The sequence below is a fragment of the Bradyrhizobium sp. USDA 4504 genome, assembly GCF_054063995.1.
This window is the reverse complement of record NZ_JBSSGV010000001.1, coordinates 5,967,869-6,023,608: the sequence shown is the minus strand read 5'-3', so window position 1 is coordinate 6,023,608 and position 55,740 is coordinate 5,967,869. Positions and strand designations below refer to the sequence as shown.

Sequence of the window (55,740 nt, the reverse complement as noted above, 5' to 3'; positions counted from 1 at the left end):
GGAGATCGTCGAATTCCTCCGCGACCCCGGCAAATTCCAGCGGCTCGGCGGACGGATTCCGCGCGGCGTGTTGCTGGTCGGCCCTCCCGGCACCGGCAAGACGCTGATCGCGCGCGCGGTCGCGGGCGAAGCCAACGTGCCGTTCTTCACCATCTCCGGTTCTGACTTCGTCGAGATGTTCGTCGGCGTCGGCGCGAGCCGCGTCCGCGACATGTTCGAGCAGGCCAAGAAGAACGCGCCCTGCATCATCTTCATCGACGAAATCGACGCGGTCGGCCGTCATCGCGGCGCCGGCCTCGGCGGCGGCAACGACGAGCGCGAGCAGACGCTGAACCAGTTGCTGGTCGAGATGGACGGCTTCGAGGCCAATGAGGGCGTGATCCTGATCGCGGCGACCAACCGTCCCGACGTGCTCGATCCCGCGCTGCTGCGTCCCGGTCGCTTCGACCGCCAGGTCGTGGTGCCGAACCCGGACGTCGTCGGCCGCGAGCAGATCCTCAAGGTTCACGTCCGCAAGGTGCCGCTGGCGCCGGATATCAACCTCAAGACCATCGCGCGCGGCACCCCGGGCTTCTCGGGCGCCGACCTGATGAACCTCGTCAACGAGGCTGCGCTGACCGCCGCCCGCCGCAACAAGCGGATGGTGACGCAGGCCGAGTTCGAAGAGGCCAAGGACAAGGTGATGATGGGCGCCGAGCGCAAGTCGCTCGTGATGACCGAGGAAGAGAAGCTGCTGACGGCCTATCACGAGGGCGGCCACGCCATCGTTGGCCTCAACGTCGTCGCGACCGATCCGATCCACAAGGCGACCATCATTCCGCGCGGCCGTGCGCTGGGCATGGTGATGCAGCTGCCGGAGCGCGACAAGCTGTCGATGTCGCTCGAGCAGATGACTTCGCGCCTTGCCATCATGATGGGTGGCCGCGTCGCCGAAGAGTTGATCTTCGGCCGCGAGAAGGTGACCTCGGGCGCCGCCTCCGACATCGAGCAGGCGACCCGCCTTGCCCGCATGATGGTGACGCGCTGGGGCCTCTCGGAAGAGCTCGGCACCGTCTCCTACGGCGAGAACCAGGACGAGGTGTTCCTCGGCATGTCGGTCTCGCGCACGCAGAATGCGTCCGAGGCGACCGTCCAGAAAATCGACTCCGAGATCAGGCGTCTGGTCGAGGAAGGCTACAACGAGGCGACCAAGATCCTCACCGAGAAGCGCGAGGATCTCGAGGCGCTCGCCAAGGGCCTGCTCGAGTTCGAGACGCTGACCGGCGACGAGATCATCGACCTCTTGAAGGGCAAGAAGCCCAATCGCGAGTCGGTGCTGGAGCCGTCGACGCCGCGCGCATCCGCCGTGCCGCCGGCCGGCAAGCCGCGCCCGCGTCCCGATCCGGACACCGGCATGGAGCCGCAGCCGCAGGCGTAAGCCTCGCCCGCGATGGCCGGCACTTCCGGCAGACCAGTTGTGCAAAAGCTCGGCCTCAAGCCGGGCTTTTGTATTTTTGTCGACGGGTTGTCCGTTCCCTATGGCGACGTTGTCGGCGAGCTGCCCGCCGATGTGCTGGTAGCGAAGACCGCACGGGCACCGCTCGATGCCGTGCACCTGTTCGCCGCCAAGGCCGAGGGGCTTGCGGCCAGGCTGCGGCGTTACCGTCATGCGATCGCCCCTGACGGCATGATCTGGGTATCGTGGCCGAAGAAGAGTTCGGGTGTCGCGACCGACCTTACGGAGAAGGAGGTCCGCGCAACCGGGCTCGCGAACGGCTTGGTCGACGTCAAGGTCTGTGCGGTCGATAACGTCTGGTCGGGGCTGAAATTCGTGATCCCGGTCAGGGACCGCGGCAAGCGCTGAAATCGCGCCTTTCGAATATCCGTGGCCTCCGCTGCAACGCCGTGGCATCCTCCCGCCAAGCCGTCAAACGGCACAGCCGCGATGTCTGAAGGCGCGGCAAGAAAAAGGGAAGGGGAGGCCGATGCGCAAGGCATTCGGCGCGCTTGGCGCCATTTCGTTCCTGCTGCTGCCCACGTCTTCTCTCGCCGACGAGATGCGGGGCGTCACATCAACCGAAATCAGGATCGGCCAGACCATGCCCTATAGCGGGCCGGTGTCGGCGTTCGGCGCACTCGGCAAGGGCGAAGCCGGCTATTTCAGGATGCTGAACGAGCGCGGCGGCATCAATGGCCGCAAGATCAACTTCATCTCGCTGGACGATTCCTACGCGCCGCCGAAGACGGTGGAGCAAACGCGCCGCCTCGTCGAGAGCGACGAGGTCGCGCTGATCTTCTCCTCGATCGGCACCGCGCACAACACCGCGATCGCAAAGTACCTGCAGGGCAAGAACATCCCGCAGCTGTTCCTGGCCTCCGGCGCCTCGAAATTCGGCGACGTCACGCAATTCCCGCAGGCGACGATGGGCGTGCAGGCGCCGTTCCGCTACGAGGCACGGCTCTATGCGCGCTATGCGCTGGCGAAGAATCCGAATGCAAGGTTCGCCGTCATCTCGCAGAACGACGACTACGGCCGCGACTATCTCGCCGGCCTCAAGGACGTGCTCGGCGAGAAGTATGAGTCTCTGGTCACGGTTGCGACCTATGAGATCACGGACCCGACGATCGACTCCCAGATCGTCAAGCTGAAGGCCACCAATGCCGACGTCTTCGTGATCGCGGCGACGCCGAAATTCGCGGCGCAGTCGATCCGCAAGGCCTTTGAGATCGGCTGGCGGCCGATGACTTTCCTGTCCAACACAGCGGTGTGGATCTCGACCGTGATGCAGCCTGCCGGCCTCGAGGCCGGCACCGGCATCATCTCCACGGCCTATGTGAAGGATCCGGACGACCCGGCATGGAGCGACGATCCCGGCATGAAGGGCTGGCGCGAGTTCATGACCAGATACGTGCCGGAAGGCGACCAGCACGACACCAACTACGTCAACGCCTACAACAGCGCGATGGCGCTGGAGGCGGTGCTGAAGGCCTGCGGCGACGATCTCTCGACCGAGAACATCCTGCGTCAGGCATTCGCGATCAAGGGCCTGGAATTGCCGATGTTGCTGCCGGGCATCAAGGTCAACACCTCGCCGGCCGACCACGTGCCGGTCGATCAGATGCAACTGATGCGCTTCAACGGCAAGACCTGGGATCGCTTCGGCGAGCTTCAGACAGGGAATTGAGGGTGGGGCTGATCGCGCTTGAACTGTGAGCGCCGGGGATCAAACCCGTCATCCTGAGGAGCCGCGCAGCGGCGTCTCGAAGGATCGACGGCCCGACTGGTGGCCGATTCATCCTTCGAGGCTCGCCCGGCGGCGCAATTGCGCCGCAAGGCTCGCACCTCAGGATGACGGGACGACGATGCGATTTTGGACTTGTGCGGCGTCGGTTAGTTCGTGCTCTGACCCGCCGCCGCCGCGCCGGTCTTCGTCTCGTCCGAGCGTACATGGATCACGGCGATGTCGTCCTTGTACAGCCGCTTCCAGCCCTTCAGGTGATCCAGCGCGTTGCCGGCGGGCGAGTCCGAGCTCAGCAGCGTGGCATCGATCCGGTATTTGTCGAGCAGGCCCAGCAGCCGGCCGACGTCGCGGGCGTCGAGCGCATCGTAATAGTCGAGCACGAATTGCTCGCCATAGAGCTCGGCGCGGCCGTCGATGAACACCTTCATGTCGCGGCTGACCATGTAGCCGCCAAACGGCGCGGTGCTGAACACGCGCTGCGCCTTGTGCTGCTGCAGCACATCGACCGCGGCAACGGGCGAGAACATCGGCAGGAATTTGAACTGATGCTGCGCGACGAACATCCCCGTCGTCACCCACGCGCCGATCACCATCGCGATCACAGCCAGGATCGTGACGACGGGGAATGCGCGCGTTTCTCCGAAGCGGGCGGCGGTGGCGCCTGCCGTTCCCCATTGCTCGGCGATCGGCTTGGCGAGCACCAGCGGAGCGATGAACGCGAATACCTCGATGTTGCGGACATGGCTCAGCGCCATCCAGATCAGCGCGAGCAGCAGCAGGATCCGCGGCACCGACAGCGTCAGCCTGCGATAGCAGATCAGGCCGATCAGGCCGAGCAGCGTGGCTTCGAAGAAGCTGGGCTTGCTGAAATCCGCCGGCTTCCATTCCCCGATCAGCGTCAGCAATTTGCCGAGGCTGAGGATCTTGGTCGCGCCGAGCAGGCTGTTCCAGCCATAGGGCGTCAGGCAGCTCGCGGCCAGCGCGGCGAGGCCGAACAGGCCCCATCGCACGACAAGCTGGCGGCGGCGGCCGGGCTCCGCGTTCCACACCGCCTCCAGTCCGATCGGTCCGATCAGCGCCAGGCCGAGAACGAAGCCGCCATGCAGATTGGCCCACAGCGTCATCAGCGGCAGCAGCCACCATGACGGTGAGGCGCGGCGATCCGCGGCCACGAGCAGGCCGCCGATGAACGCCAGCAGCACCGGCAGCGCCAACACATGCGGCCGCGCCAAGAAGTGGATCGTCGACAACAGCAGCGCCAGCGCCGCGATCAGAAGCGCGCGCGCCGGATCGAAATACGGGCTCAACAGATGCAGGAAGATTGCGACCGTCGCGCCGATCGCCATCGACGACAGGATCACCGGCCCGGCCCAATCGCCGCCGTATACGAGCGCGTACACCACCTGCGACAGCCACGAGCTCGAGATCCAGGGCTCGCCGAAACGGGTGAACGAGAACACGTCCGATGTCGGCATCGCGCCGTGTTCGAGGATCCACTGTCCGACCCGGATCTGCCACATCGTGTCGGAATCGCGCAGCAGGATTTCGCCGGCCGAGAGATAAAACAGATAGGCGCCCACGGCGGCGCACAGCGGCACCAGTCCTCGCGCCGCGCTACGGCTGCTCACGCTGCTGGTGATGGAGAGTGACATGCGCTTTCTTGCTTGTTTCGGCCGGGGGCATCCAGAGCCAACGCCACGCGTGATGCTGGCGCGCACTCGACCACGGCTTCCGATAAATTCGGGTAAATGCCGCGGCGATATCGCGAGTGTGCGCAAGATCAGATGTCTCGATTTCGAGCGATCACCTTAGCCGGCGATTTACCATCGCGGCCCTGAACCGGTCGGGGAGAGGCCCGAAGCACCGCCGGCTCAATCAGAGGTGGTACCAGAGGTTGCAAAAAAATCCTTACAATTCCAGCTTGTCAACCAGTCTGAATAGTTGTTCACTTCTTCAGGCGATTGCGGGATCAATCGCTCAAAACGTTGAAGACTCGTGTGTTCTGCCGGTGGGCGCCGGCCGGGGCGCACGGCGGGGGGACGGAACGCCATGGTTTACCGGCGAACTCATCAGGTCGTGAAACGGCTGGCCGCGCGGCGCAGCGCCATCCTGTCGGCTGCGCGGGACGCGGCGGCGGCGGGCGGCATGGCGGCGGTCCAGATCGCACCCGTCGCGGTGCGGGCCAATGTCGCGGCGGGAACAGTCTACCGCTATTTCCCGTCGAAGGCCGAGCTGATCTCGGAATTGATCACGGAAGTCTCGCGCGACGAGCTCACGGCGATTCGGCGTGCCGCCGATGCTGCGCCGGGGCCGTCATCGGCGCTTGCCGCCGCGGTGACGACGATCGCGGTCCACGTGCTGTCGCAGCGCAAGCTCGCCTGGGGCATTTTGGCCGAGCCGGTCGACGTCGACGTCACCGCCTCGCGCCTCGCCAGCCGCCGCGATATTTCCGGCGAGCTTGCCATGCGCATCGATGCCGCGGTGCGCGCCGGGCACCTGCCGGCGCAGGACACGGCGCTGGCCGCCACCGCCTTGCTCGGCGCGCTGCACGAAGCGCTGGTCGGCCCGCTGGCGCCGGCCAATCTCGACGATCCGATCAAGCTGCGTGACGCGGTGCAGACCGTGACGCTGCTAGCGCTGCGCGCGGTCGGCGTGATGGACGCACGCGCGCGTGGCCTCGTGGTGCAGGCGACGACTCCGGCGAAGGCGCTGGTCGGCGCCTGAGTCCAGGATGAGGCCAACGCGCGCGAAGAACACTTCTGTCGCATTGGCGTTGTAGTTTTGCGGGCTGGGTTCAACCAACCTCACGGAGCAACCCATGACGACAAACCATGGCTCGGCCAAATGGCAGGGCGGCATCAAGGACGGCAAGGGCGCGATCTCGACCAAGAGCGGCGCGCTCTCGGATTACCCCTACGGCTTCGCCAGCCGTTTCGAGGGCAAACCGGGTTCGAACCCGGAGGAGCTGATCGGCGCGGCGCATGCCGCCTGCTTCACGATGGCGCTGTCGTTGATCCTGGGAGAAGCCAAGCTCACGGCGGAGCATATGGAGACCAAGGCCGATGTGACCCTGGAGAAGGTTGCCGACGGCTTCGCCATCACCGCGGTGCATCTGACGCTGTCGGCGAAGATCCCGGGCGCCGACAACGCGACGTTCCAGGAACTGGCCGGCAAGGCGAAGGCCGGATGTCCGGTGTCGAAGCTGCTCAACACCAAGATCACGCTCGACGCGTCATTGCAGGGCTGATCGCGGCGCGGCGGGTTAGAGCGTTTTCGAGCGAAATAGGCACCGGTACGCGTGAAGAAAACGCGCCAAACAGGAATCTAGAGCTGCGCGTCGCCCTTCGGGCCGACCGAGGCGATACGCAGCATGTTGGTGGTGCCGGGGGCGCGGAGCGGCACGCCGGCGACGATGATGACGCGCTGGCCGGCCTTGGCAAAACCGTCGCGGAACGCAATCGAGCCGGCGCGGTCGACCATGTCGTCGAGATCGTGGGCGTCCTCGGCGACCACGCAATGGACGCCCCACACCACCGACAGCTTGCGGCCGGTGACGAGGTTCGGCGTGATCGCGACCACCGGCACCTTAGGCCGCTCGCGCGCCACCCGGATCGCGGTCGAGCCTGATGACGTCCAGCAGATGATCGCCGACAGGTCGAGCGTCTCGGCGATCTGCCGCGCGGCGTCGGCAATGGCGTCACCCACCGTCGCTTCGGGATCGACGCGCTGCGCGTTGATCACGTTGCGATAGGTCGGGTCGCGCTCGACCTCCTCGCCGATGCGGTTCATGGTGGAGACTGCCTCCACCGGGAATTTGCCGGCGGCGGATTCCGCCGACAGCATGATGGCGTCGGCGCCTTCGTAGACGGCGGTGGCGACGTCGGAGACTTCGGCGCGCGTCGGCACCGGCGCCTGGATCATCGATTCCAGCATCTGGGTTGCGACCACCACCGGCCTGCCGGCGCGGCGCGCCATCCGGATCATCTGCTTCTGCAGGCTCGGTACCCGTTCCAGCGGCAGTTCGACGCCGAGATCGCCGCGCGCCACCATCAGCGCGTCCGACGCTTCGATGATGTCGGCAAGGCGGTCGATCGCCTGCGGCTTCTCGATCTTGGCCATCACGGCGGCGCGGCCGCGGATCATCTTCTTGGCCTCGATCACGTCCTCGGCGCGCTGCACGAAGGACAGCGCGACCCAGTCGATCCCCTCCGGCAGCGCGGCTTCCAGGTCGGCGCGGTCCTTTGCGGTCATCGCCGACACCGGCAGATCGGTATCGGGCAGGCTGACGCCCTTGCGGTCCGACATCTTGCCGCCGATCACGACGCGCGTGACCGCGCGCTCGGGCGAGGTTTCCTCGGCGATCAGCCGCACCTTGCCGTCGTCGAGCAACAGCGCATGGCCCGGGCGGAGCGCCGCGAGGATCTCCGGATGCGGAAGCTGGACGCGGCTGTTGTCGCCCGGCGTCTTGTCGGAATCCAGAATGAAGCTCTGGCCGTTCTTGAGCTGGGTCGCGCCTTCCGCGAACGAGCCAAGCCGCAGCTTCGGCCCTTGCAGGTCGACCAGGATGCCGATCGGCCGGCCGTAGCTCGATTCGACATTGCGGATGGTCTTGACCAGCTCCCGCATCTTGTCATGCGGGGTATGGCTCATGTTGATGCGGAAGACGTCGGCGCCCGCCTCGAACAGCTTGCGGATCATCGCGCTGTCTGAGGAGGCCGGGCCGAGCGTTGCGAGGATCTTGATTCGACGCAGTCGTCTCATGGTTTGTTTCCGGGTGGTGCGGCTGGCGGCAGACCAGACGCGCCCGGCGGCGCTGCGCCCGGCGGCGGGTTGGGCAGGCCCGGCATCGCCCCGGGACTTCCTGGACCCACGCCGCCCGGCATTCCCGGTACTTTCTGCGGCTGTTGTTCGTTGGCTTCGGTCAGCTGGACGGTCCATGCACGCTGCTCGCCGGTGTCGACCTCGAAGAAGCCGGTGCGGTCGAACCCGCGCGCCAGGCAATTTTCGGTGCCCTTGATGGTGAATTCCTTGTCGCGCGAGCACATGAAGGCCTGGCCGGACCATTCGCCGCCGCGATCATAGTCGAGAGCGTAGATGTAGTAGTAGCGCGCCACAAGGTTGCCGCGCAGCAAGGTCTCGCAGGTGCGCGACGACACATTCCACCAGCCCTCGGTGGTCCAGCCCTCGGCGTCCTTGTAGCCGAGCGCGATGCCGACGCGGCTCGAGGTGTTGTTGCAGAGCCGGAAATCGGCCGCCGCCGGGCTCGTCCACAGGCAGGCCGCGACCAGCGCCAGCACCGGCAGGAGGCCGGCCAACGTCAGACGGATATTGCGGGGAGCTGAGGCAAGGGAATCTGTTGGGCTCATGCAGCGAAGCTATATCAAATCATGGACGATTTCGCGTGCCCGGCCGGCACTGTCAACGGGCGGGCGCCCGTCTGCGACGCTGTCGGACCATGGCCGGGGTGGCCGGACCGGTCCGTTTTGCGCGCCGATATGGCAAAATCTGTGACAATTCCCACCTGATATCAATATGGTGAGCGCGACACACGGGATCACGATCATGAGCATTGACGACAAAACCAGAACGGAACTCGAGGCCGCGGTCTTCCGGCGTCTCGTCAGTCACCTGCGCAACCGCACCGATGTGCAAAACATCGACCTGATGAACCTCGCCGGCTTCTGCCGCAACTGCCTGTCCAACTGGATGAAGGAAGAGGCCGACGCCAAGGGCCTTGCCGTGAGCAAGGACGAGAGCCGTGAGGCGGTCTACGGTATGCCGTATGAGGAATGGAAGGCGAAGTATCAGGGCAGCGCGACGCCGGAGCAACTCGCGGCGATGAAGAAAGCCCAAAGCGGGCATTAAGCCGAGCAACGTCATTCCGGGATGGTGCGTTAGCACCAGACCTCAGATGCGCAATTGCGCATCGGGGAATCTCGAGATTCCGGGTTCGATGCTGCCGCATCGCCCCGGAATGACGTTTATACCTGAAAGACCAGCATCTCCTGTGGGCGCGCTGTGGATGAGCGCGATGTTTCCTTGACGGAACGCGCGCCAAAATCGAGGGTCGCCCGCAGCAAGCGGTGCGCAAGGCGCGTATTCGCGTAACATTTCAATGCCAGTTCAGGAGTGCGCGATGGCCACCACGTCTGCCGCCGTCAAGGAAGAGCCCGCAACGCGATTTGCCAAGGACCAGCTCAAGTCCATCATCGAGCGCATCGAGCGGCTGGAAGAAGAGAAGAAGACGATCTCGGACGACATCCGCGACGTTTATGCCGAGAGCAAGGGCAACGGCTTCGACGTCAAGGCGCTGCGCGCCATCATCCGTCTGCGCAAGCAGGATCCGAACGAGCGCCAGGAGCAGGAGACCATCCTGGAGACCTACATGCAGGCGCTGGGGATGCTCTGAGGCGGCCAGCGGCCACCCCTGCTGGCGTTTGCCAAGGCGCTCCAAGCCCCCCAAGGCTCAGGTCGATGCTCCTGGAAGGCCTCGTGTCGAGGCTTGGGTGAAATCACGGGATTTGCTACACTGGCGGTGAGGTAACCGGGCAGATCGTTCAGATGGACGTGCCAGGACCAGAGCGCCGGCTCGCTGCGGTCCTCGCCGCCGACATGGTCGGCTATAGCCGCCTGATGGAGGCTGACGAGACGGGCACCCTTGCGCGCCTCAAAACCCATCGCATCGAGCTGATCGATCCGGCCATCGCCAAGAATCGCGGCCGCATCATCAAGACCACCGGCGACGGCCTGCTGGTCGAATTCCACAGCGTCGTCGATGCGGTGCTGTGCGCGGCCGAGGTCCAGAGCCGGATGGCCAAGCGCAACGCCGACGTCGCGCCGGCGCGCTGGATGCAGTTTCGCATCGGCATCAATCTTGGCGACGTGATCGTTGACGGCGCCGATATCTTCGGCGACGGCGTCAACGTCGCGTCCCGTCTGGAGACACTGGCCGAGCCCGGCGGCATTTGCATTTCCGGCGCGGTCCGCGATCAGGTCGGCGATCGCCTGGAAGATCTGAGCTTCGAGGATCTCGGCGACCAGACCGTCAAGAATATCGCGCGCCCGATCCGGGTTTTTCGCGTTCATCTCGAATCCGGTGCCAGGCCCGTTCCGGAGCACCCGAGCGCGGTGGCCGCCCCTGTCGTCGCCAAGAAGCCCTCCATCGCCGTGCTGCCGCTCGTCAACATGAGCGGCGATCCCGAGCAGGAATTCTTCGCCGACGGGCTCACCGAGGACATCATCACCGAGCTGTCGCGCTTCCACGATCTGCTGGTGATCTCGCGCAACTCGAGCTTCGTGTACAAGGGCAAGGCCGTGAAGGTGCAGGACGTCGCGAAGGAATTCGCCGTCGACTATGTGCTGGAAGGCAGCGTGCGGAAGGCGGGCGGCCGGATCCGCGTCACCGTGCAGCTGATCGACGCCGTGGCCGACCGGCACGTTTGGGCCGAACGCTACGACCGCGAGCTTGCCGACATCTTCGCGATCCAGGACGAGATGACGCGCGCGATCGTGGCGACCTTGCCGGGGCGCGTCGAGGCTGCCGCGCATGACCGCGTCAAGCGCAAGCCGACCGACAACATGGCGGCCTACGAGTGCGTGCTTGCCGCCAAGGTGCTGCATCATCGCTCGGCACGGGACGACAACGCGGAGGCGCAGCGCCTGCTCGAGCGGGCCATCGTGCTTGACCCAAACTATGCCCATGCCCACGCCTGGCGGGCCTGCGTGCTCGGCCAGACCTGGGTCTACAACTGGTGCACCGACCGCGACGCGACCATGGCGCAGGTCGCCGCAGAGCTCGAGATCGCGCTCAAGCTCGACGACAATGACAGTGACGTGCACCGGATCCTCGCCGCGCTGAACCTTAACCGCGACGACCACGACAAGGCGGCCTTCCACCAGGAGCGCGCGCTCGCGCTGAACCCGAACTACGACCTCGTGGTCGTGCAGCAGGGCGAGCTCCTGACCTGGCTCGGGCGGCCCGAGGAGGGCATCGACTGGATCAAGCGGGCGATGCGCCTCAATCCGTTCCATCCGGAGCGCTTCTGGAGCCATCTCGGCCGGGCCTGCTATTGCGCCGAGAAATACGCCGACGCCGTCGAGGCGTTCTCGCGCATCACGCGCCCCGATCACACCCATCATGCCTTCCTCGCGGCGACCTTCGCGCAGATGGGCAACACGGTGGCGGCCTCTGCCCACGCCGCCGAGGTGCTGAAGCGCGAGCCGACCTTCTCGGTTGCCGCGCATCTGACAACCCAGCGCTACAAGTATGAGCCCGATCGGGCACGCTACGAGGCCGGCCTGCTCAAGGCAGGGCTGCCGGCCTGAAGGGGCGGAAAGCTATCTTGTCGGCAGAAGCGCGGCTCAGCGCAGCGAGGCGGTGCGGAGCACGAAGGACTGGGTCGTCAGGAGGGCGGTCGCCGAGCCCGAGAAGCGGTCGCAGGTCATGCCCATCATCGGATCTTCCGAGAAGGTCATGACGACGGCGGCCTGCGGCTTCACGAAATGAGCCCGCATCATGGTCATGTCGGTGTCGCCAAGCACCGTGGTCAGCATGGCATTGCTGGCGCTCGGCGCCAGCATCACCACGCGCATCCAGATATCGTTGCCCTTGGCAGCCGAGATCCGCGCGGAGGTGGTGATCACGCCCTGGCTCGGTGCGCCCTTGGCAACGACGGTGTTGATTTCGGTGCTAGGGACCGCACCATTGCGCGTCGGGCGCACGTTGCGCGGGATCGGCGCGGTCGCTGCGACGATGTTGGCCCGATCGACCGGCGAGGCCGCGGGCGCATAGGCCAGCGCCTTGTTGAAGTTTTCGGTTGTCGTGCTCGCAGTGGTCTGCGGATCGCTACCGCCGACCGCCTCGCGGGCCTTCAGCGCGGCAATCTGCGCCGCCGACGCCTGCTTCGGCGCCTCACCCTCGTCACCCCAGAAGCCGCGGGCATTGATGATGTCGGCAGGGGATTGCGGCGCGGTGTTCTCGGCCACCTGCACCACTTGCACCGCCGGCTTCGCCTTCGGCATCGGCACGAGCTGGGCGTCGGCGGCGGCGAGCTGGATGGCGGCGGCGAACTGCGGCTTGGCGCGCGGCAGCGGAACCGGATCGGCGGCTTTGGCGGGCGCGGCGGCAGCCACCACGGTGTTGGCGGCGGGCTTGTCGTTCGCGCTGGCCGCGCCTTCGTCTTCATCGTCACTCGACTTGCCGCCACCGAACAGCTTCGCGAACAGGCTCGGCTTGCCGATGGTCGCGGCATCGTCACCATTGCCGCGGCGCTCGATATCGGCCTTGGCAAGCTCATAGCCCTTGAGCGGCGTGCCGTCGGTCGGGACATGGACGGTGCGGCCGTCGGGGAACACCCTGACCAGCTGATCGCGGGTCATGCGCGGCCAGTGGCGGATGCTGCCGGTGTCGAGATGGACGAACGGCGAGCCCGAGGTCGGATAGAAGCCGACGCCGCCGCGCTGCAGGCGGAGGCCGGCGTAGCGGATCTGCTCCAGCGGCACGCCCGGGATGAAGAAGTCCATCGCATGCCCCAGCATGTGCTGGCTGTGGCGCGCGACGCCCGAGGAGCGGCGGCGGAGCATGGCGTTGGTGGCAGGGGCGCGATAGGCGGAGATGATCTGGATCGGCTGCTTGCCGCCGACGTCGTTATAGACGTCCCACAGGATGTCGAAGAGGTGACGGTCCATCACCGTTTCATCCTGGGAACGCCAGTCGCGCAGGAAGTGGTTGAGCTGCTTCAGCGCGCCTTCGTCGTAGCGGCCCTCGCGCTTGAAGGTGACGGTGAGGTCTTCGCCGGAATGGGTGTGGTGGAAGGAGAGGGTGCGGGTCTGGTTCAGCGCGGTGGCATCGTGCACCGATCCTGCGCCCGCCAACAGCAATAGCGCAGTCAGGCCGACTTGGTATCCGGCCTTAGGCAACGACAGCGGATTGCAGCGGCGTGCGAAGACAGCCAGCACTATGAGCCCACCCAGTCGACGAGCGTTCGGTCGGCATCTTTCGCAGACCCCCTGCGGAAGACGGTGAACGCTTTCTTAAAGCGGGAGGGTTAACCGAGGTTTACCGACCCGCCCCCAAGTTAGGCTTAACTAACTGGGCGACTGTGGCAAAAGATAGCCCTGCTCCCCGGCCGAGACCCGAAATGGTTAACGTAAACGATCTCGCCTTTTGAGCGAGATCGTTGATTTTGCTTCAAAATTTATCCCAATCGGGCCGAAATGCAGACTAGCGGGTGATCACCCGGCGCTGCTGCTGGGCCTGCCCGCGACGAATCGGCTGCGGCTCCGGCTGTCCGAATCCTCCGAACAGGCGCTCGAAGAAGTTTGGTCCGGAGGAGCCAAAGCCGTTGTCGCCGGCGACATTGACGCCGGCGGGCAGGCTGCTGCTCGGCGGACGCGAGTAGCTCGGCTGGGCGTGCGCCACTACCGTCTCGAGATCCTTGCCGCGGCCGTTCCTGAGCAGCGACAGCATGGCGGCGTCGCGGCCGTAAACGTCCCTGCGCAATTGCAGCTTGCCGGCATCGTCCACGAACGCGGTCTGGTAGGTGATGTTTACCGGGATCGGCGTCGGGAATTTCAGGTCGACCTCGCTCGAACCGTACATGCTGCGGATCCGCTCCGGCGTGTAGTGCTGGTTCGGCTCGGTAATGTTGAGCAGGACGGCGGCGTACTGATCGGGATTCTGCACGCGCATGCAGCCGTGGCTGAAAGCGCGCTCGTCCTTCGCGAACAGGTACTTGTCCGGCGTGTCGTGCTGATAGACCAGGAACTTGTTCGGGAAGTTGAAGCGGATGCGGCCGAGCGCGTTGGCTTCACCCGGCGGCTGCGAAATGTGGATCGAGCCGTCGCGGTTGCGCTCGAGCCTGAGGCCCATGCGCTGCAGCACCGTCGGATCCTGCTGCAGGGCCGGCAGATATTCGTTGTAGATGATCGACGGCGGCACGTTCCAGGTCGGATTGACCGTGATGTATTTCATCGTCTCGGTCAGAAGCGGCGTGGCATGCTGGCCGGGCTTTCCGGTGACGACGCGGGTGGTCCAGACCGGCGCGCCGTTCTGCATCACCTTCAGCGTGTAGTCCGGGATGTTGAGGATCACATAGGCATTGCCGACACTGGCGGCGCCGAGCTGGCGCGGCAGCCAGCGCCAGCGCTCCATGTTGACGATCACGGTGTCGATCTGGCGGTCGCGCTTCGGATTGTTCAGCGCCTTGACCGTGCGCTCGTCGAGAACGCCGGTTGGCTTGAGGTCGACGCTGCTCTGGAATTTCTCCACCGCCCGCGCGACCGTCGCGTCATACTTGGTGCTGTCGGCATCCTCGGTGATGCCGAGCTTGTTGCGCAGGTCCGGCACGCGCGGATCGTCCATCTCGACCGCGGCCTGCTTCTTGCGCGCCGGCAAATATTTCAGCGTCGGACCGTCCGCGATCGTGATGACCGGACCGTCGCCCTGGCCGCGCAGCTCGGCGAGCTTCTGCTTCAGCTCCTTGTAGAGCTTCTGCGGCGGGTTGTAGCCGTCGAGCGCGGCGGAGGCGTCCTTGGCGGAGGTCACATTGGCGAACACTTCCGCCGGATCGATCGGGTGCTCCGGATAGAGAATGTCCGCCGACACCTGCGACCAGTGCATGCGGCCGCTCTGGGCCTGGCGGGCGTAGTCCAGCATGCTGGCGGCGAGCTTCAGCTCGGCGTCGGCCAGCGCGTCCGGCGAGGTCGCCGCGGCGAAATCCGGCACCGGATAGTCTGATGCATCGAGGCCGTCGGCGGCCGCGTCCTTCAGGCGGGCGATGACGCCCTTGCCGGCGTCGGTCAGCTTGCCGGCCTTGGTGAACACCGGCGCGTATTCGCGAGCCGAATAGAATTTCTCGGCCGCTGCGCGCTCGTTCTTGCGGTCAAAGCTACGCAGCGACTTGCTGGCGAGCAGTTCGCGCAGCTTGTCGGCAACCGGCTGATCCTCGGCAGCAACGTTGCTTGCCGCCTTCGCCGGTTCGCCCGCCGGCGCTGCGGCGGTCGCGGGAGCAGGAGCTGTGGTCGGCGCCGCTGCCGTTGCAGGCGCGGGGCTTGCGGCAGGCGCGGTGGCCGTTGCAGGGGCGGGGGTGGCCGCCGCCGGCGCGACGGCGGTATCGGTCTTTGGCGCGTCGGCGGGCTTCGTCGCCGGCGCGGTTACGGCATCGGCGGGCTTCGGCTCGACGGCCTTTGCAGTCGCGCTCGGCTCTGCCGGCTTGGCGTCGACCGGCTTTGTCTCAGCAGGCTTGGCTTCGGTGGCGTGCACATCCGCTGGCTTCACGTCGGCCGGCTTGGCTGCATCGGGCAGCGCGGCGGTGGTGTCGGCCTTGAAATCGCTTGCGGTGGGGGGCGGCACGTTGGCCGGTTCGGGGCGCGGGATCGCCGCGTCGATCGCGAGTTCCGAGGCGCTGGAGTGCGGTGTGTCCTGCGCGAAGGCCGCGGTCGCGGACACCGTGAGGAAGGTTGCCGCGACGGCCATCAATACGCGGTCAAATCCTCGACGGTTGTTCGAACAGTCACGCATCGTCACACCCCCTGGGTGAAACTGCCCCTCATCAAGCTGGAACAGTTCAAATCAGAATTTGGTTTCATAGCTTGCGCGAAGCGCCGGCCTCTCGATCGACTCGCACGCCTGCACACAACGAACGCAGACGATACCTTTGCCCCTCTCATGCAGCCAGCGCCATGCGGGGCAACTCACGACAAACTGACCTCGAAGCAGCTGATTTCACTCCGGGCTGTGCGTTTTTGCCACGCGGCACAGCCTTTGTCTGTCACCGCCACGACACGGTTCAAAAGGTTCCCTGGTGCGGCCTGTCGGCCTCGAGAGCTAAGTGGCGTCGCTTGCGCGCGCGCCGGCCGCAGCTTCGTCGAGCTTGCGATAGAGCGTCGAGCGGCCGATCTTGAGGCGGCGCGCGACCTCCGACATCTGTCCGCGATAATGCGAAATCGCGAAGCGGATGATCTCGTTCTCGAGATCTTCCAGGGGGCGCACCTCGCCCGCGGCATTGAGCATGGAAAGGCCGCCGGCGGTGGGCAGGGAGGTGGCAACCGGTATTTCATTACCGGAAATCATGGCGGGGGCCGTGGAAGGCGACACCACCAGCGGCTCGCCCTGCAGCGATTTGCCATCCGGCGCCGGATGCGCCGTTCCTTGCGGGAAATCGGCGAGCCCGAGCTGGTCGCCGTCGCTCATCACCACGGCGCGATACACGGTGTTCTCGAGCTGGCGGATGTTGCCCGGCCAGTCGAGCTGCGAGAGGTGAGCCATCGCCTCGCCGCTGATGCCGGTGATGTTGCGGTTCTCCTCGGCGCAGAATCGCGCCAGGAAATGCCGCAGCAGATGCGGGATGTCTTCGCGCCGCTGCCGCAGCGCCGGAATGGTCAGCGGCAGCACGTGCAGGCGATAGAACAGGTCCTCGCGGAACTGGCCGCCTTTCACGAGATCGAGCAGCTTGCGGTTGGTCGCCGAGATGATGCGAACATCGACCTTGACCGGCTTGCGGCCGCCGACCGCCTCGACGGTGCCTTCCTGCAGCGCGCGCAGCAATTTCACCTGCGTGGCCAGCGGCAATTCGCCGACCTCGTCGAGGAACAGCGTGCCGCCATGCGCTTCGACGAACTTGCCCTGATGGCGCTCGGTGGCGCCGGTGAAGGCGCCCTTCTCGTGGCCGAACAGGATCGATTCGACGAGATTGTCCGGGATCGCGCCGCAATTCACCGCAACGAACGGCCTGGCCTTGCGCTCGCTGCTGCCGTGAATGGCGCGCGCGAACAGTTCCTTGCCGACGCCGGATTCGCCCTCGATCAGCACCGGGATCGTCGAGGACGCAGCCTTTTGCGCGGTGCGCAGCACCCCGGCCATCGCCTCGCTGCGGGTGATGATGTCGGAGAAGGTCAGCCGGCCCTCGCGGCTGTGGCGGATCCGCTGCAATTCGCCCTTCAGCGCCGAGGCGTTGAGGGCGTTGCGCAGGGAAACCTGCAGCCGCTCGAAGCCGACCGGCTTGACGACGAAATCCTGGGCACCGGCGCGCATCGCCGACACGACATTGTCGATGCCGCCATGCGCGGTCTGCACGATGACCGGGACGGTCAAACCAGCTTCACGAATTTTTGCGAGGACTCCAAGGCCGTCGAGGCCCGGCATCACGAGGTCGAGCACGACGGCGTCAATCGCCTGCGTCTCGGATGCGGTCAGGGCCGCGATCGCCGCGTCGCCGCTGTCCACGACGAGGGGCTCATAGCCGCACTTCTGCACCATGTTTTCAACCAAACGGCGCTGTACTGCGTCGTCATCGGCGATCAAAATGGTGGCAGCCATGGTTTTCCCCGCACGCTACGTTTATTTGTCTCGAATCGGGGCAATGTCGCCGATGCCGATTAACGCACTCTTAAATGTTGCAAACCCGCATTCATTCCGCCGCCGCTGACATCTTTCCGACTGAACTAAGGTTACGAACAAGATGACCTCGCGCTCCAAAACTGCATCCAACAAGTCTGCCCTCAGCAAGGCCGCTCTCCGCAAGGAAGCCGCGTTGCGCAAGACGGCCGCGCAACGCAAGTCGTCCGCAGGCGGCCCGGCGGCGAGAAAGGCAGCCAGCAAGACCGGCAAGCTTCCGGAATGGAATCTGGCAGATCTCTACTCCGGTATCGATGCGCCTGAGGTCGCACGCGACTTGCAGAAAATGGACGCAGATTGCGTCGCGTTTGAGACCGACTACAAAGGCAAGCTTGCCGAAAATACCGCCAAGGAAGGCGGCGGAAGGTGGCTGGCCGAGGCGATCAGGCGCTATGAGGCGATCGACGATTCGGCTGGCCGTCTCGGCTCTTACGCCGGCCTGGTCCATGCCGGCGACAGCGTCGATCCCGCGATTTCGAAATTCTACGGCGATGTCTCCGAGCGGCTGACCGCCGCGTCGGTGCATCTGTTGTTCTTCTCGCTCGAGCTCAATCGCGTCGACGACGACGTGATCGAGCGCGCGATGGCCGAACCCGAGCTCGGCCATTACCGGCCATGGATCGAGGATCTGCGCAAGGACAAGCCGTACCAGCTCGAGGATCGCGTCGAGCAGCTGTTCCACGAAAAGGCGCAAAGCGGCTACGCGGCCTGGAACCGGCTGTTCGACCAGACCATCTCCGGTCTGCGTTTCAAGATTGGCGGCAAGGAGCTCGCGATCGAGCCGACGCTGAACCTGCTGCAGGACAAGGCGGGGGACAAGCGCAAGGCTGCCGCGCAGGCGCTCGCCAAGACCTTCAAGGACAATGAGCGCAGCTTCGCGCTGATCACCAACACGCTCGCCAAGGACAAGGAAATCTCCGACCGCTGGCGCGGCTTCCAGGATGTCGCGGACTCCCGCCATCTCAACAACCGCGTCGAGCGCGAGGTGGTCGATGCGCTGGTCGCCTCGGTGCGCGCGGCCTATCCGAAGCTGTCGCACCGCTATTACGCGCTGAAGGCCGGCTGGTTCAAAAAGAAGAAGCTGCCGCACTGGGACCGCAACGCCCCGCTGCCGTTCGCGGCGACCGGCACCATCGCCTGGCCCGAGGCGCGCAACATGGTGCTGTCGGCCTATAGCGGCTTCTCGCCCAGGATGGCCGAGATTGCCGAGCGCTTCTTCGACGATCGCTGGATCGATGCGCCGGTCCGTCCCGGCAAGGCGCCCGGCGCGTTCTCGCATCCGACCACGCCGTCGGCGCATCCCTATGTGCTGATGAACTATCAGGGCAAACCGCGCGACGTGATGACGCTGGCGCACGAGCTCGGTCACGGCGTCCATCAGGTGCTGGCGGCGAAGAACGGCGCGCTGATGGCGCCGACGCCGCTGACGCTGGCGGAAACCGCAAGCGTGTTCGGCGAGATGCTGACCTTCAAGCGGCTATTGTCCCAGACCAGGAACGCCAAGCAGCGCCAGGCGCTGCTCGCGGGCAAGGTCGAGGACATGATCAATACCGTGGTGCGGCAGATCGCGTTCTATTCATTCGAGCGCGCGGTTCATACCGAGCGCAAGAACGGCGAACTCACCGCCGAGCGGATCGGCCAGATCTGGCTCAGCGTGCAGGGCGAGAGCCTGGGGCCGGCGATCGAGATCAAGCCGGGCTACGAGACGTTCTGGATGTACATTCCGCACTTCATCCACTCGCCGTTCTACGTCTATGCCTATGCGTTCGGGGATTGCCTCGTGAACTCGCTCTATGCGGTCTATGAGCACGCGTCCGAAGGCTTTGCGGAGCGCTATCTCGACATGCTCGCCGCCGGCGGCACCAAGCACTATTCCGAGCTGCTGCGGCCGTTCGGGCTCGACGCCAAGGACCCCAAATTCTGGGACGGCGGCCTGTCCGTCATCGCCGGCATGATCGACGAACTGGAGGCGATGGGCTGAGGCCCATCGGCGTCCGGCCGGGCCGGGCGGCAGCCGGTCCCGTGCCAGTTTCGTTCGGCGTTTTTTGCGCCTGGCGGCATGATCGTTCCATGATGCCTGCGTTTGGGAGGGCAATCCTGCCGAGGGGCTGGCGCGGCGTCGTCGCTCGAACGTGGATCGGGGACGATTTGCGCTTCAAATCGCCCGATCGGGACCGCGCCGTTGCCCTGCCTATCCGTTTGCGGTAATGGCTCGCGGAGGAACGCGAATTTCTGACTGGGGACAGCGATGGCAGACCATAACGAAGTGGCCTACACGACCGCCGACGGCAACGATTACGTGGCGCATGAGCAGACCTATGAAGGGTTTCTCATGCTGGTCAAATGGGGCACCATCAGCGTCGCCATCATTCTCGCCTTGATGGCCTATTTCCTGGTCTGATCCTCAGATCGGCTAGCGGCGCCGCCGTCCTGTGGCGGTGCCGGAATTTCCTGTCGAAACCCGGATCTAAAAACCGGGTATCCAAATCTGGCGAAAATAACGCTAGTTTGAAGACGCGTGCGCCGCTCGCGCCGCCGGAGGGCCCATGAAGATTGCCGTTGCCAAGGAAATTGATCCGTCCGAGCCGCGGGTTGCGGCCTCGCCCGATACCGTGAAGAAGTTCAGGGCACTCGGCGCCGAGGTCGCGGTCGAGCCGGGCGCGGGCATCAAGTCGGGCCTTCCCGATTCGGAGTTCACCGCGGTTGGCGCCACCGTCAGCGCGGACGCGCTCAAGGACGCCGACATCATCATCAAGGTGAAGCGGCCGGAAGCCTCCGAACTGTCCAAATACAAGCGCGGCGCGCTCGTCATCGCGATCATGGATCCCTACGGCAACGAGGCCGCGCTGAAGGTGATGGCCGATGCCGGCGTGTCCGCCTTCGCGATGGAATTGATGCCGCGCATCACCCGCGCGCAGGTGATGGACGTCTTGTCCTCGCAGGCCAATCTGGCCGGCTACCGCGCCGTGATCGAGGGCGCCGAGGCCTTTGGCCGCGCCTTCCCGATGATGATGACCGCCGCCGGCACCGTTCCGGCCGCCAAGGTGTTCGTGATGGGCGTTGGCGTCGCCGGCCTGCAGGCGATCGCGACCGCGCGGCGGCTCGGGGCCGTCGTCACCGCGACCGACGTGCGCCCGGCCACCAAGGAACAGGTCGAATCGCTCGGCGCGAAATTCCTCGCCGTCGAGGACGAGGAATTCAAGAACGCGCAGACCGCCGGCGGCTACGCCAAGGAAATGTCCAAGGAGTACCAGGCCAAGCAGGCCGCGCTGACCGCCGAGCACATCAAGAAGCAGGACATCGTGATCACGACCGCGCTGATCCCCGGCCGTCCGGCACCAATGCTCGTCACCGGCGAGATGGTGAAATCGATGAAGCCTGGCTCGGTGCTGGTCGATCTCGCGGTCGAGCGCGGCGGCAATGTCGAGGGCGCGAGGCCCGGCGAAGTGGTCGAGACCGATGGCATCAAGATCGTCGGCTACACCAATGTCGCAGGCCGTGTTGCGGCGTCGGCCTCGGGGCTCTACGCGCGCAACCTGTTCTCGTTCATCGAGACGATGGTCGACAAGGCCAACAAGGCGCTCGCGGTCAATTGGGACGACGAACTGGTGAAGGCCACCGCGCTGACCAAGGACGGCGCCGTCATCCATCCCAACTTCCAGCCGAAGTAAGGAGAGAAGCCATGGAGCATCTCGCGCAGGCCGTCGATCCGTTCGTGTTCCGGCTGTCGATTTTCGTGCTCGCCGTGTTTGTCGGCTATTTCGTGGTGTGGTCGGTGACGCCGGCGCTGCATACGCCGCTGATGAGCGTGACCAACGCGATCTCGTCGGTGATCGTGGTCGGCGCGCTGCTTGCGGTCGGCGTCGGCATGGTCTCGAGCGGTTCGGGCTGGGCCCGCGGCTTCGGCTTCGTCGCGCTGATCTTCGCCTGTGTGAACATCTTCGGCGGCTTCCTGGTCACCCAGCGCATGCTCGCGATGTACAAGAAGAAAGCCAAGTGAGCGGCAATCACCTCGGGGTGATGAGGATTTTGGGGGACCTGAGATGAGCGCCAATCTCTCTGCACTGTTGTATCTCGTGGCGGGGGTGCTGTTCATCCTGTCGCTGCGCGGCCTGTCGAGCCCGGCGTCGTCGCGCCAGGGCAACATGTTCGGCATGATCGGCATGGCGATCGCCGTCGGCACCACGCTGGCGAGCCATCCGCCGGCCGACGGCGTGGCCTGGCTGCTGGTGATCCTCGCGGTCGCGATCGGCGGCGGCATCGGCGCCGTCATCGCGCGCCGGGTGCCGATGACCTCGATGCCCGAGCTCGTCGCCGCGTTCCACTCGCTGGTCGGCATGGCCGCGGTGCTGGTCGCCGCCGGTGCGTTCTATGCGCCCGAGGCGTTCGACATCGGCACGCCCGGCAACATTCATCCGCAGAGCCTGGTCGAGATGTCGCTCGGCGTCGCGATCGGCGCCCTGACCTTCACCGGCTCGGTGATCGCGTTCCTGAAGCTGTCGGCACGGATGAGCGGCGCGCCGATCATCCTGCCGTTCCGCCACGTCATCAACATCGTGCTGGCGCTGGCGCTGGTGTTCTTCATCGTCGGCCTCGTGATGAGCGGCAGCGCGCTCGACTTCTGGCTGATCACCATCATCGCGCTGGCGCTCGGCGTGCTGATGATCATCCCGATCGGCGGCGCCGACATGCCGGTCGTGATCTCGATGCTGAACTCGTACTCCGGCTGGGCCGCGGCCGGCATCGGCTTCACGCTCGGCAATTCGGCGCTGATCATCACCGGCGCGCTGGTCGGCTCCTCCGGCGCGATCCTGTCCTACATCATGTGCCACGCGATGAACCGCTCGTTCATCTCGGTGATCCTCGGTGGCTTCGGCGGCGAGACCGCCGCGGCCGGCGGCGGCTCGGGCGAGCAGAAGCCCGCCAAGCTCGGCTCGGCGGATGACGCCGCCTTCATCATGAAGAACGCCTCGAAGGTCATCATCGTGCCCGGCTACGGCATGGCGGTGGCGCAGGCCCAGCACGCGCTGCGCGAGATGGCCGACATCCTGAAGAAGGAAGGCGTCGAGGTGAAATACGCCATTCACCCGGTGGCGGGCCGCATGCCCGGCCACATGAACGTGCTGCTGGCCGAGGCCAACGTGCCCTATGACGAGGTGTTCGAGCTCGAGGACATCAACTCGGAGTTCGCCCAGGCCGACATCGCCTTCGTGATCGGCGCCAACGACGTCACCAACCCGGCGGCGGAAGAGGACAAGACCTCGCCGATCTACGGCATGCCGGTGCTGCAGGTCTGGAAGGCCGGCACCGTGATGTTCATCAAGCGCTCGCTCGCCTCGGGCTATGCCGGCATCGACAACCCGCTATTCTACCGCGACAACACCATGATGTTGCTCGGCGACGCCAAGAAGGTCACCGAGAACATCGTCAAGGCGATGTAAGGCGGTATCGATGGCGCTGAACCGGGAGTGGCATCGAGCGCATCGCATGCCGCTCCAGGCGACGCGCGAGCAGCGCATCAAGTGGCACGTCGCGCATGCGGCGGCGTGCGCGTGCCGACCGGTCCCCGACAGCATCAAGGCGGACGTCGAGAAGCTGCTCAAGCTCCACGGCAAGACATAGCCGCGGCCACCGCTGATGGCACTGGCACTCGCAATCCTGAAATGGTTCCTGATCGCCGCGGTCGTCGTCTATCTCGGCGGGCTCGCGGTGCTCTACGTCAAGCAGCGCGAGCTGCTGTTTCCGATCCCGCCGGTCGGACGGACTGCGCCGGCAGCCGCGGGCCTTCCCGAAGCGGAAGAGCATGTCCTGACCACGGGCGACGGCGAGAAGGTCATCGTCTGGCACGTGCCGGCGAAGCCGGGCCGGCCCGTCGTGCTGTTCTTTCATGGCAACGGCGATTTCCTTGCCGGGCGCGTGGCGCGCTTCAAGGCCATCACGGCCGACGGCACCGGGCTGGTGGCGCTGTCCTTTCGGGGTTACGCAGGGTCGAGCGGGTCTCCGAGCGAGCAAGGACTGCTGCAGGACGCCGCGGCGGCCTACGCCTTCACCACCGCGCGCTACCGCGCCGAGCAGATCGTGGCCTGGGGATTCTCGCTCGGCAGCGGCGTTGCGGTCGCGCTCGCCGCCGAACATCCCCTCGGCAAGCTGATCCTGGAGGCGCCCTACACATCAACGGCTGACGTCGCCGGCGCGCATTTCTGGTATGTGCCGGTCGGCCTCCTGATGCGCGATCAATTCCACTCCGACCGGCTCATCGCACAGGTCAAGGCGCCGCTCCTGATCATGCATGGCACCGACGATCCGGTGATCCCGATTCGCTTCGGCGAGCGCCTGTTCGATCTCGCCCATGAGCCCGAGCAATTCGTGCGACTGCCCGGTGGCGGGCACGACAATCTCGACGATTTCGGTGCGATGGCGACGGCGCGGCGGTTTATCGGCGCCGCAAGAGGCTGACGGCGGCGATTGTCTGTCGCATAATCGCGCCACCGAAGTGAGGGGACCCCACGATGAGTGCACACGGACCGATGCCGCGGTCGGCCTGGCTGTATCCCGTTCTGGCGGTGCTGTTGTTTGCCGCGGTCACGGCTACCGGCTACAGCTTCGCGCCATCGGCCGGGGGCTGGGTGTTTGCGGCGGTGCTGCTGGTCATTCTGTTCGGCACCGTGTTCGCGGCGGTCCACCATGCCGAGATGATCGCCGAGCGGATCGGCGAGCCGTTCGGCACATTGCTGCTGACGCTCGCGGTGACGATCATCGAGGTGGCGCTGATCTCGACCATCATGCTGGGCGAAACGCCGGCGCCGACCCTGGCCCGCGACACGGTGTTTGCGGTGGTGATGATCGTCTGCAACGGTCTGGTCGGGCTCTGCATCTTCATCGGCGGCCTGCGCTACAAGGAGCAGGATTTCCAGATCACCGGGGCGAACCTTTATCTCAGCGTGCTGTTCGTGCTCGCGACCATCACGCTCGATATGCCCAATTTCACGCTGACCTCTCCGGGCCCGGTGTTTTCCACGGCCCAGCTCGCCGTGGTCAGCATAGTGACCGTGCTGCTCTATGCGGTGTTCCTCTACACCCAGACCATCCGTCACCGCGATTATTTCGTCAGCGGCGCCAATGAGGCAGCGGCGCATGGCGAGGTGATGTCGGACCGCATGACGGCGATCAGCGTTGCGCTGCTGCTGGTCTCGCTGCTGGCGGTGGTGCTGCTGGCGAAGAAATTCTCGTTGGTGGTCGATGTCGTCACCGTCAAGATCGGCGCGCCGCCGGCCTTTGCCGGCCTGGTGGTGGCGGCCCTGATCCTGTTGCCGGAGAGCGTTGCCGCTGTGTCGGCGGCGCGCAAGAACGACCTGCAGAAGAGCATCAACCTTGCGCTCGGCTCGTCGATCGCCACCATCGGGCTTACGGTTCCCGCGGTGGCCGTAGCCGCCTATGCGCTCGACAAGCAATTGGTGCTCGGGCTCAGCAACCAGCATATGCTGATCCTGCTGCTCACCTTCATGGTCAGCATGCTCACCTTCGGAACCGGCCGCACCAACATCCTGTTCGGGCTGGTTCACATGGTGGTGTTCGCCGTGTTCGTGTTCATGGTTTTCGTGCCGTAGAGCATGATCCGCTTAAAAAAATTGGAGAAAATGACGATGCTCAGTGCCAAATCGGATGTGCAGGTGGATACGGCGGAAGTCCGGGTGACCGAATGGCGCCTCGCGCCGGGCAGCGCCACCGGCCACCACACCCATGAGATGGACTATGTCATCGTTCCGATCACGGCGGGCGAGATGACGATCGTGGCGCCGGACGGCGAGCGCTCGAAGGCGCAGCTCGGAGCCGGCAAATCCTATTTCCGCAAGGCCGGGGTCCAGCACGACGTGCTCAACGAGACGGCCAGCGAGATCGTGTTCCTCGAGGTCGAACTCAAGCCCTGACGCGGCGCGAGAACCAAGCAAGGAACCCTGCACCCGCCGAATGGCAGGTCCGAGCCGGCGCGGCTGTGGAAATTCATAACCCGTTAACGGCTGCGCGATGATCTAGAAGGCGGATGCGGCCTGCGCAGGGGACGCCTCCGGCTGAAACCAAAGCGACACCAAAGGTGACGTCGGAACGGGCGTTTGCCACCGATCCGACGCAGTTGATCCCTGAATGTGCCTCAAAGTTCCAGCATGTAGTAGCGGGGTGGGGAGTGGCAGGTCATGCTGAGTTACCTGAAGAAATTTGTGATGGACATCTTACCCTCGGTGGCAGCGACCATCATCGGGGCGTACATCGTTAATCACTACATAGTGGCCAAGCCGGAAGCACCGTCAGCCGCAGCCTTGACCGCCGCAGTCGATCCCAAGGCAAATCCCAAGGCAGATCCGAAAGCCGCCGCCAAGCCCGCCACCGTCGTCAGCAGCCTCCCCGAAGCCGGCGTGAAGGCCAAGGGCATGTCCGAGCGCACGCTGATCGAACGGTCGGCGTCCGAGAAGGCCACCGTCACTGAGAAGGCCACCGTCACCGAGAAGCCTGCCGAGAAATCGGCCGACCCCAAATCGGCCGATGTGAAGCCTGACGCGCCGGCAGATACCGCCAGCATCCCCGCCGACACCCGCCATCACCCGGCGGCGCCGAAGGCGGTCGCGAAGGTCGCGCCCGCCGCGCCGCAGCCGGCCGCGCCCGCGACGTCAGCCGCGCCGGTCGAGGCTGCTGTGACGCCCGAGGAAAGCCGCGACGCCAACGACCTCGCACGCGCCGCCATCGAGCGGCTGCGCAAGGAGCGTCCGCAGGAGGCGGCGCGGTCCCAGGATGCCACGCGCACCGATCTCGCCCGCCTGCCTGAGGCGCAGCGTCCGGCAGCCACGTCGGCGATCCGGCCGTTGCCGCCGCCGATCATGGTGTCGAGCCCGTCCACTGACAATGTCGATCAATCCTCGCAGCCGCGTCCGCCCTATGCCGCCGGCGGCCAGGATTCCAACCGGCTGACGCCGCCGGCCGACATTCCGGTCCCGGTGGTGCAGGCCCCGCTCGACCTGCGCGCCGAGGCGATCATGCCGGCGCAGAAGAACGAGCGCACGTCGGTGACCGACGACATGTTCTCCGGCATGAAGTCGATGTTCCACGCCGTCCTGCCGAAGTAGCCGCAGCGCCGCTCGATCGTTTCTGACGGATTGTCTTCACGCCAAGGGCTAGCCGCCGGTGCGCGCCAGCCCGCTGCGCGCATTGCCGTCGCCTGGCCGCAGCGCGAGCGCGCGATTGTAGGACGCCGCCGCCTTGGCCTTGTCGCCGAGCCGCTCATAGGCCTGGCCGCGCGTGCTCCACGCCCCAACATTGCCGGGATCGGCCTGCACGGCCTCGTCGAGATCGCTGGCGGCCTGCTTGGCCTTGTCGAGCGCGAGGTAGCTGGTGGCACGGCCGACCAGGGGCTCGGCCCTCTGCGGCGACAGCCCGCTGGCTGCCGTGAAATCGTCGATCGCCTGCTGATGCTGTCCGCGGCCCTGATAGATCAGGGCGCGGCCGTAGAGCGCCTGGATGTTGTAAGGGTCGGCCGCCAGCGCCTGTTCGAACTCCGCCATCGCCTCGTCGAGCTTGCCGGAGCGCGCCAGCGCCTGCGCACGCGTGGTGTGATCCTTGGCGCTGTTGACGTCTTGCGGGGTGATGGTGTCGGCGGCGGGCTTGTCGGCGGTGGCAGCGGGTTTCGGCTTGTCGTCCGAGGAGCCCCATGAACCGAGGTCAAAGGAGCAGCCTGCGAGCGGCAGGCCGAGAAGCACTGCAATGATGACGAGATGCGGCGCGCAACGGCGCTGCGCGGGTCCTGGAAAGGGCGGGCGGGCTACCGGATCAGCCGTCATGCAAAATGCTCTTGCCGGTCGTTTTGCATGGGTACCCCGGAACGCGGCATGCTTCAAAACGACAACGCGGGCCCGTGGCCCGCGCTGTTAGACTTCCATATCGGCAAAACGGTTCAGCGAGGGCCGCGACCGGCGCCTGCACCGCCCGGACGGCCGCCGCGGTCGCCACCGGGGCCAGCGCCGAACACCGGCTTCGGCTTCATCGGCAGCAGGCCTTCGCGCTGCAGCTTCTTGCGCGCCAGCTTGCGCGCGCGGCGCACGGCTTCGGCTTTTTCGCGGGCCTTCTTCTCAGACGGCTTTTCGTAGTGACCGCGGAGCTTCATCTCGCGGAAAATGCCCTCGCGCTGCATCTTCTTCTTCAGCGCCTTCAGGGCTTGGTCGACATTGTTATCGCGGACGAGAACCTGCACGCGGCATCCTCTTTTGAATTGATCGGTTCGGAATTCTGGCGAGGTGAAGGGACGGCAAAAGGCCTGCCTCTTAACCCTAGGCGCGCGCATGTATCAGACAAACGCGCAGATGTCCACCGGTCGAGTGACTTTCGGGCCTAGTAAAGCCACGAAATAGGGCGAAAATGCCATTGTGCGGCCCCGATTTGGGTGGTTTGGCGCCCAGATGAGGGCCGCTCCCGGCGTTTTGGATAACCCGGACATTGGAAATAGGGGAGATGCGAGATGGAGATGAAGAAATACGCTGCCGAGGCCATCGGTACGTTCTGGCTCACATTCGCTGGTTGCGGCAGCGCGGTGATCGCGGCCGGCTTTCCGCAGGTCGGGATCGGCCTGGTCGGCGTGTCACTGGCCTTCGGGCTGAGCGTGGTGACCATGGCCTATGCGATCGGCCATATCTCGGGTTGCCACCTCAACCCGGCGGTGACGGTCGGGCTCGCCGCGGGTGGGCGTTTCCCGGGCGGCCAGGTGCTGCCCTACATCATCGCGCAGGTCGTGGGCGCAATCATCGCGGCCTGGCTGCTCTATGTGATCGCGAGCGGCGCGCCCGGCTTCGATGTCAGCAAGGGTTTTGCCTCCAACGGCTATGACGCGCACTCACCCGGCCAGTACAACATGGTGGTGTGCTTCATCACCGAGGTGGTGATGACCATGATGTTCCTGTTCATCATCATGGGATCGACCCATGGCAAGGCGCCCGCCGGCTTCGCACCGCTCGCCATCGGCCTCGCGCTGGTGATGATCCATCTCGTCAGCATTCCCGTCACCAACACCTCGGTGAATCCGGCGCGCAGCACCGGGCCGGCGCTGTTCGTCGGCGGCTGGGCGCTGGGGCAGCTCTGGCTGTTCTGGGTCGCACCCCTGATCGGCGGTGCGCTCGGCGGCGTGATCTATCGCTGGCTCAGCGACGAGCCGACCGGCATCGTCGCCGGCGCGAAGACGGCGTGATCGGCGAGAGCGTTTTCGAGCGAAGTGGACGCCGGTTCGCGTGAAGAAAACGGGTAAACAAAAATCCAGAGCATCGGTTCTGATTCAATCAGAACCGTTGCTCTAATGGATCGTGGTTGCCACGATCCCATTTCCATCGATGCGACGAAGGCGGCTATCGGCCGCGTGTGGAATTATCCCTTGCGGGCCGGCGTCACTTCGGTGACGTGTCCCATCTTGCGGCCGGGGCGCGGCGTGCCCTTGCCGTACAGATGCACTGTGGCGCCGGGAACGGTGAGCCACTGCTCGTAGCTCAGGATGTCGTCGCCGATCAGGTTGGTCATGACGACGTCGCCGTGGCGCACCGGCTTGCCCAGCGGCCAGCCGGCGATCGCGCGGATGTGCTGCTCGAACTGTGAGATCGAGGCGCCGTCGAGCGTCCAGTGACCGGAATTGTGCACGCGCGGCGCGATCTCATTGACCAGCACCGTCGCCTTGCTGCCGTTGCCGGGCACCGCGAACATCTCCACCGCGAGCACGCCGACATAGTCGAGCGCCGAGGCGATCTCTTCGGCGATCGCGCGCGCCTGCACGGCAAGCTCATCGGTGATCGCGGCCGGCGCGCGGGAAATTTTCAGGATGTGGTCGCGATGCTCGTTCTCGGTGACGTCGAAGCATTCGACTTCGCCGGACGCGGAGCGGGCCGCGATCACCGAGATCTCGCGCTCGAACGGCACGAAGGCCTCGAGGATGGCCGACTTGGTGCCGAGGTCCTCCCAGACCTGTTCGAGGTCATCGCCCTCGCGGATGATGGCCTGGCCCTTGCCGTCATAGCCGAAGCGGCGGGTCTTGATCACCGCGGGCAGGCCGATGCGTTCGATTGCCGTGCGCAGCGTGCCGACCGAGGACACGTCGGCGTAGTCGGCCGTGCCGATGCCGAGCTTGCTGATGAAGTCCTTCTCGATCAGCCGGTCCTGCGTGGTCTCCAGGATCTTGTAGGCCGGCAGCACCGGGCGCCGCGCGGCGAGCACCATCGCGGTCGCGGCCGGGACATTCTCGAACTCATAGGTGACGACGTCGACATCGTTGGCGAACAGTTCGAGCGCCTCGACGTCGGCATATTCCGCGCAGGTCGCGTTCTGCACCACGTCGAACGCCGGGGAGTCCGGATCCGGCGAAAACACCTGGCAGCGGAGCCCGAGGCGCGCCGCGGCCATCGCCAGCATCCGGCCCAATTGTCCGCCGCCGAGGATTCCAATGGTGTCGCCCGGCTTCAGCTTCACTGCGTTCGAAGCCGTCACGCCGCGCCCTCCGGATGCTCGTTGACCGCGTCGGTCTGCTGCTTGCGCCAGGCCGCAAGGCGGGCCGACAGAGCCGGATCGTTGAGTGCGAGCACGCTCGCCGCGAGCAACGCGGCATTGATCGCGCCGGCCTTGCCGATTGCCAGCGTTCCGACCGGGACGCCGGCCGGCATCTGCACGATCGAATAGAGCGAATCGACGCCCGACAGAGCCTTCGACTCGACGGGAACCCCGAACACCGGAAGCTCCGTCAGCGCGGCCGTCATGCCCGGCAGATGGGCGGCGCCGCCGGCGCCGGCAATGATCACCTTGTGGCCGGCTGCCTTGGCGCCCTTGGCAAAGGCATAGAGCCGATCCGGGGTGCGGTGGGCCGAAACGATGCGCGTTTCGCAGGCCACGCCGAGCGCAGCCAGCGTCTCGGCGGCATGGCGCATGGTTTCCCAGTCGGACTGACTTCCCATGATGATGGCGATCGGAGCGGTCATCTCTTCAATTCTGTGCAGGAATCCAAAAGCATAGGCCGATTATAGGGACGGCCCGGGCGTCATCCAAGGCGTGGCAAGGGAGTTAGAATGGACTATCCTGTCTTGGTGAATCCCGGCAAGCCTTCATAAGCAGGCCTCAACAAGGATGCGCATGAAGAAGAAGACGACGTCGGCCGCCTCCGGGGCCGCGAAACGACGGAAAGGCGCGCCCGCCGCGCGCAAATCCAGGCCGGGCAAGACTGCAGCCAAGCGGGCTGGAACCAAACGGGCTGGAACCGGAGCTTCCACGCGAGGCGCGGTCGCATCCGGCGACAAATCGACCATCCGCAGCTTGCGGGCGCAGCTGGCGCGGGCGCAGGCCCGGATCGAGGAGCTGCAGGCCTCCGCCGAGACCGACTTCCTGCTCGACATCTTCAACCGGCGCGGATTCGAGCGCGAGCTCGCCCGTTCGCTCTCCTTCATCAAGCGTTATCAGGCCTCCGGTGCGCTGATCGTGCTCGACGTCGATCGCCTCAAGCCGATCAACGATGCCTTCGGCCACGCGGCGGGCGACGAGGTGCTGAAGGCGATCGTTGCCGCGATATCGGATCAGGTGCGCGCTTCCGATGTGATCGGCCGTCTCGGCGGTGACGAGTTCGCCGTGCTGCTGTGGAATCTCAGCGAGATCGATGCCCGCGCCAAGGCGGCTGCGCTGGAAGAGGCGATCGATCGGTTGACCTTCATGTTTCGTAACAGCCAGGTCACCGCAGGCGCCTCCGCGGGCGTTGCTATCCTTACCGCGCACTCGGATATCGATCGCGTGCTCGATGAGGCCGACCGTGCGATGTATGTGCGCAAGGCCCAGCGGCGCCACGAATCCCGAGAATTATAACGCGCTCAAATCCTCCGGCACATTTCCGTAAGCACGCAACAGCTTGGCATCGCCGAATTCGCCGATCGCAGGATCGCCGGTGCGGCTGAACGCGACGGCGCCGATGCTGCCGGGCATCCGCGACATGGTCTCCGCGCGGCGCAGCGCGACCGCCGAGCTCTGGCATTCCTCGGCATTGCCGGCGACCGGCGTGCCGTCATCATCCTGCATGAAGGGCAGTGCCACGTAATAGGTTACATCGGCCATCGCTGTGCTCCCTGAAGATCAGGCCAAGGATCAGGCGGCATCGCTCGCCGCCCGGGTCTGCGCCGGCACGCAGCCGGCGGTGATCGCGGCCTGCAATTCCTCAAGCTCGGCTTCCAGATATTCGTTGGCCATGATCAGCGCCTTGATGGTGCTGCGCAGGTTGCCGTCGCACATCGCGATCGCCTGATCGCAGGCCTTCTCGTAGCGGCTGTTGTCGGGCAGGGAAGGCGGTGCGGACATGGCGAAACTCCCTCTGATGGCTGGCGGCTGGGCTGGCATGTTCTCTTTTTGTTCATGTGGAGTCAAGCGCCGGGAAACCGCCTTCCGTCCGTTGCCGCGAACGTGAAGTCGGCGAGGCGCTGTGGATGACGGGGAAAACCGTCGCCCGGTCTGAACCGGAAGCGCCGAACCGCGAAGGCGCGCGCCGCGGCACGCGTCAGGCAATGATGTCGGGCGTGATCTGGTCTTCGATAAAGGCGATGCGATCGCGCAGTTGCAGCTTCCGCTTCTTCAAGCGCTGCAGCATCAAGAGATCCGGCGCCGGCGACTGATGCAGCGCGTCGATCGCGGCATCGAGGTCGCGGTGCTCTTGTTGCAGCCGCGCGAGTTCGGCGATTAGTTCGCGCTCATCCTGATCGTTCATGGTTGTGTATTAACTGATAAGCACGATAAGGTTGTTGCGGCTGAAGTCGCCGCTCGCCGGAATATCCTCCTTGAACGCGCGCCGCGCAAGCCGGACCGGTTCCATAGTCACGATTGGTTACAGATAAACCGAAATGAGTGCGTGCGGCATTTCGCGTCCCCCATCGACAGCGCCGTCCACTCGTGTACACTCGGCGGTCCGGATCGAACCTGAGGTTTAACGCACCGAGGAGTGTTCGCAATGGCAATACAGGCCCATCTCATTGAGCTGGAGCGTAAACACAAAATACTCGAGAACGAACTGCACGAAGCGCTCGTTCACCCCTCTGTAGACGACCTGCATATTTGCGAGCTGAAGCGCCGCAAGTTGATGGTCAAGGATCAAATCGAGCGGTTGAGACTGTCCGCCGACGACACGGTCCACTAGACCGCCCCCCTGCAAATTAGCAAATAGCCTGGCCTTTCACCGAGGGATGAACGCCCAAGCGCGCGCGCATCCCCCGGGAGGCCTTACTGTATTTGCTCAGAGTTCCGCCAACGCGCCGACATGGTCGGCGACCGCGAGCGATGACGTCAGTCCGGGCGATTCAATGCCGAACAGGTTGATCAGGCCCGCGACGCCGTGATCGGCCGGCGCCTGGATCAGGAAATCCTGGGTCGCCACCGCCGGCGGCACGATCTTGGGGCGGATTCCCGAATAGCTCGGCATCAGCGCGCCGTCCGGCAGGGCCGGCCAGTATTTCCGGATCGCCGGATAGAACCGCTCGGCCCGATCAGGGTCGACCGCGTAATCGATGTGATCGATCCATTGGACGTCGGGCCCGAATCTCGCCTGTCCGGCCATGTCGAGCGTCAGGTGGACGCCGAGCCCACCGGGTTCCGGCACCGGGTAGATCAGCCGCGAGAACGGCGCCCTGGCGCTGCAGCTGAAGTAATTGCCCTTGGCCAAATAGGCCGTTGGAATCAATTCGATCGGCATGCCCTCGACGTTGCGCGCGACTGCCGTCGCGCCGAGCCCGGCGGCATTGACCAGGAGATCGCAGGCCAGCGTCATCGGCGCGGCGCCGCCGGCCTCGATCTCGAACCCGTCGGCGGTGGCCTTGGCGTGGAGCAGCGGCGTATGGAAGGCGAACGCCGCCCCGGCCGCCTCGGCGTCACCGCGCAGCGCCAGCATGTAAGCATGGCTGTCGATGATCCCGGTCGAGGGCGACAGCAGCGCTGCGTCGCAATTCAGCGCCGGCTCCAGCGCGCGCGCCGCCTCGCCGGACAACAGCTGCATGTCGTCGACGCCGTTGGCCTCGGCATGCGCGCGGATCGACTGCAGCTTCTCGGTCTCCGCAGGCGTGGTGGCCACGATCAGCTTGCCGCAATTCTTGTGCGGGATGCCGTGCTCGGCGCAGTAGCGGTAGAGCGCCCGCTTGCCGCTGACGCACATCCGCGCCATCAGGCTGCCGGCGCGGTAGTAGATGCCGGCGTGGATCACCTCGCTGTTTCGCGACGAGGTCACCGTGCCGATCCCCTCGGCCTCCTCGAGCACAATCACTTCGCGGCCGGCCTGTGCCAGCCGCCGCGCCACGGCGAGGCCGATCACCCCCGCACCGACGATCACGCAATCAACCCTGTCCATCTCGTCCTTCAGGTCCGAAAATTTCCGCCCAGCCGCGCCATGACCGTTGCCGCCAACATCGTTCAGCCGATCCGGCCGCCTTGGGCAAGTGCTTATTAGGCAAGTGCTTGGGCCATCTCAAATAGTTGGGAAGCCATGCCCTGTTAGTGGAGCATTAATCATGTCAGGGCAATTGCCATAAATTAAGTCAGCATTTTCCGGTTGCATCAGTACGCGTTTACCCGATCCAAACCGCCGGAGCCGGACACTCGCCCCGGAAATCCGCGGGTGATCGATGGTTGGCAGGAAGGTGCAGGCGGGCGGGAAGAATTCGATTCCGGCAAGGGCCGTGCTCTGCCTGATCGCCGCCGTCGCGCCGTGCGCTGCAGCCCGGGCCGGCACCGGTGCGTTCGCGCCGTCGAGCTATCTGGGCAGCCTCGATCCCGGCCTGGTCTGGGAGCTGCTGATCGGCAGCGTGGTGGTGGCGTCCTTTTTCGGCGCGGTCGGGCTGTGGATCCTCTCGGCGCTGCGCAAGGCCAAGCGCGCGCAATTGCGGCGTAACGCCTTCGTCTCGTCGGCACTCAACCATTTGAACCAGGGCGTGGTGATGACCGATGCGCAGGAGCGCATCGTGTTCTGCAACGACCGCTATCTCGACATCTACGGCCTGTCGCGCGCCGACATCAGGCGCAACATGACCGGCGTCGAGCTGCTGGAACTGCGCCGCGACCGCGGCGTGCTCGACGTCAGCGCCGAGGATTTCTTCGCCAGGGCCGCGGCGCCGGAGGGACTGGTTAGCGAGCTGCCCGGCGGCAGGTCGGTGCTGGTGAAGTATTTTCCATTGCCGAACGGCGGCTCGGTCGCGACCCATCTCGATTGCACCGACCAGCGCAAGCTGTCGCGCAAGCTCGCCTCGACCACACAATTCCTGGAATCGGTGCTCGACAACGTTCCGGTCTGCGTCGCGGCCAAGAACATCGAGGACGGCCGCTACATCTTCGCCAACCGCGCCTTCGAGCGCTTCTCGCGCTTCTCGCGCGATCACATCGTGGGCAAGCGCGCCGACGAGATCTTCCGCCCCGAGACCGCCGCCAGCATCGACACCGCCGACCGCGCGGCGTTGAGCGCGGCGGAAGGCTATCACCGCAGCGAATTCTTCGTCGAACGCGGTTCGGACAAGCGGATCCTCGCCTCCAACCGCGTGATCGCCCGCAACGAGGCCGGCGAGCCGGAATTCCTGATCGCGCTGTTCGAGGACGTCACCGATCGCCGTTCGCTGTCGCGCGAGCTCGAGAACAACAAGAAGTTCCTCGAGCTCGTGGTCGACAACATCCCGGTCTCGCTGATCGTGCAGCGGGTCAGCGACGGCCGCTACCTCCTGGCCAACCGCAGCGCCGAGACGATCCTCAATCGCCGCCGCGAGGACGCCGCCGGCCTGACCGCGTCCGACATCTTCAATGCGCGTGAAGCCAAGCTGATCATCGCCCGCGACGAGGCCGCGATCAGGAAGCGCAGCATGATCGCCGAGGAGCATCCGATCTCGACCAAGGACGGCCTGCGGCTGTTCCTGACCCGCCGCATGACCGTGCTCGACGATGTCGGCGAGCCGCAATATCTGATCAAGACCCATGAGGACGTCACCGACCGGCGCCAGACCGAGTCGCGGATGGCGCACATGGCCTATCATGACGGCCTGACCGATCTGCCGAACCGCGCCGCCTTCCTGCAGGCGCTGACCCAGATGATCGAGGCCTGCGACGGCACCGACGAGGAGTTCGCCGTGCTCTGCGTCGATCTCGACGGGTTGAAGGAGATCAACGACGTCTACGGCCATGCGATGGGCGACAAGGTGCTGGTCGAGGTCGCGCAGCGTCTGCAGGCCGTGGCGCGCGGCGGCGTGGTCGCGCGGCTCTCCGGCGACGAATTCGGCCTCATCATCGACGGCAAGCAGCCGGTCGCCGGCATCGCGCTGGCCGAGCAGGCCGCCGAGGCGCTCGGGCAGGATTTCCTGATCGACGGCAAGTCGGTGCGAACCGGCCTCACCACAGGGATCGCGGTGTTCCCGGACAACGGATCCGACGCGGCGTCGCTGCTGGCCAATTCCGGCGCGGCGCTGTTTCGCGCCAAGGCGAAGTCGCGCGGCACGATCTCGATCTTCGAACCGGAGATGGACCAGCAGATCCGCGATCGCCGCGTGCTGCACCAGGAGCTGTCGGTCGCGATCAAGAATGGCGAATTGTCGCTCTACTACCAGCCGCAGGCCGCCGCGGGCGGCAGCGTGGCGGCCAGCCAGATCATCGGCTTCGAGGCGCTGGCGCGCTGGCACCATCCGGTGCGCGGCTTCGTGCCGCCCGGCGACTTCATTCCGCTCGCGGAAGAAAGCGGCCTGATCGTCGAGATGGGCGAATGGATTCTGCGCGAAGCCTGCCGGGAGGCGGCCTCCTGGGCGATCCCGCTGCAGGTCGCGGTGAACCTGTCGCCGGCGCAATTCACCCATGGCGACCTCGTCGGCCTCGTGCATTCGATCCTGCTCGAGACCGGGCTCACGCCGGACCGGCTCGAGCTCGAAATCACCGAGGGCGTGCTGATCGAGGATTTCGACCGCGGCCTGTCGCTGCTGCGGCGGCTGAAGGCGCTCGGCGTCCGCATCTCGATGGACGATTTCGGCAGCGGCTATTCCTCGCTGAGCTACCTGCAGGCGTTTCCGTTCGACAAGATCAAGATCGACCGCGCCTTCGTCATCAATCTCGGCCGCAACCCGCAATCGGCCGCGATCGTGCGCGCGGTGATCGATCTCGGCCACGGCCTTGAAATGTCGATCGTCGCCGAAGGCGTCGAGACCGAGGCGCAGCTCGACTTTCTCGCCGAAGAGGGCTGCGACGCGGTGCAGGGCTATCTGATCGGCAGGCCGGCCCCGATCGGTCAATTCGCCGCGCTGGTCGGCGGCGACCAGCTTGCCGAAACCGTGCGCAGAGCCGGGTAATTTGGCCTGAATCGCCCGGCCGGCTGTGCTTGCCATCCGCTGCACGTCCGGCTACATCTCGACCCACCACATCATTTCAGCCGAGAAAGGAGGGCTGCGTCGTGGCGAGATACACCGATCCCCACCTCAAGCGTGGCCCCGTCAACGCCCTGCAGATGCGTTTGCAGGGCTGACCGGAAACTCGCGCTAAATCCTTCCTGGTCTGCCCTTCGTGGCCGTGCGGCGTCGACGCTTGAGCGTTCGCGCCTGCACTCAAATCCCTCGCCGCGCTTCGACACGCACATCCGATGATGGCTGGACGCCTCGGGATGTTGCGATTGCCGGCAAGACCAGAGAATTGATCGTGACCCTCATCAATGTCCGCAATCTCGGCGTGACCCTGAACGCGCCGCTGTTTTCCGAACTGAATTTTGTCGTCAATGCCGGCGACCGCATCGGGCTGGTCGCCGCCAACGGCCGCGGCAAGTCTACGCTGCTGCGCTGCATCGCAGATGCGATGGAGCCCAACGAAGGCGATATCACCCGTGCGCGCGGACTGACCGTTGGCCATGTCGAGCAGGATGCGCCGCCCAAACTCCTGGATACGCCGTTCCATGCCGCCGTGCTCGAGGCGCTTCCCGGTGAGCAGCGCGCCAACGAGGGCTGGCGGGTCGACGTCGCCTTGCAATCGCTCGAGGTGCCGGAGGAGCTGTGGACGAGACCGCTGAAGCAGCTGAGCGGCGGCTGGCTGCGGCTTGCGGTGCTCGCCCGCGTGCTGGTGACCGAGCCCGACGTGCTGCTGCTCGACGAGCCGACCAACCATCTCGACCTCGCCAAGATCGGCCGGCTCGAGGGCTGGCTGAACGCGCTGCCGCGCGAGATGCCGGTGGTGATCGCAAGCCATGATCGCGCCTTCCTCGATGCGACGACCAACCGGACACTGTTCCTGCGCCCGGAGCGGTCGCAGCTGTTCTCGCTGCCCTATACCGCGGCGCGCGCGGCGCTCGACGAATTCGATGCCTCGGACGAGCGACGCTATCAGCGCGACATGAAGGCCGTGCGGCAGCTCCGGCAGCAGGCCGCGAAGCTCAACAATCTCGGCATCAATTCCGGCAGCGACCTTCTGCTGTCGAAGACCAGGCAATTGAAGCAGCGCGCCGAGAGACTGGAGGAGACGGCGAAGCCCGCGCATCTGGAACGCTCGGCCGGAACGATCCGGCTCGCTAACCGCGACACCCATGCCAGGGTCCTGATCAGGCTGGACAACGCCGGGATCGCCACACCCGACGGCCGGCTGTTGTTCAGGACCGGCCAGCAGTTCATCTGCAAGGGCGACCGGATTGCGCTGCTCGGGCCGAATGGCGCCGGCAAGACCCGCTTCGTCGCGGCGCTGCGGCTGGCGATCGAGAATGCCGCAGCGGCACCGGCCGAGATCCGGGCCACCGAGTCATTGGTGCTTGGCTATTGCGATCAGGCGCTGGCCGATCTCGCCGATAGCGACACGCCGATGCGCATGCTGACGCGGCGCTTCGAGGTCGGTGATCAGCAGGCGCGCGGCCTGCTCGCCGGTGCCGGGCTCTCGATCGAGATGCAGGGCCGACCGATCGGGCGGCTGTCGGGCGGGCAGAAGGCCCGCCTCGGCATGCTGGTGCTGCGGCTCACCCAGCCGAACTTCTATCTGCTCGACGAGCCGACCAACCACCTCGACATCGAGGGCCAGGAGGCGCTGGAGGACGAGTTGATGGAACAGCAGGCCAGCTGCCTCCTGGTGTCGCACGACCGCCAGTTCGTGCGCACGGTGGCCAACCGATTCTGGGTGATCGACGGCAGGAAGCTGATCGAGGTCGATGGACCGGAACAGTTCTTTGCCGCGGCCGGCGCGGGCTAGTGCGTGATGGAGTCAGGTTGGATAGCCGTCGCGAAGACGGTGTGCCTCTCCCGCTCGCGGGCCGTCGCAGGAGGAGCGCTGCCAAAATATCGAAAACAACCCCATGCAAAGTAGCCGGCGGCGGCCGGCGTTCGAGCAGGCTACTTGACACGTCGGGCAACTCAGGGGCATTATTCCAATATTCCGAAATCATGCAAGCGTACGTTCGCCCCCCGCAAGCGGGAAGGTGAGTGTGCCGTGATTCACCCGGACATCATGTAGCTCAGCGCCGCGCCTTGACGCATTTTTCGTGCGAACCCGTCTTTTGTTCGCATTGAAATGCGATAGGCGTTGCGCATGGCGGACTACGACGTCGCGATCATCGGCGGTGGCCTGAACGGCACGAGCATTGCCCGTGATGCCGCCGGCCGCGGCCTGCGCGTGATCCTGCTGGAGCAGGGCGATCTCGGTTCCGGCGCATCGCAGGCTTCGCCGCGGCTGGTCCATGGCGATCTGGCCGGGCTGGAACGGCGGCAGTTCTTCCGCGTCCGCCGGGCGCTGAGGGAACGCGACGTGTTGCTGCGCATTGCGCCGCATCTGGTGCGGCCGGTGCGCTTCGTGATCCCGGCGCATGCCGAGGAGCGGCCGCCGTGGCAGTTGCGGTCGTTGCTGCTGCTCTACGAACGGCTGACTTCGCGCAGCGGTCTGCCGCGCTCGGCGACGCTCGATGTCACCCACCATCCGGTCGGCAATGCGCTGAAGCGGCCGTTCGGAACCGCGTTCGAATATTCCGACTGCGTCGTCGACGATTCCCGGCTCGTCGTGCTCACCGCCGTCGATGCCGCGGCGCGCGGCGCCGATATCCGCACCGGCGCGCGCGTGACCCGGGCCGAGCGCGGCGAGACCTGGCGGCTGGTCGTGATCGACCGCGGCTACCGGCGGGTGATCACGGCGCGGGCGCTGGTCAGCGCGACCGGCGCGTGGACCGCCTCGGTCGCCGACATCGTGCTGCGGGTGCCTGCGCCGCAGCTTGCGACCGTGCAGATCAGCCAGATCGTGGTGCGCCGCCTGTTCGACTGCGACAACGTCTATGTGTTTCAGAACCCTGACGGCCGGTTGATCTTCGCCAGTCCCTACGAGCGCGACTTCACCCTGATCGGCAGCGTCAGTCATCCCTTCAAGGGTGATCCGGCGGTTGTCGCAATTGGTGTGCGCGAGGAGGCCTATCTCTGCGACGCCGCCAATCGCTACTTTCGCGAACAGATCGCTCCAGTCGATGTGCTGCGGACCGTCTCCGGTGCCAATTCCGTGCTCGTGCCCGCGCGCCGGCACATGAGCGATGGCGCAGCGCTGCTCGATGTCAGGCGCGGCAAGGCGCCGCTGCTTACGATCTTCGGCGGCGACGTCACCACCGCGCGGCGCCGCGCCGAGCGGACGGTGTCGGAGTTCACGCGGTTTTATCCGATGACGCCGCGCTGGACCGCAACGGCGCCGCTGCCGGGCGGCGAGTTCGCGTGGCAGCGCTTCGAGACCGAGGTCGACATCGCCCGCGACCGCTGGCGCTTCCTCGGCGAGGCGCAGGCGCGGCGGCTGGTGGCCGCCTATGGGCTGAACGTCAGAGATGTTCTGGGCGACGCCAAAGAGAAGGCCGATCTCGGCCCGGCCTTCGGTCCCGAACTGACCGGCGCCGAGGTGCGCTACCTCATGCGCAAGGAATGGGCGCGCTTTGCCGACGATATCCTGTGGCGCCGCTCAAAGCTCGGGCTGACCATGCCGCAAGCCGATCGCGACGCGCTTGCGGCGTTCATGGCGAAGATGGATTGAGCTCGATTCAAACCTCCCCTTGAAAAGGGGAGGTCGCTTTGCTCGCCAGAGCAAAGCGGGTGGGGATTCTGCCTCCATGACAACCGGTGTCGTTCGTGGCCGACCCCCATCCCGACCTTCCCCCTTTCAGGGAAGGAGGAGAGCTCCAGCAGCGGCTATTGCCGGGCCGCCTCCTGTGACCAGGCGAGGTCGCGCCGGGACGGACGGCGATGCAGCCGCTCCGAGATCAGGCTCGTTGCCTGCCGGCCCTGGCCGGCGCGCAGGCATGCGACGATGAAGGTGTCCTCCCACAATTCACGTTGCGCATGGCTGCCGCCGATTCGCACCAGCTCTGGCATCAGCGGCGCAAGGATGCGCACCGCGTCGTCGTGATCGCCGGCGGCGAAGGCCGCGATCCCGCGGCCGAGCCCGATCGCCGCGGGGCCCGGCGCCAGTCTGCCGTCGGCAGCGCGCGCGGCCATCTCGACCAGCCGCGCCTCGAGCGCGTCGTTGTTGGTCGTGGCTGCGACCAGCGCGTGGTGCACGTCGGCGAAATGCGCGCCGGCCTTCGGGAAGTAGCCGTCGCCATAGGCGGCGACATCCTTCCAATGCTGCTCGAGACCGGTCTTGCCGGCGACCGTCAGCCGCCACAGCAGCGAGGCCGTGTCGGTGAAGATATTGAGCGGCGGATAGGGGCGGCCCGCCGGCTTGATGTGCTGCTCGTAAATGTCGAGCGCGCTGTCGGCGTCGCCTTCCTCGATCGCAATCAAGGCCAGGTGCCAGGCGAGATGGCCCTGCAGGAAACTCGTCCGGTCATTCGCCGGCAGCCAGGCGGAAAGGAAGCTGCGGCCTTCCGCCGCGTCGCCCTGCTCGAACAACGCATGCGCGACCGCGTGCGCGGCGCCGGCGTTCTCCGGCTTCAGCGCATAGCCGCGCTCGGTGATGGCGCGACCCGAGACGATATCGCCGGCCTCGGTTTTCGACCAGCCGAGATAGGTGAGGAACCACCAATCGTCGCCATAGTCGCCGGCGTAACGCTCGCAGACGGCAAGCCGCGCGGCGTCATGATCGGGCCGGCCGGAGAACGCATAGAGGCCGAAGGCGCCGAGCAACAGCGACAGCACCTGCGCATCGCGCGGATATTCGCTGAGATGCTGCTCGGCCGCGGCCATCGCCTTCTTGCCTTGGCCCTCGATCACAGACGCCATGATCTCGATGTGCTGGCGCTCGCGCCGGCTTGCGGCCGCGGCCAGCTGCCGTGCATCGGCCGCCTTGGCGCGGGCCTTGGCGCCTTCCATGTTGAGCTGGTGGACGCGGGCACGGCCGATATGGGCCAATGCGAAATCGGGGTCCTCGGCGATCGCGGCCTCGAACGCCGCATCGGCGCCATGCAGCGCCGCCAGCATGCGATCGACGCCGTCGACATAGTAGGCGGCGGCGCGGTCCGAGGTCGTCGTCAGCGGCAGGCCGTAGCGGTCGTGAATCATCGGTTGCCCTCCCGGATTTGGCTGCGGAGTCTAGCAGAGGCGCGGACGCCGACAATATTGCGGGAGATGTCCGTGAGGCGGTTGAGCCGGTGGCGATCCACCGCTAGCTTGCCGCCAGAATCGGACCTTACGGGGAATCGGGGCTGACGGACGTGACATCGGGCGAAGCGAGTGCGGAGGCGGCAAGGCCGTTGCCTGAACCGGCCGTCTCGGACATGCCGCTGCTGCGGGTCGAGGGTGTCGCCAAGTCGTTCGGCAATTTCCGCGCGGTCGACAAGCTCTCGCTCGATATCCGCGCCGGCGAGTTCTTCGCGCTGCTCGGCCCGAGCGGCTGCGGCAAGACCACGCTGCTGCGCATGCTCGCCGGCTTCGAGACGCCGGACGAGGGCCGCATCCTGCTTGGCGGCAGCGACATCGCGCAGGTGCTGCCGCATGAGCGGCCCGTCAACATGATGTTCCAGAACTACGCGCTGTTCCCGCATCTGTCGGTGCGCGACAACATCGCCTTCGGTCTGAAGCGTGCCGGCATGGCGCGCGGCGACATCGCGGCCCGCGTCGCCGAGATGGTGGCGCTCGTCAAGCTCGAGGGGATGGAGAAGCGCAAGCCCGACCAGCTCTCCGGCGGACAGCGGCAGCGCGTCGCGCTGGCGCGCTCGCTGGCGCGGCGCCCGCAGGTGCTGCTGCTCGACGAGCCGCTCGCGGCGCTCGACAAGAAGCTGCGCGAGAGCACGCAAGGAGAGCTCATGGAGTTGCAGCGCCGGCTCGGCATGACCTTCATCATCGTCACCCACGACCAGGAGGAGGCGATGACGATGGCCGGCCGCATCGGGGTGATGGATGCCGGCCGTCTGGTCCAGGTCGCCACCCCGCGCAATCTCTACGAGGCGCCGGCCTCGCGCTGGATCGCCGAGTTCGTCGGCGACATCAATCTGTTCAACGGCGAGGTCACGTCCCGCGAGAACGGGCGCCTGACGGTCGCGACGGCTGATGCGGGCAGGCTGGCGGTCAGCGAGCTGTGGCCGCCGGTGACCAGGCAGGTCGTTGCCGTCGCGATCCGCCCCGAGAAGGTGAAGCTGTCGCGCCGCGCGCCGGCAACGGACGGCGGCGCGTCGCAGGCGATCAACCGGCTGGACGGCGTCGTCACCGACGTCAACTATCTCGGCGGCGTGACCAGCTACCGGGTGAAGCTGGAGACGGGCGCGGTGGTGCGCGCGTCGATGGCCAACACCGCGCGGCTCGATGTAGATGCCTATCTCGCCGGCCAGCGTGTGGTGGCATGGTTCACCGCCGACGATTGCCTGGTGCTCGAACAATGAGCGCGCGCCGCATCTTCGCCCGGCCGGCGCGGTTCGCCGCGATCGCGCCCTATCTGTGGATGGTGCTGTTCTTCCTGGTGCCGTTCGGCTTCGTGCTGAAGATCAGCCTGTCGCAGACCGCGATCGCGCAGCCGCCCTATACGCCGGTGTTCGAGTTCACTGAGGGCCGCGCGGCGCTGGCCGCGGCGTTCGCGCAATTGTCGTTCGACAATTTCCGCCTGCTGATCTCGGACAATCTCTACATCCTGTCCTATCTGCGCAGCCTCGTCGTCGCGGTGACCGCGACGCTGATCCTGCTCCTGATCGGTTATCCCATTGCCTACGGCATGGCGCGCTTGCCGCAGCGTTGGCAGGGCGTGGCGATGATGCTGGTCATCGTGCCGTTCTGGACCTCGTTCCTGATCCGCATCTATGCCTGGATCAACATCCTGCAGCATGACGGCCTGCTCAACCAGGTTCTGCTGGCGCTGCACATCGTGTCCGCGCCGGTGGTCTGGCTGTCGACGGACAGCGCGATGTATCTCGGCATCGTCTATTCCTATCTGCCGTTCATGATCCTGCCGCTCTATGCGACGCTCTCCAGGATGGACGCGTCGCTGCTGGAGGCCGCGGGCGATCTCGGCGCCTCGCCGTTGCAGGCGTTCTGGCTGGTGACATTCCCGCTGTCGCTGCCCGGCGTCGGCGCCGGCGCGCTACTCTGCTTCATTCCTGTTGTCGGCGAGTTTGTGATCCCCGACCTGCTCGCCGGCTCCAACTCGCTGATGATCGGGCAGACGCTGTGGCTCGAGTTCTTCACCAACAAGGACTGGCCGGTCGCATCGGCCGCCGCGGTCGCCTTGTTGCTGCTGCTGGTGCCGCCGCTCGTACTCTACGATCGCCTGCAGCGGCGTCAGCTCAAGGCCAACAGCTGATGGCGCGCCCCGTCACCAGGCTCACCAGGCTCACCCGCTTCAACATGACGTCGCTGGCGCTCGGGCTGGCGTTCCTCTATCTGCCGATCGTCATCCTCGTGATCTACTCGTTCAACGCCTCGCGGCTGGTGACGGTGTGGGGCGGCTGGTCGCTGCGCTGGTACCGCGAGTTCTTTGGCGACCGCGCCATGCTGGAAGCGGCGTGGATGAGCCTGTCGGTCGCCGCGGTGTCGGCGACGCTGGCGACACTGCTGGGCACGCTGGCGGCGATCGGGCTGGCGCGCGGCGAGCGGTTCCGGGGCCGGGCACTGTTCTCCGGCATGTTGTATTCGCCGCTGGTCATGCCCGAGGTGATCTCCGGCCTGTCGCTGCTGCTTTTGTTCGTGGCGCTCAATGCCGAGCGCGGGTTCTGGACGGTGACGATCGCCCACACCACGCTGACGATGTGCTTCGTCACGGTCGTGGTGCAGTCGCGCCTCGCTACGCTCGACCGCAGCCTGGAGGAGGCCGCGATGGACCTCGGCTGCGATCCGGTGCGGGCGTTCTTCCTGGTGACGCTGCCGCTGATCGTGCCGGCGATCGTGGCGGGGTGGATGCTTGCCTTCACGCTGTCGCTCGACGACGTCGTGATCGCGAGCTTCACCACCGGCCCGGGTTCGGCGACGCTGCCGATCCGGATCTATTCCGAGGTCCGGCTCGGAGTGAAACCCGAGATCAACGCGATCTGCACGCTGGGGATCGCGCTGATTGCCGTGATCATCGTGATCGCCTCGTTCGCGTCGAAACTGTCGAGCGCGCGCGGCGAGAGCGCCGCGCCGCTGTAATTTCCGTCATTCCGGGGCGATGTGAAACATCGAACCCGGAATCTCGAGATTCCCCGATGCGCAATTGCGCATCTGAGGTCTGGTGCTAACGCACCATCCCGGAATGACAGCGCGTCACGACTTGACAGCGCCTGCCGTCAGCCCGCCGACCATGTAGCGCTTGAAGGCGTAATAGACCGCGGCCGGCGGCAGCGCGTAGATGAAGCCGGTGGTCATCAGGAGCTCCCACGGCGAGTCGTCCGCGGCGAGGAAGTTGCCGAGCGCGACCGGCAGCGTGATGTCGGTGTCCTTCGACAGCAGCAGGAACGCGTAGAGATATTCGTTCCAGGCGAGCAGGATCGCATAGGTGCCGACCGCGACCAGCGACGGCATCATCAAGGGCACATAGACCAGGCGGAACAGCTGCAGTGTGGTGGCGCCGTCCATCGTCGCGGCCTCGTCGAGCTCGACCGGCAGCTTGTCGGAGGCCTGCTTCAGGACCCAGATCGCGTAGGGCGCGGCGATCGTCACCATCGCGAGGATCAGCGACCAGTGATTGTTGAGCAGGCCGTAATTGCCCATGGTGCGGTACATCGGCACGGCGAGGAACGCGGCCGGAATGAAGTAGGTGAACAGCGCCATGTTCATGACGGCGCGGCCGCCCGGCACGCGCAGCCGCGAGATCGAGAACGCGGCGGCGGTGGCGACGAACAACGTCAGCGCACCGACCGCGAGCGCGATCACGGTCGAATTCCAGAACTGGATCCAGAAGTCGCGCAGGAAGTAATGCTGCTGGTGGAACACGATCGAGAAATTGTGCAGCGTCGGATGCGTCGGCCACAGCTTGCCGGTGAACGCGTCCTCCTTCGGCGAGATCGCGAACACGAACATGTGGTAGATCGGGATCATGGTCCAGATGAAGACCGGGATGCCGATCAGCAGCAGCTTGGCTTCGGTACCGACTTCGCGGAGGGTGGGCAGCTTCATCGCGACAACCGTTTCATCATGAAATAGACCAGCGGCAGCACGAACGGCATGGCGCAGACGATCGAGGCCATCGCCAGCGAGAGCTGGTCGAGGCGCAGATAGCGGATGCCGAGGGTCGACAGCACGTGGGTGAGGTCGGCGGGGCCGCCGCCGGTGAGCAAGTAGACGCTGTTGAAGTCGCCGAGCGTCCAGATCATCGAGAGCAGCGTGCAGGTGATGTAGAGCGTCTGCATCGACGGCCAGGTGATGTAGCGGAATTTCTGCCACCAATTGGCGCCGTCGACGTCGGAGGCCTCGTACAGATCGTGCGAGATCGCGAGCCGCCCGGTCAGCAGGATCAGCGTCCAGAACGGCAGCGACTTCCAGATGTGCACGCCGATCGCCATCGCCAAAGCGACCGACGGATCGTTCAGCCAGTTCGGGCCGTCGTCGCCGGTGAACTTGAAGATCAGCTGGTTGACCACGCCCCATTCGGGATTGAGCATGAAGCGCACCGACAGGATGGTCGGGATCGAGGGCACCGCCCAGGGCAGGATGAAGATGACAGACAGCCACCTGATCCAGGGCCGCTGCTGGGCGAAGAAGCCGGACAGGAACAGCGCGATCAGCATCTTGATGTTGATGCCGATGACCAGGAAGATCAGCGTGTTGATCGCCGCGCGCGCGAAGATCGGGTCGTGATAGAGCGCGACATAGCTCGCCGGATGGCGCGCCAGCCACAGGCCGTAGCCGACCGGATAGACCACGAAGGCGAGGAAGACGAGCAGATAGGGCGCGAGCAGCACGATGCCCCAGACCTGCGGCGGCGACAGCCGCGCCGACAACGGCGGCGAGGGGACATCGGATGCGGAGAGTGTGATCGCCATTCGATTACTCTAAGATGTCGCTTACGTCGTCGATGTCGCCTACGTCGTCGTCCCGGCGAAGGCCGGGACCCATAACCACAGGGCCCGGCCGTTGCCAGAAAGCCGTCGACCAGCCTGCTCCCAAATTACTGCCTCGGCGTATGGTCCCGGCTTTCGCCGGGACGACGCGGAGCAAGTGTCGGCAGTGCCGGTCATCGTTGATGTTACCCCGCGACCTGCTTGATGCGGGCGATCAGTTCGTCGACGGCCTTGTCCACCGGCACCTTCTCGCTGACGACGCGGTTCATGGCTTTGGCCCAGACGTTCTCGTTGTTCAGGATGGTGAACTTCCAGTTCTTGGTGAAGTCGAACGGCGCGGTGCCGCCGGTGAACTGATTCCACACCGCCTTGCGGTGCCGGTCGGCCTGCCAGAACGGGCTCGCCTGGCTGGCCTTGGTCACCGGGAACCAGCGACCGAGCGCGCCCTCGACATAGGGCCGCACATTGTCTTCCTGCATCAGGAACGCGATGAACTGCTTGCCTTCCGCCTTGTTCTTGGCGTTGGCGAAGATCAGCCCGGTCTTGACGTCGGAGCGGTACTTGATGGTCGAGCCGTCCGGTGCCTTGGGGAAGGACGCGGTGATGATGTCCTGCTCATAGGCCTGCTTGCCGGCGGCGCGCTGCGCGTCGGTCAGCGCCGGGTTGGTGGAATCCTCGAACCACTTCGCCGCGATCGAGATCGTGAAATTGTGGGTCATCACGATCGTCTTGTTGTGGAAGGCGACGTTGTTGTCCGGATCCTTCCAGGTCGTCGAGGAGGGCGGCGTGCAGCCCTTGATGTAGGTGTCGGTGTAGTCCTTCAGCGCGTGGATCAACCCGTCGCGCACCTTGGGATCGTCGACCAGGAGCTTGCCGTCGTCGTCGACCAGCTTGACATGATAGGCGTCCATGAAGGTGTAGAACGACTGGAACGAGTCGGTGGATTCCACGCCCATCGGCTGGCCGACGCCGTAGATGCGCTGGCCGGTCGCCTTGCGGATCGCCGGCTGCACCTTGTCGCACCAGAACGACCAGTAATCCTCCCACTTGGTCGGGATGTCGGCGGCCTTGAAGCCGGCCTTCTCGAGCATGTCGCCCCAGATCTGGACGTGCATGCTCTGCTGCTTCAGCGGGAAGCCGTAATAGGCCTTCTTCTTGGCGACGTCGTTGTAGAGCAGCGCCGTCTCCAGCGTGTTCGGCGCGAACGCGTCCTTCATCGGCAGCAGGATGTCGGAGAGATCCTCGAGTTTGCCTTCATAGGCCCATTTGCCCTGGGCCTGCACATCGTAGGTGTCCGAATAGGCGACGTCGGGCACGGTGCCGGAATCGAGCGCGGCGACCGTCTTCGGAATCATGTCCTGGATCGCGTATTGCGACAGTTCGACCTTGATGCCGGTCTTGGCTTCGAATTTCTTGATCGTCTCGAGCAGCGCGTCGTCTTCGGATTTGTAAAATCCCTTGCCCCACCAGACGGTGATCGTCTTGCCCTGGGCCAGAGCGGGTGCAGTTGCGGCGAACAGGCCGACCGCGGCGACCGCAATTGATAGCGCACCGATAACCTTGGATCTCACGTTGTTCTCCCTCATGAGGCCGGCTTTTTAACCGGTTGGAGAAAACACTAGCGCATGCCCGTGACCCGATAAAGATGTCGCGCCGCCGACTTGTGTAGGGGTTTGCGGCGAGCGCGTGGATCGGTCCCGGTGCATCGATGCGCAAAGTGAATGGATTCAGTTCGACTTCGCATTCTCGGCCGACGCCGCCGGTGCGCCGCCGGGCGCGCCTGCCGCAGCATCGGGCGCCGCCGCGGGCCGTGCGGCTCCTCCGCCGGTGAAGCGCTCGATCACCGAGCGCACCGCGTCACGGGTCTTGCGATCCTTCACCGCATCGAGCAGCGGAGCGGAGGCCGGCGAGCGGCGGATCAGGCTTTCCGGATCGGGGAAGATCAGCGGATCGTCCCACGGGCCCTGGATCACGAAGGGCAGATCGAAACCGTTGCCGCCGGCCGATGCCGAGGTCAGGCTGGCGACGCCCTTGAGATCGTATTCGCGCGACGGCACCGAGGCCGTGCCGGTCAGCGTGATCTTCGCGGTGGGGCTTTCGACATGAATGTCGTCAGCGGTCGCGACGCCGTCGGCGAATTTCACCGAGATGCTGAGATTGTCGTAGGGCGTCGAGCCGGAGCGGAAATTGCCGCCGCCGGACAGCGGCCGCTTCTCCAGCCGCTTCAACAGCTGCTCGACATTGAAGCCCGCGATCGCGCCGTCATGTCCATTCAGCGTCGCGGTGCCGTCGAGCGACGACGCGAGCCCGAACGGGCTCGAGCCCGAGGCGGTCAGCGAGACGTTCAGGTTGCCGCGGCCGGACAGCTTGTTGATGCCGAACAATTCGCTGGCGCAGGCCTGCAGATCGACATCGGTGAACTGGAATTGCGCCCTGACGTCGGCGACCGCATCCGAGCGCGCGATCGCGAACGAGCCCTTGGCGATGCCGCCATACATCTGCGCCTCGCCGACGCTGAGCGCCAGCGCGCCGCCGCGCAGATTGGCGCCGAACGCGGTGCGGCCGAGCTTGGACGGGCCGACCGTGACCTTGGCCGCCGACAGGCGCATGTCGAGATCGGTCGACGACAGCGAGGAAAGGTCGAACAGCTGCCTGTTCCAGTCGCGCTGGCCGCTGGCCAGCAGGCGGAACGTCGAGATGTAAGGCGTGAAATCGAGGTTGCCGGCGGCAAGCGTCGCCTGCAGCGTCTGCCGGCCGTTATTGGCGTAGGTCATCACGCCCTCGGCGACGTTGCCGTCGAGCTCGACATTGACATTGGTGAGCGCGACCGAGCCGCCGACCACATTGGCGCGGGCCTTCAGCGCGAAGCGGCCGAAGCCGCCACCGCCGCCGGGCGGGGCCTGGCCCATCCAGCGCAACGCGTTGCGCAGCGACGGTGAGTCCATGGTGGCGACGCCTTCCATCATCAGGCTGGTGCGGTTGGCGACGGTTCCGTCGAAAGCAACTTTCAGCGGCGCGCTGGCGAGCCGTGCCTTCAGACCGGAGCGGTCGCCCGACAGCAACGCGACGAAGTCGCTGGCGCTGATCGAGCCGTCGACGCGTTCGCCGCGCCAGTCGAACTGGCCGGTTGCGGCAAAGGAACGCGAGATCGAGGGCCAGGCCAGCGACAGGTCGATATCGCCGAGCTGCTCGGAGATGTTGTTGGTGCCGTCCTGGTAGTTCAGCTCGCCGTCCTGGATCCGGATTTCGGAGAACGACACCTGGTTCTCGGCGCCGGGCGTCATCGCCTTGGCGATGGTCTCGACGAACGGCGTCCAGTTGCTCTCGCCGGCGCCGTCGCGGACCACATGGATATGCGGACGGAGCATCATGACGTCGGCAATCTCGAACCGCCGCAGCAACAGCGGCAGCAGGCGCAGATTGGCGGTCAGCACGTCGACCTGCAGGGCGGGACCGATGGTATCGGCGCCCTTCAGCCCGACATTATGAAAGGAGACGTAGCTGCCCGGAAAAACCGAGACGTCGATCGGGCCGTTGACGACGAGTTCGAGCCCGGTCACGGCGCGGATCTGCGCCTCCACCGCGCGCTGCAGCGCGTCCCGGTTGAGGAACCACGACGTTCCGACCAGCCCGACCAGCGCCAGGCCGAAAAGCGCCGCGATCGGCATCCCCAGGCGCTTAATTCCTTGGGCCATCGTCAATGACATATCCGGGTCGGGTTGAATTTTGTCGGGTCGTCGTCGAACACAGCGGGCTCTCGCCGGAGGCCCCTGCCAACCCACGCAACTTGAAGGGTTTTCTTGTCGCTTTCAAGGCCATGTTGCTGCCGCGGGCCGCCGCCCGTCGCCGCACCGGGCCGTGATTGACGCATTGCGAAGATTTCGCCTAATAATCCGCTTTGCCACAGCCGTTCCGCGCCCTCCATCAGGTATTCGCTGCATGAACAAAGTTTATCCCGACGCCAAATCGGCACTCGATGGTCTCCTCAAGGACGGCATGATGATCATGTCGGGCGGCTTCGGCCTCTGCGGCATCGCCGAGACCCTGTCCGACGCGATCCGCGAGTCCGGCGTCAAGGGCCTCACCGTCGTCTCCAACAATGCCGGCGTCGACGGCATCGGCCTCAGCCGGCTGCTGGAGACCCGCCAGATCAAGAAGATGATCTCGTCCTATGTCGGCGAGAACAAGCTGTTCGCCCAACAGTATCTCGCCGGCGAGCTCGAGCTCGAGTTCAACCCGCAGGGCACGCTGGCCGAGCGCATCCGCGCCGGCGGCGCCGGAATCCCGGCCTTCTACACCAAGACCGGCGTCGGCACGCTGATCGCCGAGGGCAAGGAAGTGAAGGAATTCGACGGCGAGAAGTACATCATGGAACGCGGCCTGTTCGCCGACGTCGCCATCGTCCATGCCTGGAAGGGCGACACCGCCGGCAATCTGGTCTACCGCAAGACCGCGCGCAACTTTAACCCGATGATGGCGACCGCCGCGAAGGTCACCGTCGCCGAGGTCGAGCACCTGGTGCCGGCCGGCGAGATCGATCCGGACCACATCCATACCCCCGGCATCTTCGTCAAGCGCATCGTCGAGGTCGGGACCGGCAAGAAGCGGATCGAGTTCCGCAACACCCGTCCGCGGCCCGCCGCCTAAAACATAATCCTTCAGGAGAGCCACATGGCCTGGACCCGTGAACAGATGGCCGCCCGCGCCGCCAAGGAGTTGCGCGACGGCTATTACGTCAATCTCGGCATCGGCATCCCGACGCTGGTCTCGAACTACATCCCCGACGGCATCGACGTCAGCCTGCAGAGCGAGAACGGCATGCTCGGCATGGGCCCGTTCCCCTATGAGGACGAGGTCGACGCCGACCTGATCAACGCCGGCAAGCAGACCGTGAGCGAGCTGCCCTCGACCAGCTATTTCTCGTCGGCCGATTCCTTCGGCATGGTGCGCGGCGGCCATATCGATCTGTCGATCCTTGGCGCCATGCAGGTGGCGCAGAACGGCGACCTCGCCAACTGGATGATCCCCGGCAAGATGGTGAAGGGCATGGGCGGCGCCATGGACCTCGTCGCCGGCGTCAAGCGCGTCGTGGTCGTGATGGAGCATTCCGCCAAGGACGGTCCGAAGCTGCTCAAGCAGTGCAACCTGCCGCTGACCGGCGAACGCGTGGTCGACATGGTCGTCACGGATTTGGCGGTGTTCACCATCGACAAGCACGGCAAGGACGGCATGGCGCTGATCGAGCTCGCCGACGGCGTCACGCTCGACGAGGTCAAGGCCAAGACCGAGGCCGAATTCCGCGTCGCGCTGAAGAACACCTGAGATGATCGGCGCGGGACGATCCTCGATCCGTCCCGCACGATCCGATGACGCCGGCTTCATCGCCCGCATTGTCCTGGCCGCGCAGCGCGGCCCGTTGCCGCGCGGCTGGTTCGACATCGCGCTCGACCGGGGCGAGGCGGAATGCCTGGCGTTCATGACACGGCTCGCCGTGGCGCGGGTGCGGTCATGGTATCACGTCGCCCATTTCCTGATTGCTGAAGTCGATGGCGTGCCGGCTGCCGCGCTGTGCGCGATTCCGGCATCCGGAACCGTCCTCGCCGCACGTGCGGCGATCGAGGAAGTCGCAGCAGAGACCGGCATGGACGCCGATGCCATCGTCGCGCGCGGCGGCTATGCCCGTAACTGCTGGGTACAAGGCGGCGAGGGCGACTGGCTGATCGAGCATGTCGCCCGACAAGCGTCCCATCGCAGCGGCGGCCTGGTGCAGGACTTGATCCGCCGCGCACTCGCCGACGGCAAGACGGCCGGTTACACGCAGGCATCGATCTCGTTCCTGATCGGCAACGACGCCGCCGAACGCTGCTATGCCAAGGCCGGCTTCACCTTCGCCGAAGAGAAGCGCGACGCCGCCTTCGAAGCGATGACCGGCGCGCCTGGCTTTCGCAGATTTGCGCGGGCGATGTGAATAGGGCGCACGGCGAACGGCCCGCATATACATCTGTCGTCCCGGCGAAGGCCGGGACCCATACGCCGCGGCGGATGTTGCAGGCGGGACTCGTCGTTGCAATCGCGCATGACAATTCGCGTCGGTGGTTATGGGTCCCGGCCTGCGCCGGGACGACGGTGAGTGTGCGGCACCGCTTGTGAGTCATACGCCCGCATTTTCGCGACATGGTTTGTCCGGGTTGACAGTTTTTTGCTGAGTTTCCCGTCGGGCAGCCACACGGCGCGGCGCATTCGGCGCCCGCCGCCCGCTTGTCCGGTCGTCCATGCAATGGCAGAATTGCGCCATGTTGTGCAAAATCGGACACGGGCCATGCCACTCATCCGGATCTGGGTCTATGACGGCATCCTCGCTTCGGGCGTGGCGGGGATTGTCGACGTGTTCACCGCCGCCAATTCGGTGACGTCGCGGCGACCGCGACGTCGCAGCGGCACGCCGTCGCAGCTGCGGTGGCGCGTCGAGTCCTTGAGTGGCCGGCCGGTCCACACGGCGTCAGGCCAGGTCATCGGCGTCGATGGGCCGATCGGTGCGCGGTCTTCGGCAGACGCGGTGGTGATCCCGGGACCGTTCGTCGGCGATATCGAGCGTTTCTTCGCGCGGCTCGATACCGTCGAGCCGCTACTCGCGGCGCTGCGTCGGCAGCATGAGCGCGGTACCCTGCTCGCGTCCTATTGCACCGGCAGCTTCATCCTCGCCGAGGCCGGCCTGCTCGACGGCAGGGTTGCGACCACCCATTGGGCGAAGGGACGGACATTCGCGATGCGCTACCCGGCAGTGGATCTGCGCGTCGCCGAGATCCTCACCGAGCAGAACCGCATTGTCTGCTCGGGCGCGGTGACCACCTCGCTCAATCTCGCGCTTCGGCTGGTCGAGAAATTCGCCGGTGCCGACGTAGCCGCCGAGACCGGCAAGCTGATGCTGATCGACAGCAATCGCGTCTCGCAGGCACCCTATGCCAGCCGCGCGCGCGACACGCAGCACTCCGACGCGCTGGTGGCGCGGGCGCAGAGCATGATGGAGAAGTCGCTGCAACAGGGCTTCAGTCTGGCCAGGCTGGCCCGCGACCTTTCGGTCAGCGAGCGGACGTTGAACCGCCGCTTCAAGCTGGCGGTCGGCGAGGCGCCCTTGCAATATCTGCAGGCGCTGCGGGTGGATGTCGCCAAGCGCCTGATCGAAACCACGCGGCTGAAGCTCGACGCGGTCAGCGGGCGCGTCGGCTACAACGATCTGTCGACCTTCCGTCGCCTGTTCAAGCGCGAAACCGGGCTTTCGCCCCGCGAATACCAGCGTCGGTTCGTGCGCAGGGCCCCCGCTAGCTGAGAAGGCCGTGTCCGAATTTGCCCTGAGAATGGCGATACTGCCACTGCTGCAAGGAGCACGCCGCGCATAGACCTCGTCCTGTCAACAACAGGAGGTCGCCTCAATGCCGATGATCGACGTGACAATTCCCGAAGGAGCCCTGAAGCCGGAAGCGGAAGCGCGGCTCATCAAGGAGCTCGGCGATATCCTGATCGGTCACGAGGGGTTCGATCCGGCGAACAAGGTTGCGCAAGGCGTCACCGTTGTCTTCCTGCATCGGCCGGCCGCAGTCTACGTGGCGGGCCGGCCATCGCCATCGCCGCGATTTCGCATCGTCCCGACGGTCCCCGAGGGGCAGTACACCGAAACCTCGCGCGCGGCCTTGGTAAAGGACGTGACCGATGCCGTGGTGCGCGCCGCCGGCGGTTCGTTCGACGATGTGGCGCCGCAGGTATGGGTGTTTCCGACAGAGATCCCCGACGGCCAGTGGGGCAGCCGTGGCGTCATTCGTCCGCTGCCGGACATCCAGGCCTTCATCGCCGGCGAGCACGAGCGCAAGGTCGGCGAGGCGCGTCTGGCGCGACGGCGGCGCGTCAAGGCGCTGGAGTTGCTTGCGGGCGCGCTCGACGCTGCCCGCAAGGGCGTCGACTGACGCGGGCGCAACCATGACATCCGACACGCATTTCAGGCTCGCGGCGGTCCAGGCCGCCGCGGTGCCATTCGATCGCGACGCCTCGCTGGAGAAGGCCTGCCGCCTGATCGGCGAGGCCGGCACCATGGGCGCGACGATCGCCGCCTTCGGCGAGACCTGGCTGCCCGGCTATCCCTTCTTCTGTCACGCGCCGACCGGGCCGAACACGTTTCGCGCGATGGCCGAATATCTCGACAACGCGGTCGAGATTCCCTCGCCCACGACCGATCGGCTCTGCGCCGCCGCCGAGGCCGCGGGACTGGATGTCGTGATCGGCGTCGCCGAACGTGATGCCGTGACCAAGGGCACGGTCTACTGCACGCTGCTGTTCATCGGCCGCGAGGGACGGCTGCTCGGCCGCCATCGCAAGCTGAAGCCCACCTTCACCGAGCGCTCGGTGTGGGCCGATGGCGACGCGGCGGGCCTGCGCGTGCATGAGCGGCCCTATGGCCGGATCAGCGGCCTCAATTGCTGGGAGCACAACACGATGCTGCCCGGCTATGCGCTGGCCGCGCAGGGAACGCAGATCCACGTCGCGGCGTGGCCGGGGCGGGAGCCCGCGGTGGCGCCACCGTCGCCGACGCCGCTCTGGCCGCGGCAGTTGTTGCTGTCGCGCGCGTTCGCCTCGCAGGCCGGCTGCTACGTCATCGCGGTCGGCGGCATGCGCTCGCGCGAAATCACGCCGGAACGTTACCGCGAACTCTCGACGATCGAGTACAGCGGTGACAGCGTCATCATCGATCCGCGCGGCGA

At 65.7% G+C, this 55,740-nt stretch carries 52 protein-coding genes (2 of these 52 only partly in view); 33 read left to right on the top strand and 19 right to left on the bottom strand.

Annotation, left to right across the window (positions count from 1 at the left end):
- From ftsH to ACVMB1_RS28440, 3 genes are all read left to right on the top strand, one after another.
- On the top strand, positions 1-1,417 hold the 3' portion of the coding sequence (gene ftsH / locus ACVMB1_RS28450; RefSeq protein WP_057018122.1) for an ATP-dependent zinc metalloprotease FtsH. The gene continues 506 nt to the left of window position 1, outside the view; 1,417 of the gene's 1,923 nt are visible here — the last part of the coding sequence; its start codon lies off the left edge, out of view; the stop codon is at positions 1,415-1,417.
- A 39-nt stretch (positions 1,418-1,456) separates the two neighbouring features.
- Complete coding sequence (locus ACVMB1_RS28445) at positions 1,457-1,843, top strand: DUF3052 domain-containing protein (protein ID WP_244558820.1); 387 nt, start codon at positions 1,457-1,459, stop codon at positions 1,841-1,843.
- Between the two features lie 121 nt (positions 1,844-1,964).
- Positions 1,965-3,164 (top strand): ABC transporter substrate-binding protein, encoded by a 1,200-nt coding sequence (locus ACVMB1_RS28440; RefSeq protein ID WP_076828022.1) that lies wholly within the window; start codon positions 1,965-1,967, stop codon positions 3,162-3,164.
- Between the two features lie 206 nt (positions 3,165-3,370).
- Here ACVMB1_RS28440 and ACVMB1_RS28435 read toward each other — a convergent pair whose 3' ends face one another.
- Positions 3,371-4,873: a hypothetical protein gene (locus ACVMB1_RS28435; protein ID WP_076828024.1), complete on the bottom strand. Its 1,503-nt coding sequence runs from the start codon at positions 4,871-4,873 to the stop codon at positions 3,371-3,373.
- Between the two features lie 397 nt (positions 4,874-5,270).
- On the opposite strand from ACVMB1_RS28435, the gene ACVMB1_RS28430 reads away from it, so the two are divergent.
- Both ACVMB1_RS28430 and ACVMB1_RS28425 read left to right on the top strand, forming a co-directional pair.
- Positions 5,271-5,945: a TetR/AcrR family transcriptional regulator gene (locus tag ACVMB1_RS28430; RefSeq protein ID WP_026191806.1), complete on the top strand. Its 675-nt coding sequence runs from the start codon at positions 5,271-5,273 to the stop codon at positions 5,943-5,945.
- A 94-nt stretch (positions 5,946-6,039) separates the two neighbouring features.
- Positions 6,040-6,468 carry an OsmC family protein gene (locus ACVMB1_RS28425; protein ID WP_076828026.1) on the top strand — a complete coding sequence of 143 codons (429 nt, stop codon included), beginning with the start codon at positions 6,040-6,042 and terminating at the stop codon, positions 6,466-6,468.
- A 77-nt stretch (positions 6,469-6,545) separates the two neighbouring features.
- Here ACVMB1_RS28425 and pyk read toward each other — a convergent pair whose 3' ends face one another.
- Positions 6,546-7,982, bottom strand: coding sequence for a pyruvate kinase (gene pyk / locus ACVMB1_RS28420; protein ID WP_076828028.1), 1,437 nt, complete (start codon positions 7,980-7,982; stop codon positions 6,546-6,548).
- Entirely contained in the window at positions 7,979-8,587 is a 609-nt protein-coding gene (locus tag ACVMB1_RS28415) for a DUF1036 domain-containing protein (RefSeq protein ID WP_038377731.1), read from the bottom strand. Before ACVMB1_RS28415 ends, pyk begins: the two co-directional genes overlap by 4 nt.
- A 196-nt stretch (positions 8,588-8,783) precedes the next feature.
- Between ACVMB1_RS28415 and ACVMB1_RS28410 the strand changes: the two genes are divergently transcribed.
- The 3 genes from ACVMB1_RS28410 to ACVMB1_RS28400 all read left to right on the top strand — a co-directional run bounded on the left by ACVMB1_RS28410 (position 8,784) and on the right by ACVMB1_RS28400 (position 11,546).
- The gene (locus tag ACVMB1_RS28410) at positions 8,784-9,086 is read left to right on the top strand and encodes a DUF1244 domain-containing protein (protein ID WP_050422684.1); all 303 of its coding nucleotides are present in this window, start codon (positions 8,784-8,786) and stop codon (positions 9,084-9,086) included.
- A gap of 271 nt (positions 9,087-9,357) precedes the next feature.
- A complete protein-coding gene (locus ACVMB1_RS28405) occupies positions 9,358-9,630 on the top strand; it encodes a DUF2312 domain-containing protein (RefSeq protein ID WP_016841616.1) in 273 nt (90 codons plus the stop codon).
- Between the two features lie 152 nt (positions 9,631-9,782).
- Positions 9,783-11,546: an adenylate/guanylate cyclase domain-containing protein gene (locus ACVMB1_RS28400; RefSeq protein ID WP_076828030.1), complete on the top strand. Its 1,764-nt coding sequence runs from the start codon at positions 9,783-9,785 to the stop codon at positions 11,544-11,546.
- A gap of 36 nt (positions 11,547-11,582) precedes the next feature.
- On the opposite strand, the gene ACVMB1_RS28395 is transcribed toward ACVMB1_RS28400, so the two are convergent.
- The 3 genes from ACVMB1_RS28395 to ACVMB1_RS28385 all read right to left on the bottom strand — a co-directional run bounded on the left by ACVMB1_RS28395 (position 11,583) and on the right by ACVMB1_RS28385 (position 17,538).
- Positions 11,583-13,178 (bottom strand): DUF882 domain-containing protein, encoded by a 1,596-nt coding sequence (locus tag ACVMB1_RS28395; protein ID WP_076828032.1) that lies wholly within the window; start codon positions 13,176-13,178, stop codon positions 11,583-11,585.
- A gap of 265 nt (positions 13,179-13,443) precedes the next feature.
- A complete protein-coding gene (locus ACVMB1_RS28390) occupies positions 13,444-15,741 on the bottom strand; it encodes a L,D-transpeptidase family protein (protein ID WP_076828034.1) in 2,298 nt (765 codons plus the stop codon).
- A 306-nt stretch (positions 15,742-16,047) separates the two neighbouring features.
- Entirely contained in the window at positions 16,048-17,538 is a 1,491-nt protein-coding gene (locus ACVMB1_RS28385) for a sigma-54-dependent transcriptional regulator (RefSeq protein ID WP_076828036.1), read from the bottom strand.
- Positions 17,539-17,680: 142 nt separating this feature from the next.
- Between ACVMB1_RS28385 and ACVMB1_RS28380 the strand changes: the two genes are divergently transcribed.
- From ACVMB1_RS28380 to ACVMB1_RS28335, 10 genes are all read left to right on the top strand, one after another.
- The gene (locus ACVMB1_RS28380; protein WP_076828038.1) at positions 17,681-19,597 is read left to right on the top strand and encodes a M3 family oligoendopeptidase; all 1,917 of its coding nucleotides are present in this window, start codon (positions 17,681-17,683) and stop codon (positions 19,595-19,597) included.
- Positions 19,598-19,864: 267 nt separating this feature from the next.
- Positions 19,865-20,017 carry an aa3-type cytochrome c oxidase subunit IV gene (locus ACVMB1_RS28375; RefSeq protein WP_057019007.1) on the top strand — a complete coding sequence of 51 codons (153 nt, stop codon included), beginning with the start codon at positions 19,865-19,867 and terminating at the stop codon, positions 20,015-20,017.
- Between the two features lie 145 nt (positions 20,018-20,162).
- Positions 20,163-21,287 carry a Re/Si-specific NAD(P)(+) transhydrogenase subunit alpha gene (locus ACVMB1_RS28370; protein ID WP_057019008.1) on the top strand — a complete coding sequence of 375 codons (1,125 nt, stop codon included), beginning with the start codon at positions 20,163-20,165 and terminating at the stop codon, positions 21,285-21,287.
- Between the two features lie 11 nt (positions 21,288-21,298).
- Entirely contained in the window at positions 21,299-21,616 is a 318-nt protein-coding gene (locus ACVMB1_RS28365) for a proton-translocating transhydrogenase family protein (protein ID WP_016841609.1), read from the top strand.
- Between the two features lie 43 nt (positions 21,617-21,659).
- Positions 21,660-23,057 carry an NAD(P)(+) transhydrogenase (Re/Si-specific) subunit beta gene (locus ACVMB1_RS28360; RefSeq protein WP_076828040.1) on the top strand — a complete coding sequence of 466 codons (1,398 nt, stop codon included), beginning with the start codon at positions 21,660-21,662 and terminating at the stop codon, positions 23,055-23,057.
- A 10-nt stretch (positions 23,058-23,067) separates the two neighbouring features.
- On the top strand, positions 23,068-23,238 hold the full coding sequence (locus tag ACVMB1_RS28355; protein WP_200844487.1) for a hypothetical protein: 171 nt from the start codon (positions 23,068-23,070) through the stop codon (positions 23,236-23,238).
- Positions 23,239-23,253: 15 nt separating this feature from the next.
- Positions 23,254-24,072 carry an alpha/beta hydrolase gene (locus tag ACVMB1_RS28350; RefSeq protein ID WP_076829597.1) on the top strand — a complete coding sequence of 273 codons (819 nt, stop codon included), beginning with the start codon at positions 23,254-23,256 and terminating at the stop codon, positions 24,070-24,072.
- A gap of 53 nt (positions 24,073-24,125) precedes the next feature.
- Positions 24,126-25,223 carry a calcium:proton antiporter gene (locus ACVMB1_RS28345; RefSeq protein WP_057019011.1) on the top strand — a complete coding sequence of 366 codons (1,098 nt, stop codon included), beginning with the start codon at positions 24,126-24,128 and terminating at the stop codon, positions 25,221-25,223.
- A 36-nt stretch (positions 25,224-25,259) separates the two neighbouring features.
- Positions 25,260-25,544 (top strand): cupin domain-containing protein, encoded by a 285-nt coding sequence (locus ACVMB1_RS28340; protein WP_076829770.1) that lies wholly within the window; start codon positions 25,260-25,262, stop codon positions 25,542-25,544.
- 264 nt (positions 25,545-25,808) lie between these two features.
- Entirely contained in the window at positions 25,809-26,732 is a 924-nt protein-coding gene (locus ACVMB1_RS28335) for a hypothetical protein (protein ID WP_076829601.1), read from the top strand.
- A gap of 48 nt (positions 26,733-26,780) precedes the next feature.
- On the opposite strand, the gene ACVMB1_RS28330 is transcribed toward ACVMB1_RS28335, so the two are convergent.
- Entirely contained in the window at positions 26,781-27,443 is a 663-nt protein-coding gene (locus ACVMB1_RS28330) for a tetratricopeptide repeat protein (protein WP_057019012.1), read from the bottom strand.
- Positions 27,444-27,556: 113 nt separating this feature from the next.
- Complete coding sequence (rpsU, locus tag ACVMB1_RS28325) at positions 27,557-27,853, bottom strand: 30S ribosomal protein S21 (protein WP_021078544.1); 297 nt, start codon at positions 27,851-27,853, stop codon at positions 27,557-27,559.
- Between the two features lie 264 nt (positions 27,854-28,117).
- On the opposite strand from rpsU, the gene aqpZ reads away from it, so the two are divergent.
- Positions 28,118-28,840: an aquaporin Z gene (aqpZ, locus tag ACVMB1_RS28320; protein WP_057019013.1), complete on the top strand. Its 723-nt coding sequence runs from the start codon at positions 28,118-28,120 to the stop codon at positions 28,838-28,840.
- Between the two features lie 173 nt (positions 28,841-29,013).
- On the opposite strand, the gene ACVMB1_RS28315 is transcribed toward aqpZ, so the two are convergent.
- Together ACVMB1_RS28315 and purE are read right to left on the bottom strand one after the other, a co-directional pair.
- A complete protein-coding gene (locus ACVMB1_RS28315) occupies positions 29,014-30,120 on the bottom strand; it encodes a 5-(carboxyamino)imidazole ribonucleotide synthase (RefSeq protein WP_076829604.1) in 1,107 nt (368 codons plus the stop codon).
- On the bottom strand, positions 30,117-30,605 hold the full coding sequence (gene purE, locus ACVMB1_RS28310; protein WP_028335999.1) for a 5-(carboxyamino)imidazole ribonucleotide mutase: 489 nt from the start codon (positions 30,603-30,605) through the stop codon (positions 30,117-30,119). Before purE ends, ACVMB1_RS28315 begins: the two co-directional genes overlap by 4 nt.
- A gap of 145 nt (positions 30,606-30,750) precedes the next feature.
- Here purE and ACVMB1_RS28305 point away from each other — a divergent pair, with 145 nt between their 5' ends.
- A complete protein-coding gene (locus ACVMB1_RS28305) occupies positions 30,751-31,476 on the top strand; it encodes a GGDEF domain-containing protein (protein WP_057019015.1) in 726 nt (241 codons plus the stop codon).
- Here the strand turns inward: ACVMB1_RS28305 and ACVMB1_RS28300 are convergent.
- The 3 genes from ACVMB1_RS28300 to ACVMB1_RS28290 all read right to left on the bottom strand — a co-directional run bounded on the left by ACVMB1_RS28300 (position 31,471) and on the right by ACVMB1_RS28290 (position 32,365).
- Positions 31,471-31,722 carry a hypothetical protein gene (locus tag ACVMB1_RS28300; RefSeq protein WP_018268738.1) on the bottom strand — a complete coding sequence of 84 codons (252 nt, stop codon included), beginning with the start codon at positions 31,720-31,722 and terminating at the stop codon, positions 31,471-31,473. The two genes, ACVMB1_RS28305 and ACVMB1_RS28300, sit on opposite strands and share 6 nt — an antisense overlap.
- A gap of 30 nt (positions 31,723-31,752) precedes the next feature.
- Positions 31,753-31,962, bottom strand: a complete 210-nt coding sequence (locus ACVMB1_RS28295) for a hypothetical protein (RefSeq protein ID WP_028336001.1) — start codon at positions 31,960-31,962, stop codon at positions 31,753-31,755.
- A gap of 196 nt (positions 31,963-32,158) precedes the next feature.
- Positions 32,159-32,365: a YdcH family protein gene (locus ACVMB1_RS28290; protein WP_016847372.1), complete on the bottom strand. Its 207-nt coding sequence runs from the start codon at positions 32,363-32,365 to the stop codon at positions 32,159-32,161.
- 240 nt (positions 32,366-32,605) lie between these two features.
- On the opposite strand from ACVMB1_RS28290, the gene ACVMB1_RS28285 reads away from it, so the two are divergent.
- The gene (locus tag ACVMB1_RS28285; protein WP_016847370.1) at positions 32,606-32,791 is read left to right on the top strand and encodes a YdcH family protein; all 186 of its coding nucleotides are present in this window, start codon (positions 32,606-32,608) and stop codon (positions 32,789-32,791) included.
- 96 nt (positions 32,792-32,887) lie between these two features.
- On the opposite strand, the gene ACVMB1_RS28280 is transcribed toward ACVMB1_RS28285, so the two are convergent.
- Positions 32,888-33,991, bottom strand: coding sequence for an NAD(P)/FAD-dependent oxidoreductase (locus ACVMB1_RS28280; RefSeq protein ID WP_076829607.1), 1,104 nt, complete (start codon positions 33,989-33,991; stop codon positions 32,888-32,890).
- A 274-nt stretch (positions 33,992-34,265) separates the two neighbouring features.
- Here ACVMB1_RS28280 and ACVMB1_RS28275 point away from each other — a divergent pair, with 274 nt between their 5' ends.
- The 3 genes from ACVMB1_RS28275 to ACVMB1_RS28265 all read left to right on the top strand — a co-directional run bounded on the left by ACVMB1_RS28275 (position 34,266) and on the right by ACVMB1_RS28265 (position 40,623).
- Positions 34,266-36,953 carry a sensor domain-containing protein gene (locus ACVMB1_RS28275; protein WP_141342312.1) on the top strand — a complete coding sequence of 896 codons (2,688 nt, stop codon included), beginning with the start codon at positions 34,266-34,268 and terminating at the stop codon, positions 36,951-36,953.
- Between the two features lie 343 nt (positions 36,954-37,296).
- Complete coding sequence (locus ACVMB1_RS28270; protein WP_076829772.1) at positions 37,297-38,820, top strand: ABC-F family ATP-binding cassette domain-containing protein; 1,524 nt, start codon at positions 37,297-37,299, stop codon at positions 38,818-38,820.
- A gap of 336 nt (positions 38,821-39,156) precedes the next feature.
- The gene (locus ACVMB1_RS28265; RefSeq protein ID WP_076829611.1) at positions 39,157-40,623 is read left to right on the top strand and encodes a glycerol-3-phosphate dehydrogenase; all 1,467 of its coding nucleotides are present in this window, start codon (positions 39,157-39,159) and stop codon (positions 40,621-40,623) included.
- 155 nt (positions 40,624-40,778) lie between these two features.
- On the opposite strand, the gene ACVMB1_RS28260 is transcribed toward ACVMB1_RS28265, so the two are convergent.
- Entirely contained in the window at positions 40,779-42,008 is a 1,230-nt protein-coding gene (locus tag ACVMB1_RS28260) for a tetratricopeptide repeat protein (protein WP_083715101.1), read from the bottom strand.
- A 296-nt stretch (positions 42,009-42,304) separates the two neighbouring features.
- Here ACVMB1_RS28260 and ACVMB1_RS28255 point away from each other — a divergent pair, with 296 nt between their 5' ends.
- The 3 genes from ACVMB1_RS28255 to ACVMB1_RS28245 are packed head-to-tail and all read left to right on the top strand — an operon-like array spanning position 42,305 to position 45,140.
- Complete coding sequence (locus ACVMB1_RS28255) at positions 42,305-43,405, top strand: ABC transporter ATP-binding protein (protein ID WP_244558894.1); 1,101 nt, start codon at positions 42,305-42,307, stop codon at positions 43,403-43,405.
- A complete protein-coding gene (locus tag ACVMB1_RS28250) occupies positions 43,402-44,316 on the top strand; it encodes an ABC transporter permease (RefSeq protein WP_057019022.1) in 915 nt (304 codons plus the stop codon). The genes ACVMB1_RS28255 and ACVMB1_RS28250 overlap by 4 nt, the downstream gene beginning before the upstream one ends.
- Complete coding sequence (locus ACVMB1_RS28245; protein ID WP_076829616.1) at positions 44,316-45,140, top strand: ABC transporter permease; 825 nt, start codon at positions 44,316-44,318, stop codon at positions 45,138-45,140. Before ACVMB1_RS28250 ends, ACVMB1_RS28245 begins: the two co-directional genes overlap by 1 nt.
- Positions 45,141-45,254: 114 nt before the next feature.
- On the opposite strand, the gene ACVMB1_RS28240 is transcribed toward ACVMB1_RS28245, so the two are convergent.
- The 4 genes from ACVMB1_RS28240 to ACVMB1_RS28225 all read right to left on the bottom strand — a co-directional run bounded on the left by ACVMB1_RS28240 (position 45,255) and on the right by ACVMB1_RS28225 (position 50,685).
- Complete coding sequence (locus ACVMB1_RS28240; RefSeq protein ID WP_076829618.1) at positions 45,255-46,106, bottom strand: carbohydrate ABC transporter permease; 852 nt, start codon at positions 46,104-46,106, stop codon at positions 45,255-45,257.
- Positions 46,103-46,972 carry a carbohydrate ABC transporter permease gene (locus ACVMB1_RS28235; protein WP_076829621.1) on the bottom strand — a complete coding sequence of 290 codons (870 nt, stop codon included), beginning with the start codon at positions 46,970-46,972 and terminating at the stop codon, positions 46,103-46,105. Before ACVMB1_RS28235 ends, ACVMB1_RS28240 begins: the two co-directional genes overlap by 4 nt.
- Before the next feature lie 203 nt (positions 46,973-47,175).
- On the bottom strand, positions 47,176-48,561 hold the full coding sequence (locus ACVMB1_RS28230) for an ABC transporter substrate-binding protein (protein WP_057019053.1): 1,386 nt from the start codon (positions 48,559-48,561) through the stop codon (positions 47,176-47,178).
- Between the two features lie 156 nt (positions 48,562-48,717).
- Positions 48,718-50,685: an AsmA family protein gene (locus ACVMB1_RS28225; RefSeq protein ID WP_076829623.1), complete on the bottom strand. Its 1,968-nt coding sequence runs from the start codon at positions 50,683-50,685 to the stop codon at positions 48,718-48,720.
- 244 nt (positions 50,686-50,929) lie between these two features.
- On the opposite strand from ACVMB1_RS28225, the gene ACVMB1_RS28220 reads away from it, so the two are divergent.
- The 6 genes from ACVMB1_RS28220 to ACVMB1_RS28195 all read left to right on the top strand — a co-directional run.
- Positions 50,930-51,637, top strand: a complete 708-nt coding sequence (locus ACVMB1_RS28220; protein ID WP_016842309.1) for a CoA transferase subunit A — start codon at positions 50,930-50,932, stop codon at positions 51,635-51,637.
- A 24-nt stretch (positions 51,638-51,661) separates the two neighbouring features.
- Complete coding sequence (locus tag ACVMB1_RS28215; protein ID WP_018268725.1) at positions 51,662-52,312, top strand: 3-oxoacid CoA-transferase subunit B; 651 nt, start codon at positions 51,662-51,664, stop codon at positions 52,310-52,312.
- A 1-nt stretch (position 52,313) separates the two neighbouring features.
- On the top strand, positions 52,314-52,958 hold the full coding sequence (locus ACVMB1_RS28210; RefSeq protein ID WP_076829626.1) for an N-acetyltransferase: 645 nt from the start codon (positions 52,314-52,316) through the stop codon (positions 52,956-52,958).
- A gap of 351 nt (positions 52,959-53,309) precedes the next feature.
- Positions 53,310-54,317 (top strand): GlxA family transcriptional regulator, encoded by a 1,008-nt coding sequence (locus tag ACVMB1_RS28205; protein WP_076829629.1) that lies wholly within the window; start codon positions 53,310-53,312, stop codon positions 54,315-54,317.
- A gap of 103 nt (positions 54,318-54,420) precedes the next feature.
- Entirely contained in the window at positions 54,421-54,948 is a 528-nt protein-coding gene (locus ACVMB1_RS28200; RefSeq protein WP_076829632.1) for a tautomerase family protein, read from the top strand.
- 13 nt (positions 54,949-54,961) lie between these two features.
- Positions 54,962-55,740, top strand: the 5' portion of a protein-coding gene (locus ACVMB1_RS28195; RefSeq protein WP_141342314.1) for a carbon-nitrogen hydrolase family protein. The gene runs 205 nt beyond the window's last position; the window shows 779 of its 984 coding nt (coding positions 1-779); it begins with the start codon at positions 54,962-54,964; its stop codon lies off the right edge, out of view.

What these genes read in the sequence shown, in the direction of transcription:
- ACVMB1_RS28440 (WP_076828022.1), top strand. Translation starts at nt 1,965, where the DNA reads ATGCGCAAGGCATTCGGCGCGCTTGGCGCCATTTCGTTCCTGCTGCTG.
- ACVMB1_RS28435 (WP_076828024.1), bottom strand. Translation starts at nt 4,873, where the DNA reads ATGTCACTCTCCATCACCAGCAGCGTGAGCAGCCGTAGCGCGGCGCGA.
- ACVMB1_RS28430 (WP_026191806.1), top strand. Translation starts at nt 5,271, where the DNA reads ATGGTTTACCGGCGAACTCATCAGGTCGTGAAACGGCTGGCCGCGCGG.
- ACVMB1_RS28425 (WP_076828026.1), top strand. Translation starts at nt 6,040, where the DNA reads ATGACGACAAACCATGGCTCGGCCAAATGGCAGGGCGGCATCAAGGAC.
- pyk (WP_076828028.1), bottom strand. Translation starts at nt 7,982, where the DNA reads ATGAGACGACTGCGTCGAATCAAGATCCTCGCAACGCTCGGCCCGGCC.
- ACVMB1_RS28415 (WP_038377731.1), bottom strand. Translation starts at nt 8,587, where the DNA reads ATGAGCCCAACAGATTCCCTTGCCTCAGCTCCCCGCAATATCCGTCTG.
- ACVMB1_RS28410 (WP_050422684.1), top strand. Translation starts at nt 8,784, where the DNA reads ATGAGCATTGACGACAAAACCAGAACGGAACTCGAGGCCGCGGTCTTC.
- ACVMB1_RS28405 (WP_016841616.1), top strand. Translation starts at nt 9,358, where the DNA reads ATGGCCACCACGTCTGCCGCCGTCAAGGAAGAGCCCGCAACGCGATTT.
- ACVMB1_RS28400 (WP_076828030.1), top strand. Translation starts at nt 9,783, where the DNA reads ATGGACGTGCCAGGACCAGAGCGCCGGCTCGCTGCGGTCCTCGCCGCC.
- ACVMB1_RS28390 (WP_076828034.1), bottom strand. Translation starts at nt 15,741, where the DNA reads ATGCGTGACTGTTCGAACAACCGTCGAGGATTTGACCGCGTATTGATG.
- ACVMB1_RS28385 (WP_076828036.1), bottom strand. Translation starts at nt 17,538, where the DNA reads ATGGCTGCCACCATTTTGATCGCCGATGACGACGCAGTACAGCGCCGT.
- ACVMB1_RS28380 (WP_076828038.1), top strand. Translation starts at nt 17,681, where the DNA reads ATGACCTCGCGCTCCAAAACTGCATCCAACAAGTCTGCCCTCAGCAAG.
- ACVMB1_RS28375 (WP_057019007.1), top strand. Translation starts at nt 19,865, where the DNA reads ATGGCAGACCATAACGAAGTGGCCTACACGACCGCCGACGGCAACGAT.
- ACVMB1_RS28370 (WP_057019008.1), top strand. Translation starts at nt 20,163, where the DNA reads ATGAAGATTGCCGTTGCCAAGGAAATTGATCCGTCCGAGCCGCGGGTT.
- ACVMB1_RS28365 (WP_016841609.1), top strand. Translation starts at nt 21,299, where the DNA reads ATGGAGCATCTCGCGCAGGCCGTCGATCCGTTCGTGTTCCGGCTGTCG.
- ACVMB1_RS28360 (WP_076828040.1), top strand. Translation starts at nt 21,660, where the DNA reads ATGAGCGCCAATCTCTCTGCACTGTTGTATCTCGTGGCGGGGGTGCTG.
- ACVMB1_RS28355 (WP_200844487.1), top strand. Translation starts at nt 23,068, where the DNA reads ATGGCGCTGAACCGGGAGTGGCATCGAGCGCATCGCATGCCGCTCCAG.
- ACVMB1_RS28350 (WP_076829597.1), top strand. Translation starts at nt 23,254, where the DNA reads ATGGCACTGGCACTCGCAATCCTGAAATGGTTCCTGATCGCCGCGGTC.
- ACVMB1_RS28345 (WP_057019011.1), top strand. Translation starts at nt 24,126, where the DNA reads ATGAGTGCACACGGACCGATGCCGCGGTCGGCCTGGCTGTATCCCGTT.
- ACVMB1_RS28340 (WP_076829770.1), top strand. Translation starts at nt 25,260, where the DNA reads ATGCTCAGTGCCAAATCGGATGTGCAGGTGGATACGGCGGAAGTCCGG.
- ACVMB1_RS28335 (WP_076829601.1), top strand. Translation starts at nt 25,809, where the DNA reads ATGCTGAGTTACCTGAAGAAATTTGTGATGGACATCTTACCCTCGGTG.
- ACVMB1_RS28330 (WP_057019012.1), bottom strand. Translation starts at nt 27,443, where the DNA reads ATGACGGCTGATCCGGTAGCCCGCCCGCCCTTTCCAGGACCCGCGCAG.
- aqpZ (WP_057019013.1), top strand. Translation starts at nt 28,118, where the DNA reads ATGGAGATGAAGAAATACGCTGCCGAGGCCATCGGTACGTTCTGGCTC.
- purE (WP_028335999.1), bottom strand. Translation starts at nt 30,605, where the DNA reads ATGACCGCTCCGATCGCCATCATCATGGGAAGTCAGTCCGACTGGGAA.
- ACVMB1_RS28305 (WP_057019015.1), top strand. Translation starts at nt 30,751, where the DNA reads ATGCGCATGAAGAAGAAGACGACGTCGGCCGCCTCCGGGGCCGCGAAA.
- ACVMB1_RS28300 (WP_018268738.1), bottom strand. Translation starts at nt 31,722, where the DNA reads ATGGCCGATGTAACCTATTACGTGGCACTGCCCTTCATGCAGGATGAT.
- ACVMB1_RS28295 (WP_028336001.1), bottom strand. Translation starts at nt 31,962, where the DNA reads ATGTCCGCACCGCCTTCCCTGCCCGACAACAGCCGCTACGAGAAGGCC.
- ACVMB1_RS28290 (WP_016847372.1), bottom strand. Translation starts at nt 32,365, where the DNA reads ATGAACGATCAGGATGAGCGCGAACTAATCGCCGAACTCGCGCGGCTG.
- ACVMB1_RS28285 (WP_016847370.1), top strand. Translation starts at nt 32,606, where the DNA reads ATGGCAATACAGGCCCATCTCATTGAGCTGGAGCGTAAACACAAAATA.
- ACVMB1_RS28280 (WP_076829607.1), bottom strand. Translation starts at nt 33,991, where the DNA reads ATGGACAGGGTTGATTGCGTGATCGTCGGTGCGGGGGTGATCGGCCTC.
- ACVMB1_RS28275 (WP_141342312.1), top strand. Translation starts at nt 34,266, where the DNA reads ATGGTTGGCAGGAAGGTGCAGGCGGGCGGGAAGAATTCGATTCCGGCA.
- ACVMB1_RS28265 (WP_076829611.1), top strand. Translation starts at nt 39,157, where the DNA reads ATGGCGGACTACGACGTCGCGATCATCGGCGGTGGCCTGAACGGCACG.
- ACVMB1_RS28260 (WP_083715101.1), bottom strand. Translation starts at nt 42,008, where the DNA reads ATGCTGGCGGCGCTGCATGGCGCCGATGCGGCGTTCGAGGCCGCGATC.
- ACVMB1_RS28255 (WP_244558894.1), top strand. Translation starts at nt 42,305, where the DNA reads ATGCCGCTGCTGCGGGTCGAGGGTGTCGCCAAGTCGTTCGGCAATTTC.
- ACVMB1_RS28250 (WP_057019022.1), top strand. Translation starts at nt 43,402, where the DNA reads ATGAGCGCGCGCCGCATCTTCGCCCGGCCGGCGCGGTTCGCCGCGATC.
- ACVMB1_RS28245 (WP_076829616.1), top strand. Translation starts at nt 44,316, where the DNA reads ATGGCGCGCCCCGTCACCAGGCTCACCAGGCTCACCCGCTTCAACATG.
- ACVMB1_RS28240 (WP_076829618.1), bottom strand. Translation starts at nt 46,106, where the DNA reads ATGAAGCTGCCCACCCTCCGCGAAGTCGGTACCGAAGCCAAGCTGCTG.
- ACVMB1_RS28235 (WP_076829621.1), bottom strand. Translation starts at nt 46,972, where the DNA reads ATGGCGATCACACTCTCCGCATCCGATGTCCCCTCGCCGCCGTTGTCG.
- ACVMB1_RS28225 (WP_076829623.1), bottom strand. Translation starts at nt 50,685, where the DNA reads ATGGCCCAAGGAATTAAGCGCCTGGGGATGCCGATCGCGGCGCTTTTC.
- ACVMB1_RS28220 (WP_016842309.1), top strand. Translation starts at nt 50,930, where the DNA reads ATGAACAAAGTTTATCCCGACGCCAAATCGGCACTCGATGGTCTCCTC.
- ACVMB1_RS28215 (WP_018268725.1), top strand. Translation starts at nt 51,662, where the DNA reads ATGGCCTGGACCCGTGAACAGATGGCCGCCCGCGCCGCCAAGGAGTTG.
- ACVMB1_RS28210 (WP_076829626.1), top strand. Translation starts at nt 52,314, where the DNA reads ATGATCGGCGCGGGACGATCCTCGATCCGTCCCGCACGATCCGATGAC.
- ACVMB1_RS28205 (WP_076829629.1), top strand. Translation starts at nt 53,310, where the DNA reads ATGCCACTCATCCGGATCTGGGTCTATGACGGCATCCTCGCTTCGGGC.
- ACVMB1_RS28200 (WP_076829632.1), top strand. Translation starts at nt 54,421, where the DNA reads ATGCCGATGATCGACGTGACAATTCCCGAAGGAGCCCTGAAGCCGGAA.